Source organism: Nocardia sp. NPDC051900, assembly GCF_044452545.1.
In the GTDB taxonomy this organism is placed as follows: Bacteria; Actinomycetota; Actinomycetes; order Mycobacteriales; family Mycobacteriaceae; genus Nocardia; species Nocardia sichangensis.
Genome location: NZ_JBITBU010000016.1, coordinates 101,545 through 158,194 on the forward strand (window position 1 = coordinate 101,545; position 56,650 = coordinate 158,194).

At 67.6% G+C, this 56,650-nt stretch carries 54 protein-coding genes (2 of these 54 running past the window's edge); 22 read left to right on the forward strand and 32 right to left on the reverse strand.

The genetic code is table 11. The annotated features are described in order from the left end of the window. Positions 1–582, forward strand: the 3' portion of a protein-coding gene (locus ACIA5H_RS25960) for a heme ABC transporter ATP-binding protein (protein WP_379252480.1). It extends 249 nt beyond the left edge of the window; the window shows 582 of its 831 coding nt (coding positions 250–831); the start codon falls outside the window, past its left edge; the stop codon is at positions 580–582. An 85-nt stretch (positions 583–667) separates the two neighbouring features. Here ACIA5H_RS25960 and ACIA5H_RS25965 read toward each other — a convergent pair whose 3' ends face one another. The 5 genes from ACIA5H_RS25965 to ACIA5H_RS25985 all read right to left on the reverse strand — a co-directional run bounded on the left by ACIA5H_RS25965 (position 668) and on the right by ACIA5H_RS25985 (position 4,972). Continuing rightward, positions 668–1,456, reverse strand: a complete 789-nt coding sequence (locus ACIA5H_RS25965) for a hypothetical protein (protein WP_397077881.1) — start codon at positions 1,454–1,456, stop codon at positions 668–670. A 185-nt stretch (positions 1,457–1,641) separates the two neighbouring features. After that, entirely contained in the window at positions 1,642–1,941 is a 300-nt protein-coding gene (locus tag ACIA5H_RS25970; RefSeq protein WP_397077883.1) for a recombinase family protein, read from the reverse strand. Positions 1,942–1,970: 29 nt separating this feature from the next. After that, positions 1,971–4,064, reverse strand: coding sequence for an MMPL family transporter (locus ACIA5H_RS25975; RefSeq protein ID WP_397077976.1), 2,094 nt, complete (start codon positions 4,062–4,064; stop codon positions 1,971–1,973). Between the two features lie 11 nt (positions 4,065–4,075). Beyond that, positions 4,076–4,609 (reverse strand): hypothetical protein, encoded by a 534-nt coding sequence (locus tag ACIA5H_RS25980; RefSeq protein WP_355078000.1) that lies wholly within the window; start codon positions 4,607–4,609, stop codon positions 4,076–4,078. A gap of 6 nt (positions 4,610–4,615) precedes the next feature. After that, entirely contained in the window at positions 4,616–4,972 is a 357-nt protein-coding gene (locus ACIA5H_RS25985; RefSeq protein ID WP_397077885.1) for a hypothetical protein, read from the reverse strand. 153 nt (positions 4,973–5,125) lie between these two features. On the opposite strand from ACIA5H_RS25985, the gene ACIA5H_RS25990 reads away from it, so the two are divergent. Genes ACIA5H_RS25990 through ACIA5H_RS26000 form a run of 3 tightly spaced genes read left to right on the forward strand, consistent with a single transcriptional unit; the run spans position 5,126 to position 7,519 of the window. Then, positions 5,126–6,139 carry a YncE family protein gene (locus ACIA5H_RS25990; RefSeq protein WP_397077887.1) on the forward strand — a complete coding sequence of 338 codons (1,014 nt, stop codon included), beginning with the start codon at positions 5,126–5,128 and terminating at the stop codon, positions 6,137–6,139. Next, positions 6,139–6,438, forward strand: a complete 300-nt coding sequence (locus tag ACIA5H_RS25995) for a DUF5703 family protein (protein WP_355077997.1) — start codon at positions 6,139–6,141, stop codon at positions 6,436–6,438. The genes ACIA5H_RS25990 and ACIA5H_RS25995 overlap by 1 nt, the downstream gene beginning before the upstream one ends. Positions 6,439–6,442: 4 nt before the next feature. Beyond that, complete coding sequence (locus ACIA5H_RS26000; RefSeq protein ID WP_379252476.1) at positions 6,443–7,519, forward strand: quinone-dependent dihydroorotate dehydrogenase; 1,077 nt, start codon at positions 6,443–6,445, stop codon at positions 7,517–7,519. Positions 7,520–7,528: 9 nt separating this feature from the next. Here ACIA5H_RS26000 and ACIA5H_RS26005 read toward each other — a convergent pair whose 3' ends face one another. Further along, the gene (locus ACIA5H_RS26005) at positions 7,529–7,918 is read right to left on the reverse strand and encodes a hypothetical protein (RefSeq protein WP_379252475.1); all 390 of its coding nucleotides are present in this window, start codon (positions 7,916–7,918) and stop codon (positions 7,529–7,531) included. A gap of 760 nt (positions 7,919–8,678) precedes the next feature. Between ACIA5H_RS26005 and ACIA5H_RS26010 the strand changes: the two genes are divergently transcribed. The 3 genes from ACIA5H_RS26010 to ACIA5H_RS26020 all read left to right on the forward strand — a co-directional run bounded on the left by ACIA5H_RS26010 (position 8,679) and on the right by ACIA5H_RS26020 (position 12,919). Continuing rightward, positions 8,679–10,160 (forward strand): PfkB family carbohydrate kinase, encoded by a 1,482-nt coding sequence (locus ACIA5H_RS26010; protein ID WP_397077891.1) that lies wholly within the window; start codon positions 8,679–8,681, stop codon positions 10,158–10,160. After that, on the forward strand, positions 10,157–10,897 hold the full coding sequence (locus ACIA5H_RS26015) for a GTP cyclohydrolase II (protein ID WP_379252473.1): 741 nt from the start codon (positions 10,157–10,159) through the stop codon (positions 10,895–10,897). Before ACIA5H_RS26010 ends, ACIA5H_RS26015 begins: the two co-directional genes overlap by 4 nt. Before the next feature lie 189 nt (positions 10,898–11,086). Next, positions 11,087–12,919 carry an AMP-dependent synthetase/ligase gene (locus ACIA5H_RS26020; protein ID WP_397077893.1) on the forward strand — a complete coding sequence of 611 codons (1,833 nt, stop codon included), beginning with the start codon at positions 11,087–11,089 and terminating at the stop codon, positions 12,917–12,919. An 874-nt stretch (positions 12,920–13,793) separates the two neighbouring features. On the opposite strand, the gene ACIA5H_RS26025 is transcribed toward ACIA5H_RS26020, so the two are convergent. Beyond that, the gene (locus ACIA5H_RS26025) at positions 13,794–14,072 is read right to left on the reverse strand and encodes a hypothetical protein (protein WP_379252471.1); all 279 of its coding nucleotides are present in this window, start codon (positions 14,070–14,072) and stop codon (positions 13,794–13,796) included. A gap of 1,131 nt (positions 14,073–15,203) precedes the next feature. Between ACIA5H_RS26025 and ACIA5H_RS26030 the strand changes: the two genes are divergently transcribed. Continuing rightward, positions 15,204–15,719: a hypothetical protein gene (locus ACIA5H_RS26030; RefSeq protein WP_397077896.1), complete on the forward strand. Its 516-nt coding sequence runs from the start codon at positions 15,204–15,206 to the stop codon at positions 15,717–15,719. Positions 15,720–17,233: 1,514 nt separating this feature from the next. On the opposite strand, the gene ACIA5H_RS26035 is transcribed toward ACIA5H_RS26030, so the two are convergent. Together ACIA5H_RS26035 and ACIA5H_RS26040 are read right to left on the reverse strand one after the other, a co-directional pair. Further along, the gene (locus ACIA5H_RS26035; protein ID WP_379252470.1) at positions 17,234–17,764 is read right to left on the reverse strand and encodes a class IV adenylate cyclase; all 531 of its coding nucleotides are present in this window, start codon (positions 17,762–17,764) and stop codon (positions 17,234–17,236) included. A gap of 73 nt (positions 17,765–17,837) precedes the next feature. After that, on the reverse strand, positions 17,838–18,290 hold the full coding sequence (locus ACIA5H_RS26040; protein WP_397077898.1) for a winged helix-turn-helix transcriptional regulator: 453 nt from the start codon (positions 18,288–18,290) through the stop codon (positions 17,838–17,840). 84 nt (positions 18,291–18,374) lie between these two features. Between ACIA5H_RS26040 and ACIA5H_RS26045 the strand changes: the two genes are divergently transcribed. Both ACIA5H_RS26045 and ACIA5H_RS26050 read left to right on the forward strand, forming a co-directional pair. Beyond that, the gene (locus ACIA5H_RS26045; protein ID WP_397077900.1) at positions 18,375–19,685 is read left to right on the forward strand and encodes an MFS transporter; all 1,311 of its coding nucleotides are present in this window, start codon (positions 18,375–18,377) and stop codon (positions 19,683–19,685) included. Between the two features lie 235 nt (positions 19,686–19,920). After that, positions 19,921–21,051, forward strand: a complete 1,131-nt coding sequence (locus tag ACIA5H_RS26050) for an FAD-dependent oxidoreductase (RefSeq protein ID WP_379252467.1) — start codon at positions 19,921–19,923, stop codon at positions 21,049–21,051. Positions 21,052–21,258: 207 nt separating this feature from the next. Here the strand turns inward: ACIA5H_RS26050 and ACIA5H_RS26055 are convergent, their stop codons facing one another. Both ACIA5H_RS26055 and ACIA5H_RS26060 read right to left on the reverse strand, forming a co-directional pair. Then, the gene (locus tag ACIA5H_RS26055; protein ID WP_397077902.1) at positions 21,259–21,405 is read right to left on the reverse strand and encodes a hypothetical protein; all 147 of its coding nucleotides are present in this window, start codon (positions 21,403–21,405) and stop codon (positions 21,259–21,261) included. A 178-nt stretch (positions 21,406–21,583) separates the two neighbouring features. After that, positions 21,584–22,072 (reverse strand): DNA-directed RNA polymerase subunit beta, encoded by a 489-nt coding sequence (locus ACIA5H_RS26060; RefSeq protein WP_397077904.1) that lies wholly within the window; start codon positions 22,070–22,072, stop codon positions 21,584–21,586. 255 nt (positions 22,073–22,327) lie between these two features. Between ACIA5H_RS26060 and ACIA5H_RS26065 the strand changes: the two genes are divergently transcribed. From ACIA5H_RS26065 to ACIA5H_RS26075, 3 genes are all read left to right on the forward strand, one after another. Then, complete coding sequence (locus ACIA5H_RS26065; protein ID WP_397077906.1) at positions 22,328–23,206, forward strand: helix-turn-helix domain-containing protein; 879 nt, start codon at positions 22,328–22,330, stop codon at positions 23,204–23,206. Further along, entirely contained in the window at positions 23,203–23,409 is a 207-nt protein-coding gene (locus ACIA5H_RS26070) for a DUF397 domain-containing protein (protein WP_397077908.1), read from the forward strand. The genes ACIA5H_RS26065 and ACIA5H_RS26070 overlap by 4 nt, the downstream gene beginning before the upstream one ends. A 260-nt stretch (positions 23,410–23,669) precedes the next feature. Next, positions 23,670–24,806: a hypothetical protein gene (locus ACIA5H_RS26075; protein WP_397077910.1), complete on the forward strand. Its 1,137-nt coding sequence runs from the start codon at positions 23,670–23,672 to the stop codon at positions 24,804–24,806. Positions 24,807–24,937: 131 nt separating this feature from the next. Here the strand turns inward: ACIA5H_RS26075 and ACIA5H_RS26080 are convergent, their stop codons facing one another. Beyond that, positions 24,938–25,357 (reverse strand): hypothetical protein, encoded by a 420-nt coding sequence (locus tag ACIA5H_RS26080; protein WP_364425722.1) that lies wholly within the window; start codon positions 25,355–25,357, stop codon positions 24,938–24,940. 363 nt (positions 25,358–25,720) lie between these two features. Next, positions 25,721–26,230, reverse strand: a complete 510-nt coding sequence (locus tag ACIA5H_RS26085; protein ID WP_379252459.1) for an HXXEE domain-containing protein — start codon at positions 26,228–26,230, stop codon at positions 25,721–25,723. 41 nt (positions 26,231–26,271) lie between these two features. Between ACIA5H_RS26085 and ACIA5H_RS26090 the strand changes: the two genes are divergently transcribed. Then, positions 26,272–26,841, forward strand: a complete 570-nt coding sequence (locus ACIA5H_RS26090; protein WP_397077912.1) for a TetR/AcrR family transcriptional regulator — start codon at positions 26,272–26,274, stop codon at positions 26,839–26,841. Positions 26,842–27,003: 162 nt separating this feature from the next. Here ACIA5H_RS26090 and ACIA5H_RS26095 read toward each other — a convergent pair whose 3' ends face one another. From ACIA5H_RS26095 to ACIA5H_RS26110, 4 genes are all read right to left on the reverse strand, one after another. After that, entirely contained in the window at positions 27,004–27,513 is a 510-nt protein-coding gene (locus ACIA5H_RS26095) for a hypothetical protein (protein WP_397077914.1), read from the reverse strand. A gap of 16 nt (positions 27,514–27,529) precedes the next feature. Further along, positions 27,530–28,063 carry a YbhB/YbcL family Raf kinase inhibitor-like protein gene (locus tag ACIA5H_RS26100; RefSeq protein WP_364425695.1) on the reverse strand — a complete coding sequence of 178 codons (534 nt, stop codon included), beginning with the start codon at positions 28,061–28,063 and terminating at the stop codon, positions 27,530–27,532. 22 nt (positions 28,064–28,085) lie between these two features. Next, positions 28,086–29,447 carry a M20/M25/M40 family metallo-hydrolase gene (locus ACIA5H_RS26105; protein ID WP_356966143.1) on the reverse strand — a complete coding sequence of 454 codons (1,362 nt, stop codon included), beginning with the start codon at positions 29,445–29,447 and terminating at the stop codon, positions 28,086–28,088. Positions 29,448–29,567: 120 nt separating this feature from the next. After that, positions 29,568–30,071 carry a GtrA family protein gene (locus ACIA5H_RS26110; protein WP_355077980.1) on the reverse strand — a complete coding sequence of 168 codons (504 nt, stop codon included), beginning with the start codon at positions 30,069–30,071 and terminating at the stop codon, positions 29,568–29,570. Positions 30,072–30,178: 107 nt separating this feature from the next. On the opposite strand from ACIA5H_RS26110, the gene ACIA5H_RS26115 reads away from it, so the two are divergent. Continuing rightward, positions 30,179–32,542: a beta-ketoacyl synthase N-terminal-like domain-containing protein gene (locus ACIA5H_RS26115; protein WP_397077918.1), complete on the forward strand. Its 2,364-nt coding sequence runs from the start codon at positions 30,179–30,181 to the stop codon at positions 32,540–32,542. A 214-nt stretch (positions 32,543–32,756) separates the two neighbouring features. Here the strand turns inward: ACIA5H_RS26115 and sigJ are convergent, their stop codons facing one another. Further along, complete coding sequence (gene sigJ, locus ACIA5H_RS26120; protein WP_397077920.1) at positions 32,757–33,677, reverse strand: RNA polymerase sigma factor SigJ; 921 nt, start codon at positions 33,675–33,677, stop codon at positions 32,757–32,759. Then, complete coding sequence (locus ACIA5H_RS26125; protein WP_397077922.1) at positions 33,674–34,867, reverse strand: NAD(P)/FAD-dependent oxidoreductase; 1,194 nt, start codon at positions 34,865–34,867, stop codon at positions 33,674–33,676. Before ACIA5H_RS26125 ends, sigJ begins: the two co-directional genes overlap by 4 nt. 454 nt (positions 34,868–35,321) lie before the next feature. On the opposite strand from ACIA5H_RS26125, the gene ACIA5H_RS26130 reads away from it, so the two are divergent. Next, on the forward strand, positions 35,322–36,776 hold the full coding sequence (locus tag ACIA5H_RS26130) for a serine/threonine-protein kinase (protein WP_397077924.1): 1,455 nt from the start codon (positions 35,322–35,324) through the stop codon (positions 36,774–36,776). 13 nt (positions 36,777–36,789) lie between these two features. Here the strand turns inward: ACIA5H_RS26130 and ACIA5H_RS26135 are convergent, their stop codons facing one another. Then, on the reverse strand, positions 36,790–37,833 hold the full coding sequence (locus tag ACIA5H_RS26135; RefSeq protein WP_397077926.1) for a zinc-binding dehydrogenase: 1,044 nt from the start codon (positions 37,831–37,833) through the stop codon (positions 36,790–36,792). Positions 37,834–37,887: 54 nt separating this feature from the next. Between ACIA5H_RS26135 and ACIA5H_RS26140 the strand changes: the two genes are divergently transcribed. Continuing rightward, on the forward strand, positions 37,888–38,658 hold the full coding sequence (locus tag ACIA5H_RS26140) for an AraC family transcriptional regulator (protein ID WP_397077928.1): 771 nt from the start codon (positions 37,888–37,890) through the stop codon (positions 38,656–38,658). 13 nt (positions 38,659–38,671) lie between these two features. Here ACIA5H_RS26140 and ACIA5H_RS26145 read toward each other — a convergent pair whose 3' ends face one another. Further along, complete coding sequence (locus ACIA5H_RS26145) at positions 38,672–39,673, reverse strand: YafY family protein (protein WP_364425683.1); 1,002 nt, start codon at positions 39,671–39,673, stop codon at positions 38,672–38,674. Between ACIA5H_RS26145 and ACIA5H_RS26150 the strand changes: the two genes are divergently transcribed. Next, entirely contained in the window at positions 39,673–40,899 is a 1,227-nt protein-coding gene (locus ACIA5H_RS26150) for an epoxide hydrolase family protein (RefSeq protein WP_397077931.1), read from the forward strand. The two genes, ACIA5H_RS26145 and ACIA5H_RS26150, sit on opposite strands and share 1 nt — an antisense overlap. A 114-nt stretch (positions 40,900–41,013) precedes the next feature. Here the strand turns inward: ACIA5H_RS26150 and ACIA5H_RS26155 are convergent, their stop codons facing one another. Then, positions 41,014–41,853, reverse strand: a complete 840-nt coding sequence (locus ACIA5H_RS26155; RefSeq protein ID WP_397077933.1) for a LysR family transcriptional regulator — start codon at positions 41,851–41,853, stop codon at positions 41,014–41,016. Between the two features lie 105 nt (positions 41,854–41,958). Here ACIA5H_RS26155 and ACIA5H_RS26160 point away from each other — a divergent pair, with 105 nt between their 5' ends. Both ACIA5H_RS26160 and ACIA5H_RS26165 read left to right on the forward strand, forming a co-directional pair. After that, on the forward strand, positions 41,959–42,684 hold the full coding sequence (locus ACIA5H_RS26160; protein WP_397077935.1) for an SDR family oxidoreductase: 726 nt from the start codon (positions 41,959–41,961) through the stop codon (positions 42,682–42,684). A 73-nt stretch (positions 42,685–42,757) separates the two neighbouring features. Further along, a complete protein-coding gene (locus ACIA5H_RS26165) occupies positions 42,758–43,681 on the forward strand; it encodes an NADP-dependent oxidoreductase (RefSeq protein WP_379252446.1) in 924 nt (307 codons plus the stop codon). 241 nt (positions 43,682–43,922) lie between these two features. Here the strand turns inward: ACIA5H_RS26165 and ACIA5H_RS26170 are convergent, their stop codons facing one another. After that, positions 43,923–44,435 (reverse strand): winged helix-turn-helix transcriptional regulator, encoded by a 513-nt coding sequence (locus ACIA5H_RS26170; RefSeq protein ID WP_397077937.1) that lies wholly within the window; start codon positions 44,433–44,435, stop codon positions 43,923–43,925. 134 nt (positions 44,436–44,569) lie between these two features. Between ACIA5H_RS26170 and ACIA5H_RS26175 the strand changes: the two genes are divergently transcribed. Continuing rightward, positions 44,570–45,523: an NmrA family NAD(P)-binding protein gene (locus tag ACIA5H_RS26175; protein ID WP_397077939.1), complete on the forward strand. Its 954-nt coding sequence runs from the start codon at positions 44,570–44,572 to the stop codon at positions 45,521–45,523. Positions 45,524–45,860: 337 nt separating this feature from the next. Here the strand turns inward: ACIA5H_RS26175 and ACIA5H_RS26180 are convergent, their stop codons facing one another. Genes ACIA5H_RS26180 through gmd form a run of 8 tightly spaced genes read right to left on the reverse strand, consistent with a single transcriptional unit; the run spans position 45,861 to position 55,710 of the window. Continuing rightward, entirely contained in the window at positions 45,861–47,210 is a 1,350-nt protein-coding gene (locus ACIA5H_RS26180; protein ID WP_379252444.1) for a cytochrome P450, read from the reverse strand. 11 nt (positions 47,211–47,221) lie between these two features. After that, the gene (locus tag ACIA5H_RS26185; protein ID WP_397077941.1) at positions 47,222–48,499 is read right to left on the reverse strand and encodes a flavin-containing monooxygenase; all 1,278 of its coding nucleotides are present in this window, start codon (positions 48,497–48,499) and stop codon (positions 47,222–47,224) included. After that, positions 48,496–50,064, reverse strand: coding sequence for a glycosyltransferase family 87 protein (locus ACIA5H_RS26190; RefSeq protein WP_397077943.1), 1,569 nt, complete (start codon positions 50,062–50,064; stop codon positions 48,496–48,498). The genes ACIA5H_RS26185 and ACIA5H_RS26190 overlap by 4 nt, the downstream gene beginning before the upstream one ends. A 55-nt stretch (positions 50,065–50,119) precedes the next feature. After that, positions 50,120–51,298: a nucleotide disphospho-sugar-binding domain-containing protein gene (locus tag ACIA5H_RS26195; RefSeq protein WP_397077945.1), complete on the reverse strand. Its 1,179-nt coding sequence runs from the start codon at positions 51,296–51,298 to the stop codon at positions 50,120–50,122. A 4-nt stretch (positions 51,299–51,302) separates the two neighbouring features. Beyond that, a complete protein-coding gene (locus ACIA5H_RS26200) occupies positions 51,303–52,487 on the reverse strand; it encodes a class I SAM-dependent methyltransferase (RefSeq protein WP_397077947.1) in 1,185 nt (394 codons plus the stop codon). Between the two features lies 1 nt (position 52,488). Continuing rightward, complete coding sequence (locus ACIA5H_RS26205; RefSeq protein ID WP_379252439.1) at positions 52,489–53,436, reverse strand: GDP-mannose 4,6-dehydratase; 948 nt, start codon at positions 53,434–53,436, stop codon at positions 52,489–52,491. Between the two features lies 1 nt (position 53,437). Then, entirely contained in the window at positions 53,438–54,691 is a 1,254-nt protein-coding gene (locus ACIA5H_RS26210; protein WP_397077949.1) for a class I SAM-dependent methyltransferase, read from the reverse strand. Then, positions 54,688–55,710: a GDP-mannose 4,6-dehydratase gene (gene gmd / locus ACIA5H_RS26215; RefSeq protein ID WP_355077957.1), complete on the reverse strand. Its 1,023-nt coding sequence runs from the start codon at positions 55,708–55,710 to the stop codon at positions 54,688–54,690. Before gmd ends, ACIA5H_RS26210 begins: the two co-directional genes overlap by 4 nt. Before the next feature lie 116 nt (positions 55,711–55,826). Here gmd and ACIA5H_RS26220 point away from each other — a divergent pair, with 116 nt between their 5' ends. Then, positions 55,827–56,555: a polyprenol monophosphomannose synthase gene (locus tag ACIA5H_RS26220; protein ID WP_397077952.1), complete on the forward strand. Its 729-nt coding sequence runs from the start codon at positions 55,827–55,829 to the stop codon at positions 56,553–56,555. On the opposite strand, the gene ACIA5H_RS26225 is transcribed toward ACIA5H_RS26220, so the two are convergent. Continuing rightward, positions 56,533–56,650 carry the final stretch of a hypothetical protein gene (locus ACIA5H_RS26225; protein ID WP_379252436.1) on the reverse strand. It continues 608 nt past the right edge of the window, so only the last 118 of its 726 coding nucleotides appear in the window; its start codon lies beyond the right edge, outside the window; its stop codon occupies positions 56,533–56,535. The two genes, ACIA5H_RS26220 and ACIA5H_RS26225, sit on opposite strands and share 23 nt — an antisense overlap.

A 56,650-nucleotide genomic window follows, 5' to 3' on the forward strand; every position in this document is an offset into this window, starting at 1 on the left:
GGGCAGCCGTTGGCACACTGGACGACGTTGGACATGGCCCGGCGGCGGGCGGTGTTGCCGCAGACCCACACCGTCGGGTTCCCCTTCACCGCGCGGGAAGTGGTGGCGATGGGCCGCGCGCCGTGGGTGCGCACCGAACGCCGCGAACACGACGAGAAACAGATCGCCGCCGCGATGGCCGCCACCGATGTCGCTCATCTGGCCACGCGATCGTTCCCGACCCTGTCCGGTGGTGAACGCGCCCGGGTGGCGTTGGCGCGTGTGCTGGCGCAGGACACCGCCACCCTGCTGCTGGACGAGCCGACCGCCGCGCTGGACCTCGGCCACCAAGAGGCCGTGCTGCGTCTGGCCGCCGAGCGCGCCGACGACGGCGCCGCGGTCGTGGTCGTCTTGCACGATCTGGGTGTCGCGGCCGCTTACGCCGACCGCGTCGCGGTCCTGGACTCAGGTCGCATCGCCGCCGACGGTCCACCCCGTGACGTGCTCACCACCGAACTGCTCACGCGGGTCTACCAGCACCCGGTCGAAGTGCTCGACCACCCGGTCACCGGGGCACAACTGGTGCTGCCGGTGCGCCGCTGAGCGCAGCGGCGACACCGCCTGCCGGGGGTGCGGTCAGGGATCGTGTCCTCGGGTACGCGAACCGAGACCACCGCTGTCGCAGTGCTCATGTCGCCAGGAAGGTTCTGATGGCTTCGTCGCTGGAGAGGTGGTTGGCACTGATGGTGACGTCGATCGTCGGGTAGTTTCTGCGCACGGCCTCGGCGATGCCGGTGAGTCGATCGGCGACTACTGCGGGGTCGCGCAACGAATCCTGCCCAAGGCCGTCGAAGCCGGGGAACCCGTCGGCGACCAGGTTTACCTCGGGGTTGGTGATGATGTCGTCGTAGGTTTGGAATTCCACGCTGACGATCTTGGATGTGTCGACGCGGCCCGGGGTCGTGAATACGCGGTCGCTGACTCCCTCGACGTAATCGGCCGCCGAATGCCCTTCCGCGGCCATCGGATTCACACGGATACGGGTGGCGTCGATACCCAATACCATGCCCGCGGGATGGAACCGCATCGTGCCGTCACGGACATCGGTCCAGCTCGTGATCGTTCCGTACACGCCGGCGATATCGGGGCCGTCGGTCAGGTAGACAACGTCTCCGGCGGTGCTGTGCGACGCTGTGCGGATATGGCCTTCCTCTGCTGCGGCTTCTGGTCCACGGAAAGCTCGGGGAAAAACTTGGTCGACCTGCCACAGGCGTGCTCCGTTGTAGAAACGATCCGGCGGCGCGGAACCGGGTTCGGGCAGCGGACGCGGGAACGACGGGTCGCCGGTATCGAAAGCATGGCGAAAACCTCTGTCGGCGTCGGAAAACACTCGGGCTGCCGCCGCGGCTTCACCAGCGACGGGCCTGACGCCGTGTTCGGCATCAGCTCTGGCCAATCTCCTGATCTCGTTGCTCAAGTGCTGGGCGAATCGGGCATACGCCCGTGCGATCACCTCGGATCTGGTCAGCAAGTCAACGCCCTCGGCTCGATCACCGCAGCTTCCTCGTCTTCTCCCGGCATCGTCGCCGACGTCCGTGTGGTCCTGTGTTCGCGACCGTCAGCCGTGCCGGGGATACAGCCGGGTCGAGCCCGAAGCCGCCGTCAGGGAGACCTTGTCGTCGCGTCCCGGAGGCCGCGGGCGGCGGGGTCGTCACCGACCGCTCGTGCGGGCGGGACCGAGCGGGCGAGCCGGTCGAGTTCCGGTGCCACGAGAGCGTCCTCGGCGCGGGCCGCCGCGCGCGTCCGGTCCGGCCCGGGACGCTGACGGTTGGTGCCTGTCGATCCGTGGACGGGACAGCTGCGTTGCCCGGTGCTGCCGAGCTCACCCGACCGGTCGCGCTGAGCGGTGAGATCCTTTGTGCCCGTGCAACAGCGGGCGTAGCCGATCAACGTGCCGGACATGCCCGAAAGCGTAGACGATTGCCGGTGTCCTACCGCCAGATCAGTTTCAGCACCGCGGGTGTCAGCAGCATGCGGATGACGGTGGCGTCCAGGATCAGGGCGGCGATCATGCCGTAGGCGATGTATTTCATCAGCACCAGATCCGAGAACCCGAACGCACCGGTGACCACGATGAGGATCGCGGCGGCGGAGGTGATCACGCCGCCGGTGTGGGCGATGCCGTAGCGGATGGCCTCGGGGGCGTCCGCGCCGGCGGCACGCGCTTCCGACACCCGCGACAGCAGGAATACCTCGTAGTCGGTGGACAGCCCGAACACCACCGTCACGATCAGCGCCAGCACCGCGAACATCAGCGGTCCTGGCGTGAACTGGAAGATCCCCGCGCCGTGCCCCTCGACGAACATCCAGGTCAGCATGCCGAGGGTGGACACGAGGCTGAGCGCGCTCATGGCCACCGCTTTCAGGGCGAGCACCAGCGAGCGGAACGCCGCGTACATCAGCGCCAGCGCCGCGGCGACCAGGATGGCCAGCAGTACCGGCAGGCCGTCGAGCAGGCCGTTGATGCTGTCGCGTTCCAGGGCCGGCACGCCCGCGACCATCACCTGCGTGCCGGGCGGTTCGGGAATGGCGCGCAGTGCGGCGATCACCTGGTCGGCGTCGCGTTTGTCGGTCAGCCCGGCGGCGAGCACGTTGATGCCGTCCTTGGTGGGTGCGGCGGGTTCGAAGCGTCCGGTCAGGCCGGGGATCTGGTTGGCGGCGTAGCGGATGTCGCTCAACTGCTGTGGGTCGGCGCCGACCACCACCAGTTTCAGTGGCTCGGTGCGGAAGCTGGGAAACACGGCGTCGAAACGTTCCTGCGCCACTCGCGCCGGGTTGTCGTCGGACAGATAGCGTTCGCTCAGGCCGCCGAATTCGATGTGACGTATCGGGATGCTCAACGCCAGCAGGGCCAGCACGATCGGTACGGCCACCGCCAGGGGGCGGCGCATCGCCCACAGCGCCAGGCGAGAGAAGAAGCCGGCGTCGATCTGGGCCTCGGTCTTGCTGCGGGAGAAGCGTTTCCAGCCCAGGAAGTCGATGCGGCGCCCGACGATGCTCAACGCCGCGGGCAGCGCGGTCACCGACAGCAGCGCCGCCAGCAGCACCGAGCTGATACCGCCCAGCGGCACCGAGCGCAGCACCCCGTTGGGGAAGATGAACAGCGCCCCGAGGCTGAGGGCGATGATCGCGGCGGAGAACAGCACGGTGCGCCCGGCGGTGGCGACGGTGCGGGCGGTGGCCTCTTCGACGGTGTGGCCCGCGGCGAGTTCCTCGCGGAAGCGGGTGACGGTGAACAGTCCGTAGTCGATCGCCAAGCCCAGGCTGACCAGGGTCATCACGGCGCTGGCGAAGACGTTGACGTCGAGGTGGTCGGTCAGCGCCCGCAGCGCGCCCTGGGTGCCCAGGATGGTCATGCCGCCGATGAGCACCGGCAGCAGCGCGCCGATCACGCCGCCGAACACGAAATACAGCAGGATCGCCACCAACGGCAGGGCGATCATCTCCGCGCGTTTGATGTCGCGTTGCATGCCGGTGTTGATGCCTTCGACGATCGGCTGCAATCCGGCCAGTTGCACGGTCGTGCCGCCCGGGCCGCCGCCCGCGTGTCCGGCGCCGAGATGGTCTTCGATCGCGGCGTAGTTCTGCACCGTCGCGGTGCCCGAACCGCGCAGGCCGACGCTGGCGAAGGCGTGGGTGTGCGTGGCGTCGGTGGCCTGGGCGGAGAACGGGCTGTCCCAGTAGCTGTCGATCTTCTGGATGCGGTCGGGGTAGGCGGCCAGCAATCCGGCCAGGTGCTGGGTGACCGGGCCGCGGACGGCCGGGTCGTCGACGGTGGCGCCGTCGGGTGCGGTGTAGAGCAGGATCAGGTCGCTGTCGGTGTCGCGGCCGAAGGTGCGGTCGGCCAGTTCGGCCGCGGCCACCGATTCGCTGCTCTCGTCGAACCAGCCCTCCTGGGTCAGCCGCCCGGCCAGGTCGCGGCCGTACCAGCCGGAGACCAGCACGAACAGTACGAACAGGGCGAGAACGAGGTAGCGGTTGCGGTGGACCCACCGCCCCCACCGCAGTGATCCGGAACGGCGCATCGCGTCGCGGGTCAGCCGCAGGCCGGGGTACGGTAGTCGGCCGAGCGCAGGATGCCGCACAGGTCGGTGCGCGAGATCTTCCACTTGCCGTCGACGAGCACGAAGTGCACGACGGTGGTGCGGACCGCGGCGCCGGTGCCGTCCTTGTCCAGCCGCATGGTGGCGGTCAGGGTGCCGTCGTGGTTGTCGAACACCGGATCGGTGACGCCGTAGACGGCGCGCGGGTTGTCCTGCAGCGCCTTGTACATGTCGGGGATGGCCTGGCGGAAGGATTCCCCGTCCTCGATGAGGGCGGTGCGTTCGCTGTCGGGCAGCGCCGGGTCCAGTGCCCGCTTGATCTGGGCGTCCAGGTCGGCGGCGGTGGGCAGCGGCGGGTGGGCGGCACGGGAGGACACGGCGATCGAGGACGACAGCGACGCGTTCGCCGAGGACCGGGCGGCGTCGACGGCGGCCTCGTCGGTTCCGGTGTCGCACGCGGCGAGGACCGCCGTCAGCAGCAGACCGGCGGCGGTGAGCGCGGCGCGGGCGAGTGGTGTGTGGGTCATCACTTCCTACATACCTTCGATGACGGAGCTGATCCGTCCCAGCAGGGCACGCACGGTCGTGACGTCCCGTCCCGCGGCGGCCTCGATCGTCGCGGTGTCGGGGATCATATCCCGCACCAGGGCGGCGACACTGCGCTCGTCGTCGAGGTCGATGTCGGTGACCGTGGCGTCGGCGGTGGCGAGCACGTCCTCCGGGCCGGGGACGGCATCGCCCAGATCGCGGCGGTAGATCTCCAGTGTCAGGGTGGCGCGGACCGTGCGGAACGCGAAGGGGTGGCCCTCGGCGGTGGTCCCGAAGCCGTGCGTGTGGGGGCCTACGGTGATGTCGTCGATGACAAATCCCGACGTATGGTCGGCTTTCAACCCGGATCTCCCTGTATCGGACAGTGTGGTCTCCACCGTAGCCGCCGCCGACGACATTCCGCTCGAGCCGCCACCCCGGTCGGTCGGTTGGTTGCCGCATCATGGTCAGATGGTGAGGTTGCGGAAAATTCGTCGGTAGAAGGAGTTCGGTGGATGCGTCCTCGCGGCTCGCTCGTCTCGGTGTTCGCGGGTGCGGCGGTGCTGGTGTTGCTGGCCGGCTGCTCCTCCGGCTCGGGCGGCCCTGATCTGCCGACAAGGGAACCGGCCACCCCCGCGGTCGCGCCTGCGGTGACGACGCCGCCGGTCGGGCGGGTGCTGCCCGCCGGTCCGCTGGCCGAGCTGCAAGCCGATTCCGGCGGCGGGTTGCTGGCCGGTCTGGACGGTTCGGTCCTCACCGTGCTCGATCCCGCCGCCGCCGCGCCGGTGGTGCGCACGGTGACGTTGCCCGATCGCGCGGGCGGTCTCACGCCGGGCAAGCCGGGTGAGATGCTGGCGGCCGCACCGGGGCGGGTGCTGCGGGTGGACCTCGCCTCCGGGGCGGTGTCCGCGGTGGCCGTCGACGGCGATGTGCGGTCGGTACGCGCACGCCCCGACGGCGGGTTGCTGGTCGGGACCGCCGACGGCCGGGTGCTGGACCTGGCACCCGACGGTGCGGTGACCCGCACGGTGTCCGGGCTCGTCTCCGCCGACGTGCTGGCCGAAGCCGGCGGGAACCTGACCGTGCTCGACCGGCATCAGACCGCCATTTTCGAACTCGACCCGGGCGAACAGCGCCCCGGATTGGCGCTGCGCGCCGGTGACGGGGCCACGCAGTTGATCGGCGACACGCGCGGACGGTTCGTGGTCACCGACACCGCGGGCGGCGAACTGCTGGTCTACACCGCGGGACCACTCGTGTTGCGGCAGCGTTTCCCGGTAGGATCTTCGCCTTACGCACTTGCCTACGACCAGCGGTCGGACACCGTGTGGGTGACGTGCACGCAGCGCAACGAGGTCGTCGGATTCGACCTGTCGACTGGTATACCGAAGGAAGTGGGCCGCTACGCCACCGTCAGGCAACCGAACTCGGTGGCTGTCGAGCAACGCACCGGTGATCTGTTCGTGGGGTCCGCGACCGGCGACGGTCTGCAACGGATCGGTGCGGACGATCGGAAGAGAGGGCACTGATGGCTCGGACACCACACGCGGACGAGGATTCCGCGGCATCTACCGAACCGGCAGCACATCGGGGGCGCGGGCGCGCACTGCCCGCGGGCTGGGAAACCACCAGCGACGACTACGAGTACGTGCCGTTGCGGCTGCCGCCGGATGTCACGCGGGTGACCGCGTCCATGCGGCTGGCGATCCAGGCGGAGTTCGGCGGTTGGGAACTCTCGCGGGTGCGCGCCTACACCGACGGCAGCAGGCGGGTGCTGCTGCGGCGGCGAAAATCCGCACTACTACCCCAGCCCGAACCCGGAATGTGAGCCGATGTACGCCCTGCTACTCCGACTGATGTTCCTGGTCGCGCCGGAACGCATCCACCACCTGGTCTTCGCGGTCATGCGGCTGGCCGCCTGGCTCGCGCCGCTGCGCTGGGCGATGAGCAAGGTCCTCGTCAGCCGCGATCCGATCCTGCGCGCCGAGGCGTTCGGGGTCGAGTTCCCCGCGCCGCTGGGCCTGGCCGCCGGTTTCGACAAGAACGCCGACGGTGTGGATGCCTGGGCGCCGCTGGGGTTCGGTTTCGCCGAGATCGGCACCGTGACCGCGCAGCCGCAGCCGGGCAATCCGGCGCCGCGGCTGTTCCGGCTGCCCGCCGACCGCGCTCTGATCAATCGGATGGGGTTCAACAATCACGGCGCCGCCGCGGCCGCCGAACGGCTGCGTGCCCGGCGTGGTGGGGTGCCGATCGGCGCGAACATCGGCAAGACGAAGATCGTGGCGCCCGAGGCCGCGGCCGCGGACTACGCCGCCAGCGCCGCGCTGCTGGGGCCGCTGGCCGATTTCGTCGTGGTCAACGTCAGCTCCCCCAACACGCCGGGCCTGCGGGATCTGCAGGCGGTGGAATCGCTGCGGCCGCTGCTGCGGGCGGTGCTGGACAGTGTGCGGGTGCCGGTGCTGGTGAAGATCGCGCCGGATCTGTCCGACGAGGACATCGACGCGGTCGCCGATCTGGCCGTGGAACTCGGCTTGGCGGGGATCGTGGCCACCAACACCACCATCCGCCGGGACGGTCTGCGCACCGACGCGGCGCAGGTGGCCGCCATGGGGGCGGGTGGCTTGTCCGGTCCGCCGGTCGCCGACCGTTCGCTCGAGGTGCTGCGGCGGCTGTACCGGCGGGTGGGTGATCGGCTGGTGCTGATCTCGGTCGGAGGTATCGAAACGGTCGACCAGGCGTGGGAACGCATCCTGGCCGGGGCGACGTTGTTGCAGGGCTACACCGGTTTCATCTACGGCGGCCCGTTCTGGATGCGCAGGATCCATCGTGGGCTGGCGCAGCGGTTGCGTGCCGGGGGCTATCGCAGCATCGGTGAGGCCGTCGGCGCGGAGCACAAAGCCCACGCCTGAATCAGGTGGTCAGCCGAGCACGAACGGTGGTTCGGCAGTGCGGGTGCGCACTCGCCGGGATCGTGGTCGATGCCCCGGCGGTGCCGGATCTCCCTTCGGCCGCAATTGCTGGCCCAGCCGAGCGGCCATTCGCTTGGCGAGCAGGATCACCGCGTGGTCGCGCAAGATGCCCAATTGGTCGGCATAGGCCTCGACGCGGGCCTGGGTCATGCGGTCGTGCACGACGTGCGGGTCGCTGAGCAGTTCGTCCAAAGACATCCCGGCCAGTGCCTGGCCCCGGGTCAGCCGCCGGTCCGGTAGCCAGCTCAGCCGCCAGCTGTCGGTCGCGTCGGTGTCGCGGTAGGCCGATTCCGGGGTTATGTCACTGGTCATCGTCCATTCGGTGGTGTGTATGGTCATCGCGGTCTCCGGTGCAACAGGTGGAGTGAGGCCGGCTCCAGGGTGCTGAGTTCGATGATCACGAATGCCTCCTGTCGTGCATCCGCTGGTGCGGCGCGGTGCAGGCGCCGCATCGTGTGTTCCGCCGGTCCGGCGGGCGCGGTGGGTGTGCCCGGGCCGGAGAAGTCCGCTGCCGGGCCGGGTGGTCCAGGGGATGGCTCGCTGCTGTGCGGCGGCCGGGGGCACCGCGGTATCGGGCGAGTCGGTGCGCGTCGCGCGCCGAGGGTGGCGTGCGAGGCTGGATCGGCGCGGTGGCAGGCGCCACGGCTGTGGGATTCGGGAAACGGAGTGGGTAGCGGCCGTCGGGCCGGGAGGCCGGGGGCGCTACGGCGTGTGGTCGGCGTACCGGTGTGCCGCCGCGAGGCGGGTGCTGACCGGTGCGTTGCCGCGGAGAGTGTCCGGCGGCTGGTTCAGTCCCTCACCTGCTTGGGCACCAGCTCGGTATCGGATCCGCCGGAGCGGTGTTGCCGTCGCCGTCGCGGCTGCCGTATCTGAAGAATCATTCTCATCACCAGCCCTCCCGATGTGCCTGGTGGTGCGATGGGGATCGCCACATACAGTGTGGCATTTGCCGTTCCCCGCGCGCAATTGCCGTTGTAATTTGGTAATTGACAATTTGCCCGCTGGCTAAACCCGATTTGCGTGGCCAACATGCGCGCGACGGCCCGGTGTCGCGCCGATAGAGGAGGGTGGCATCGCCATGGTCCCGCAGGATTCGGGAATGGTTGCCGTTCGCAATATCCTCACCCGCTTGTGCAAACGCTCCGGCCTGAGCTCGGATCGTTTGCGCAGCACCGAGATCGACGTACTGCCCCTGCTGGATCTGCTGGCCGTGCGGCAGTACGCCCGGCGTGCGGGCGTCGACCGGGAAGAGGCGGTGCTGCCGCTGGTGCGCGAACTGGCGCTGCGCTTGGACCCCACCCACCGGCTCGTCGTCGACGCGGAACTGTCACTGGGGCTGCTGCGCGAAAACCCGCCTGCCGGAGTGGATCCCGGCCAGCTCTACGCGCCGGACCTGGGTGAGCGGCGCGAATATCTCGCCGAGCGGTGGGCGGTGTTGCACGAATCCCTTGGGGCGCAACCGATTCCCGGCACACTGACGGTGCGCTCACTGCGTGGCGCTCCCGAGCGCCGGGCGTTCACCGAACTGGCCGCGCAACTGGCCACGGCATCGGTGTTCGACGGCGCGCACGTCGTCGACTTCGGTGCCGCGACGGAAACCGCTGCGGCCGAAACCGTTCCGGTGGACGACCGCAGTGTGGTCACGGTGATCGGCGACGCGGTCATCGACCACATGTACGTGGTCGACCGTATCCCCGGCTCCGGCGCGACCGCGCGCGGCAGCTACCGGGAGCATCCCGGCGGCAAGGGCCTCACCCGCGCCGTGGCCGCGGCCCGGCTGGGGCTGCGGGTGCGGTTGATCTCGGCGGTCGGCGACGACGACGCGGGCGATCGCATCCTGGAATACCTGCGCAGCGAACGCGTCGAGACCGAACTCGTCAAAGTGGTGCCTTTCGCCCCGACGCCCGTGACCGCGGTGATCGTGGCCCGTACCGGCGCGGCGAGCACGATCGGCTGCAAGGACGAGCGAATCCGGTTGAGCGCGCAGGAATTGCGCACCGACGCGATCCGTTCGGCGATCGCCACCGCGGACGCGGTGCTGCTGACGTTCGAGCAACCCACCGGCGTCATCGAGCAGATCATGGGGCAGCTGCGCGAACTGCCGCGGCGGCCGCTGGTGGTGGTGCATCCGGCGCCGCGATTGGAACGCCCGCAGTACCTGTATCAGCATCTCGGGGCGGTGGACTACCTCGTCGGCGGCGACAAGGACCTGCAAGCGCTGGCGATGGCCGGCGATGACGCGACCCGGTGTGGCGAGCCGACCGCCACACGGCTGCGCGCGCTCGGCGTCGGCGCGGTCTGCGCGATCCAGGATTTCCGGTGCGAGGTGTGGTCGGACCAGGTCAGCGACCGATTCCAGCCGTTCCCGACGGCGCTGGAGGACTCGGTGGGCGCTCACGCTGCCTTCTCCGCCGCCCTGGTATATCGTCTCGTTTCGACGCGCCGCCCCGCCGAACGCAACGACTACGTCTGGGCGACCGCCGCAATGGTGGCGACGCAATCGATCGGGGATGTCCCCGGGGCAATGCCACTGGTGAGTGAGGTCGAGCGAATTTACAAACTCGCTACGGAGGAGCATTGACCAACGTTGTGGATCCTGCCGACACCGAGCATCGGTTCCGTCGCAACGGGCAAGATCTGCGAGTTCGGGTGGTGGAGTTGACCGGGGAGGGCGAGAAGGGGCACCTGCTGCTGTTCGGCGCGGTCGCCGACGGCTGCCTGGTGCGGGTGCACTCGCGCTGCCTCTACGGAGAGGCGCTGCGGTCGCAGGACTGCGACTGCGGGCCGGAACTGGACAAGGCGCTGGATCTCATCCAGGCCGCGGGCTCGGGCGTGCTGGTCTACCTGGAACAGGAGGGCCGCGGCGCGGGCCTGATCGCCAAAGCGCTGGGCTACCGGGAAAGCGAGCGCTCGGGCGCGGATACCTTCTCCAGCTACGAAGCCCTCGGCTACCCCGCCGACGGGCGCACCTACGTGGCCACCGCTCGCGCGCTGGCCGAACTCGGACTGCGTTCGGTGCAACTGTTGACCAACAATCCCGCCAAGGTCGAGGCCCTGCGGCAGGAAGGGTTGCGGGTCACCCCCGTGCCGTTGCGTACCCGGGCGCTGAGCGAACGCGCCCGCGAGTACCTCGAGGCCAAGCGCACCCGGCGCAAGCACTGGATCCCGACCGACTCCGCGCCGTGGGCGTTCGACGAGCACGACAGCGATCCCACCGGCGAACCTCGGGGGGCTGTGGACGCGGTCGTGCTCGCACCCGGTGAGAACGTCCGTCCGCGTCCAGGGCCCGGCGCCGCGCCGGATCTGATCGGTGCCTGAAGGATTGTTGAAGTTTGCCCCACCCGGCTTCCCGCCTGTGGCTACCATGAGTGAGCCGCGCCACATGTGGCGCGCCGACTCGTAGGACCGACAGCGCCTTCGTCGCGCTGTGTCACGGCTTCGAGTCCTGGATCGGGCGTCGGCGCAGACCGGCGCCCGGTTCACGCCAGCGCTATCGGGAACAGGGATATGACGACAACAGAAATCGGATACGCGCATCAGTCGGGCAAAACGGTGTACACCGTTCCCGCCGCATTCCAGGAGACCGCGCGGCTGCGCCCCGACCAGATCGCCTTGCGCAAGGTGGGCGGCACCCAGCAGTACACCTGGCGCGAGTACGCCGAACGGGTGCGTTCGATCGCCGCGGGCCTGGCCGGGCTCGGCGTCGGCCACGGCGACACCGTCGGCATCATGCTCACCAACCGCCCCGAGTTCAATCTCGTCGACACCGCCGCCCTGCATCTGGGCGCCACCCCGTTCTCCGTCTACAACACCAGCTCCCCCGAGCAGATCACCCACCTGTTCACCAACGCGGGCAACAAAATCGTTGTGACAGAACAGGTCTTCCTCGACCGGATCACCGCCTCCGGCGTGCCGGTCGACCACATCATCCTGGTCGACGGCCCCGCCGAGGGCACCGTCACCCTGGAAGAGGTGGAGGCCGCGCCCGCCGCCGACTTCGATTTCGACGCCGCCTGGCAGGCCGTCGGCGCCGACGATTTGGCCACCCTGATCTACACCTCCGGCACCACCGGACCGTCCAAGGGCGTGGAGATCACCCACCGCAACGTGCTCGCCCAGATCATCGTCCTGGTCAGTGGCCCGCTGCAGGTCGGCCTGGACGACCGGGTGGTGTCCTACCTGCCCGCCGCGCACGTCGCCGACCGGATCTCCGCCCACGCGCTCAACCTGCTCACCGGCATCCAGATCACCACTGTCCCCGACCCGCGCGAAGTCGCCGCCGCACTGCCCGACGCGCGCCCGACCACCTTCTTCGGCGTCCCGCGCGTCTGGCAGAAGATCAAGGCCGGTGTCGAGGGCAAACTCGCCGAGGAACCGAGCCCGGTCAAGAAAGCGCTGGCCAACTGGGCGATCAGCACCGGAATCGCCGCCGCACGCGCCGATCTGGCGGGCAAAGGACGCAGTCCCCTGCTGAGCGCGCAGCATCGGATCGCCGAGACGATGGTGCTGTCCAAGCTGCGCCACGCCTTGGGCCTGGATCACCTGAAAGTCGCCTCCTCCGGCGCCGCGCCCATCCCGCCGGAGACCCTGGAGTACTTCCTGGGCCTCGGCTTCACCGTCAGCGAGGTGTGGGGCATGTCGGAAACCACCGGCGTGGGCACCTACACCGAACTGGACAAGCCTCGGCCGGGTTCGGTCGGGCGCGCGGCCGACGGCGTGGAGGTGCGACTGGACGCCGACGGTGAGGTGCTGGTGCGCGGCGCGATCGTCACTCGCGGCTACCGCAACATGCCGGACAAGACCTCCGAGGCCATCGACTCCGACGGCTGGCTGCACACCGGCGACATCGGCACCTTCGACGCCGACGGTTACCTGCGGATCGTGGACCGCAAGAAGGAGCTGATCATCAACGAAGGGGGCAAGAACATCGCCCCCAGCAACATCGAGAACTCGGTGAAGGCCGCCTCCTCGCTCATCGGTCAAGTCGTGGCCATCGGTGACGCCAAGCCCTACATCGCCGCCCTGATCGTGCTCGACCCCGACGTCGCCGCCCTGCGCGCCAAGGAACTCGACGCCACCGGCGAGGACATCGCCGCCCTGGCCGCCCGGCCGCAGATCGTCGAGGAAGTACTCGCCGCGGTCCAGGCGGGCAACGCCAAACTGTCCCGCGTGGAACAGATCAAACGCTTCACCGTCCTGGGCGCGGTCTGGGAACCCGGCGGCGACGAACTGACGCCGAAGATGTCGCTCAAACGCGCGCCCATCGCGGCCAAATACAGCGCGGAGATCGAGGCGCTGTACGCCAAGGAGCCCTCCGGCCAGGTGGTCAGCGTCAAGTAAGTCAGGCGAAAAGCGCTGTGGCCCAGAGCATCACGCCTGGGTCCACAGCGCCTTGTGGTCCCGGGCCTCAGAGACGAAGATCGTGGCCGTCATGCGACTGTCCCCACGCGCGACGAGATCAACAGTGGTTCCGGTAGTAGCCGCGCGAAAAGCAACGGATACGGCGAAGGCGCAGTTCAGCGGCGGCGGTTGGCTCCCGGACCGAGCAACGCGGTGAGATCGCGCATCGCCTGCGGCGACGGTTTGAAGTAGCGGCGCAGGTTCTCGGCTTTGCGGTGCCGGGACTTGGCCATCAGTTCCAGCAGGCTGGCCCGGACTCCCCGAGGTGCGTCAGGCCGGAGTGCCGGAGTTCGTGCAGATCCCAGCCGGTTGCGGGTCCCTCGATCGCGGTGGCAGGGTCGAGCAGGTCCCGCGCCTGGTCGTAGGACAGCCGGGCCGGGCCGGTGTCAGGCAGAGGTCGCGCTCGGCGAGGTACTTGCCGGGCCCGGGCCGGCGGTGAGTGACGAACACCGGTCCCGGGTGCGTCCTCGCAGCAGTCGCGGCAACAGCCGGGCGGTGCCCGCGTCCCAGTACACCTTTCCAAGACGTGCTCATGGTGGGCGGCACCGCGGCGGTGGGTGCGGTGTTCGGCGCCTTTGGACTTCACCCGGGCGCACCGTCCCGCCTGGTCCAGTTCTTCGATGTCGAGTTGGAGCAGTCCTCTGCGCGAGCGCATGTTTCGTAGAGCATCCGCCACAGTGTCTTCTCCTGGACATGGACCTCGCGGCGCGCGAGCGCGCCGGGGTGTCGAAGTCCGGCGAGGTCGACCGCGCAGCCGAGGCGGGCAGTTCCGGTCCGTCCCAGCCTTGTTCGGCGCACCAGCTCAGCCATTTGCCTACCGCGCGGCGCGGCGCGCGTTCCGAGTGTTGACCGCCGCTGCGCCCCACAGCGATTCCAGCGCTGCGCCGATCTCTGCGTCGGACACCGAGTCCAAGGCGCGCGAGCGCGCGATCAGTCCCTCGGGGCCGTGTCCGTCGAGGGCGTCGACGGTTTTGACGATCGCGATGCCGGAGGCGCGGCGGGTGTTCGCCGATCCGATCGTGTCCAGGAACGCCTCGGCGCTGCGCAGGGTCCGAGCCGGCGGGGTGCGCAGCCGGGTCACGGTCGCGGCCATCGGCCCACTCCCCTGGCTTGCCCCGGATAAGGGGACCGGGCATGTTGCGTCGCAGTCCGATCGCCGCAGTACGGCACTGACACTTCCCCGGATAGCAGACTGTCATCCGGGGAAGGAGATGCGCAGGCACAGCCCACCGAACATGTAGGCAGTATGCGGAGCACGATCGTTCGTTCCGCCGACTGGCTGGCCGCTTCAGGCAGCGCGGCATGCGGCACGAGCGTGCGTTCTCGGCACGCCCGGTGGAGCGTCGAATCCAGGATTCGACAGGTGAACACCGTGCTCGAATCCGCGACCTACACGACCGAATGCATCGGAATGCGGGTCGCTGATAGAGGTCACGGTCACGATCCTGGCCGCCGACGGCCCGACCGATCTGCAGCTTGCCGCGGGTAGCGCCACGCCCGTGGCGGTGATGCAGTCTCTTCGAAAATTTGGAGCGCTCTCCCTCGCCGAAGCCCCTGCGATGGCCGAGGAGCTCTGTCACCGGGGGCTCAACGGAACCGGGTCGAATTGGAAGTTCTAGCGATTGCGCTTCGCGCAACGGGTGCGCTTGTCACTACCCGGTCCTACGACACAATTTGACGGCATGTCGGTTGCCACCGTTGTGGGACCACCGCGTTGCCAGTCGTGGGACCACCGACAGCAGTACAGAAGTGAAACGGGTTATCGTGTTGTTGATTGGCGGACGAGGCGTTCCCGAACGACCGATATGCGGCATGAGCGTTGCTGACCTATGTGGCGCCTGGGCCGCACCCTTCCGTCGGACAGCCAGCGAATGTGTGCACCGAGATCGCGGGTCAGGTTCGGCTGCTCGACAGGGGCGTGGATGGACTGCCCGCCCAGCGGCTATTACAGTGCGCTGCTGATCGCTATCTACTCAAAGTGGATGAACGGGAAGACCTCTCGAAATCGCTGCAGGGTTGGGAGTTGGCATCGTCGTTGCGGGTGTGCTGCGCATCGCAGGCTTCGGTGCTGCCGATCAGCACGCCAGAGCTGTCAGTTCCCTTGCGCCGGAGAGCTTCCGGGCACGTAGTTCCGACTTCTTCGCGGACGCCGTTGGAGGGGGCTCGGCGTTCGACCGAGCATTGTGTCTGTAGGGTTCGGTGATCAATCCGGGGAGGACTACCGATGGCGCAGCTTCAGCATCGGATCGACGAAATGACCGATGACTCGGGATTCCTCGGTCTTGTCGACCCGCACGCGTACACGTCGTTCGTGGGCGAAGACTGGACCTTGGAGATGCTGTTCGAGCGCGTCGAATCGGAGATGCGGCAGCGGACGATGCTGCTCTGGGGAACCGGCGGCGAGGAGCAATGGCGGATCGACCTCTCGGATTCGCCGGTAGATCCGCGGCTGCCGGTCATCAGGCAAATCGCCGGTCCCATCACCGTGACGCGCGGTCAGCTGGTCGTCGTCAATTTGGACACGGTCACCATGGCTGCCCAGTTCGCGGACTCCGCCGTGGACGACGACAAGGACATATACGGGTCAAGTATCGAACTCCCAAACGGCGACTACATCTGCACCATCAGTCAACTCACCGATCCCGAAGAGGATCGGACACATGAAGGCCCCGACTTCCACCTCCAGCTGCTGGCTGGACGAACCTCGCCATGGTTCGGGGTCGCATGGTCCGAACTGTGACGCTCCGACGGAATGCACGGCATTCGGCATCTCCGGACGTTTAGTTTGCCGTCGCCATGATCGATCGGCACAACGAATCTGGAACATGTTCTCCCAGCGGATCGCCTGATGTCGGTGGTCCCACGACTGGCAACGCGGTGGTCCCACAACGGTGGCAAACGACAGGCATAATGGTGCGTCGCCGAGCGTTGAAATGGCGGTGGACAGGGGGACTTGTGACGTCCGATGAGTTGCGCGGCGAATGCCGCGATCTGGTGGCGGTGCGTTCGCCCGACGGACACATCCAGCGCTGGTCGGTGACAGCGCGAGCCCTTGACACAGGTCGGTGGCGAGTCACGTTGACCGATGGGGCCGGCGGGGAATGGGTCGCTGAGAGCGACGATGTGTTCGACGGGTTCGCGGCGGTGCGAAAACTTCCGGAGGGCAGTGGTTTTCGATTTCTCGTTGTCGGCGCACGGCCGGAGTATTGGCCGACCCCGATGAGCAGTGGGATGGGTGGTGGGTTCGAGTTGTGGGCCCGCTACCGGTGTGGCCTTCGTAACGTTTTTCGTACTGCGATCGCAGGTGTGTCGCGAGGTCGCGGCTACCGGTACATATTTTCGCCCGCGCCCGCGTCGAAGGTTTCGACTGTCGAGCAACAGCACGCCTACCGCGAGCAGTGGCTGGCCTGGAGTCGGTTGAACTGATGTGACATTGGTACGAGCGCGCCTGCCTCCGAGGCACCGGCCAAGCTGTCCTGGCGCGCGATATGCGGCATGACAGTGCGTTAGCCGGTCAGAGCGGAGCCTCAGTCTGCCCGCCGCAGCCACTGAACCGTCATGACCGGGCGCGCTTCCAGCCTCGCGCTCGCTGTGCCGTTGCCGCCACTCGGTCCGGACACCACGGCGGCCGGCCCAGTATGAGCGGTTTCCGTGCTCGTGCGCTGCCGGTAGCTTCCCGAGCAAGGTCAGGGTTGGAAGGTGATTGCGGTGAGTCGTTCACCGTCGGCCCATAAGCGCGCGTCTCGCCTACCTGAAGTGGCCGCTGCCGCCGCTCACCGGGCGAGCCCCAGCCTGGCATCGGAGCTTGTGGTCGGGCCGGTGGCGGTAACAGGCATGAGGTCGCTCGCCGACGGGTCGAGGTGTGCGCAGCAGAACCCAGGCCCTCCTCGAAAGTTCCCGCCGCGGCGGATCCCTATGGATCTCCCTGGCAGGCACCGTGATTGCTGCCCTCGTGGCGACGTCTGGACCTCACGCAGTTGGCTTGCACCCACCGCAATAGGCAACACTTGTAGTAATCGCGCGGAAAACACCACATATGGCTGGACCAGCGGCGATGGCGTTGTGATCGGTTCGGGCTGCGGGCGGCCGCGAACCGCTGCGTCGCCACGAAACCCGACCTCCACCACGCCGACCACCTCATCGGCACCCGAGCCGAGCACCAAACACGCTGCGCCGCAGTCCGAACCAGCCGATCACCGCTGGTGAAGACGACTTCGTTGTTTTTCGCGCGATTACTACCAGAACCCCCAACACTCAGAACCGTAGTTCGCCGACAGTGTTGAGATCGATGCCGTGCCGCGCGTAGATCTTGATCGTGTTCTCGCCGGTCAGATCGGCTTCGGTGTAGCCGAGCAGTCCGGCGATCCGGATGACGTCGTCCTTGGTCGCGGCTTCGATCTCCAGATACGGCGGGATCCGCGGCCAGGTATCGATCTCGAGCTGCGCGCCGTCGAGGACGAAGCTGATCCGCTTGGTCTCCTGATAGGACTTCGCGGTGAAACCCAGCATCTCGAGCAGGGAATTGGCGGCGGCGAAGTCGTCGACGCTCACCTCGACTTCGTGGGTGCCGTCGATGGCGTCGCTGGTGATGTGCTTGACGGCGAGCGTGGTCCCATTGCCGTTGTCGCGCAGCCTGATCCACTTCGAGTCATCGCCCGGCGCGATGTCGTAGACGTAGCGGCGCATGAACCGCTCGCCGAGTTTCCGGCCGCCCTTGTCGATGATGTGCTGTTCGATGGCGCCGGGGTCGATGTCGAGAATCTTGGCTTCGTGCTCGATGGGCACTGCTGACTCCTGTTTCGGATGGGCGGTCGATCGAACTTACCCGCCGCGCGCCGCTGGAACCGCCAACTCCTGCTCAGCCGACCTTGTCGACTCGGGTCGTTGCCGCTGTGAGGGGCTTGCCTGCCGGGGTTTGCGGGCGCAGTTCGGCGACCGGGCTGCCGTCGAGGTCCAGGAGTGTGGAGCGCGGCTCGTTGCCGGTGAAGGCGTGGCGTTCTCCCCACTGGCGCAACGCGACAATCGTGGTGAAGAGGTCCTGCCCGGCTTCGGTGAGTTCGTAGATGTGCCGCTTGCCGCCGGGGTTCGGTCTGCTGGTGAGGATGCCGTGATCCACCAGCCGACGGAGGCGGTCGGCGAGGATGTTCCGCGCGATCCCCAGGCGCTGCTGGAACTCGGTGAACGCGGCCGCGCCGTCCATGGCCTCGCGCACGATCAGCAAGCTCCACCGATCGCCCACCAGGTCGATCGTTCGGGCCACGGGGCAGGTGGGGTCGGTCCACTCGCGTGCGGAACCGAGCGGCGTCGTCATCGCACTCCTCCCTGTCGGTTGCAATATGAAACCATTATGCCTACGCTGTAATGGTTTCATTTTGCTACCAATTGTGGAGGTGTGGTGTCGACCGGAGTCACACGATCGCAGCGATGGATCCTGGCGCTGATCTGCGCCGTGGCGGTGTCGACCATCTACGCGATCCAGCCCGTAACCGAAGCGGCGGGACGGGATCTGGGGCTGTCGCCGCAGTCGCTGGGCGGGCTGGTCGCCGCCGGACAGATCGGCTACTTCGCCGGTCTGGTGGTCTTGGTGCCGCTCGGAGACGTGGTGAACCGCCGCCGCCTCATCACCGCGCATCTGGCACTCACCGCGGTGGGCACCGCTATCGCGGCCGCCGCACCGAACGGTGTTTTCGTGATGGCGGGGCTGGCGATCGCGGGATTCTTCGCAGTCGTGGTGCAGGTGACGGTCGCGTATGTCGCTGCCGTCTCCGAGCCGGGCGAGCGGGGCCGCAATATCGGGGCCGTCACCTCGGGCGTGGTGATCGGCATTCTCGGTGTCCGTGTCCTCGCGGGCGCGCTGGGCGATACGGTCGGCTGGCGAGCGGTCTACGCGCTGCTCGCCGCGTCATGTGTGGTGCTCGCCATCACCGCCCGAGCGAGGCTCCACCCGGACCATAGGACGAGCGAGGTGCGATACACGCAGGTGCTGGCATCGATGGGACGGCTCGTGCACACAGATCGACTGTTGCTGAGCCGGGGCCTGATCGCCCTGTTCCTGTTCGCGTCCTTCGGGACCCTGTGGAGCGGGCTCGCGCTGCCACTCGGCGCCGAGCCGTGGAAGCTGGGCACCACCGAGATCGGGCTGTTCGGATCGGCCGGGCTGGCCGGAGCGCTCGGGGCCGCCCGTGCGGGACGATGGGCCGATTCCGGTCGCGCGCAAACGATCACCGGCTGGTCACTTGCTCTGCTCACCGGCTCCTGGTTGCTCATCGCCCAAGCCCGATCGAGCCTCTGGCCGCTCATCGCCGGTATCATCCTGCTCGACTTCGCCGTCCAAGCCGTGCACGTGAGCAGCCAGCACCTGCTGACCACCGCGCATCCGAACCGCGCCAGCAGCGTCATCGGCGTCTACATGGCCTTCTACTCCCTCGGATCCGCCCTCGGCGCCATCACCACCACCTGGGCATACAGCTCGTGGGGATGGCGGGCCTCCTGCTGGGTCGGCGCGATCTACGCCCTGTCGGCACTGATGCTGTGGGGGCTGGGCCGACTCGGCGGCATCGCGCGCCCCGCCGACTCGAGTGCCGAAGGCGCGAAAGCGCGGACGAACGCCGACCCTCGGCTCTGGATCCCACAGCCCACAGCTCGTTCCGCGAGCGTCCCGCACTCGGAGCTGGAGTGCCGAGCCGGATCGTCGGAGCATCCTTGACGGATGGCAGGCATCCGGCCTGCCACTCACGCCTGCGCGCTCGGCGCGACGATCAGCGTCGAATGCCACCGGCGCGAAAATCGCTGTGCCAGAGTGTTTCCCGGGCTCCAGGATGGCTGGATGCCTGACGAGTTTCACGCTGCGCGTGGCCGTATACGGCATACGGGGGATGGACGCATGCGGGTGCAAGCCGGGCGCAAGGACGGTGCAATCCCTACCCAGCACTCTCGTCACCATGACCAAGTCAGTAACGATCATCGGCGCCGGACTCGGCGGGCTCGCTCTGGCCCGCGTCCTGCACGTCCACGGCATCCCGGCCACGGTGTACGAGGCCGAACCGACCCCGACGGCACGCACGCAGGGCGGCATGCTCGACATCCACGACTACAACGGCCAACTCGCCATCGCGGCGGCCGGACTGATGGACGAATTCCGCGGCCTCATCCTGGAGGGCCGCCAGGCGATGCGGGTCCTCGACCCGAACGGGACCGTCCTGCTGGACAAACCCGACGACGGCACCGGTGGACGCCCCGAGGTGCAGCGTGGCGAACTGCGACAACTGCTGCTCGACTCGCTGCCGGCAGGCACAGTCCGATGGGGTCACAAATTCAGCGGCGCTCGCGCTCTCGGCGCGGGCCGCCACGAGGTCACCTTCGCCGATGGCAGCACGGTCGTCACGAGCCTGCTGGTCGGCGCCGACGGCGCGTGGTCACGGGTCCGGCCGCTGCTGTCCACCGCCGTACCCGACTACACCGGCGAGTCGTTCGTCGAGACCTACCTGTTCGACGCCGACACCCGCCATCCCGCCGCCGCGGAAGCGGTCGGCGGCGGGTCGATGATGGCGCCCTCGCCGGGCCGAGAGATCCACGCGCACCGGGAAAGGGGCGACACCTTGCACGCCTACGTGGTGCTCGCCAGGCCGTACGACTGGTTCGCCGCCATCGATTTCACCGATGCCGCCGCGGCCACCGCACGGATCGCGCAGGAGTTCGACGGCTGGGCACCGGAACTCACCGCACTGATCACCGACGCCGACCTACCGCCGGTCTGGCGCCCGCATTACACCCTGCCGATCGGGCACCGGTGGGATCGGATACCAGGGGTGACCCTGCTCGGCGACGCCGCCCACCTCATGCCCACGAACGGCGAGGGCGCCAACCTCGCCCTGCTCGACGGCGCCGAACTCGGCAACGCCCTCGCCGCGCACCCCGACGACATCGAGACCGCCCTGAGCGAATACGAGCAGAACATGTTCGCCCGCAGCACCGAGGTCGCCACCCAAACCGCCGAGCTCTTCGGGGACCGGAACGACGGAACGGCCCAGGGCCTGGTCGCCGCGTTCACCGCACGCGAGCACACCCCCTGACCTCGAGCCACTCCGTCGGGCATTCGTACCTGACGCGGGCGCGCGTTGATCGGCCACCCAGCTTCGCTCCGGATCGGTTGAAAAACCAGCCTTGTCAACGCGCGCTCGCGCCGAACACCCACATCGACCGGCAGCTACCCGAATTCCGATGGTTGCGCGACTACGACCGGAACCCTGCCCGGGGCCGCAGCGCGTTCGGGCCGACTTTCACGGCTCCAGATACAACCGCTCGCACGGCAGGCGCGGATGCCCGTCGGTGTCGTCCATCGACACCTCGACCGCGTCGTGCCAGTGCCGGGCGCGCCATTCCTGGACGAACAAGCACGCGGCGGTCACGCAGGCGACGAAATCCATCCGGACGCCGTGCCAGAAACACCGACAAATGGACATCCGGCTCGGACGGCAGCGGAGACACGCCGCGCTGATCGCCGTTCACCGTTGCGGCTCCGTCGGCGCGTGTCGAACATGGAGACCGCAGCGTTCGCATCCGCCGATCCCGCAGCGCGTCAACGTGTTCCACACCGCAGGCGCATCATGCATACGCGATGCCCCGCTTCCGGCGAGCAATGCTTTCGGCCACGCATCCACGGATAGCGGCCACGACGACGCTTCCCGAGGGACGAAAAGCGCTGGCGGGCCGAGTGACCCACGCACGGAACGTGGTACCGCGATCGGCCGGACTCGGCAACGCCACGGTTCCACCAGCGCCCACGAGCGAGACATTGAGCCGGAACATCTCCGCGAACAGCGTGATGTCATCGGGAAGGTCGGGCTGCGTCAGATACGTCCACCGCTTCGACCGAGGATGCGACATGATCGGCCCGATAGCGTGGTGGTGCCGCTGCATCCATACCTTCACGTCCTGCCCCAGCGTGGCGGGCATGATCACCGCCCACGCCACCCCCATGCGTAGCACTATGCGCCCCACCTGAGGCGGATCGACCTCTGCGGGCAGATCGCACACCTGCCGGTAGTAGGCGCACCGGGACAGCGGCGTGTTCCCGAAAAGTACCTGGACCATTGAACCCCCTACTCGATCGCAAACACGGTGAGTTGCGCACCCGCTGGTCAAGCCCCTGGCTGGGCTGATCCGATGCGAATCGGATTGCTCACTGCGCCTTGGTGTTCCGCTTGTGCGGCGGGATGCATGCCAAGTAGACCTCCTCGGTGCCACATTTTGGAATATTCCGTGGCGCGAGTAGCCTAGTTTTCTCCCCGTCTTCCAGGCTTGCCCCGAAAACCCTTCCAAATTCACAGATCACCGTGAGGTTGGCTAATGACCGAGAGTCCGGGCTCCACAGTTCCTCGTCGTATGCTGGGTCGCCGACTGCGTCAGCTACGCGAGGCGTCCGGCGCGACTGTTGCGCAGGCGTGCAAGGTCATCGAGGTGTCACCGCAGACCATGTGGCGGCTGGAGGGCGGCCAAGGGGTGAAGCTCAAGGACATCTACATCAAAGCCCTATGCGAGCTGTATGGCGCCGATGACGAGGACACCGCAGCATTGATGGGCTTGGTCCGTGAGACCAAAAGGACCGGGTGGTGGCACGCCTACGGCGATGCGGTGCCGACCTACTTCGACCTTTATCTCGGGCTGGAAGAAGCCGCTCGGAAGCTGACCACCTTCCATCTCACTTTGCTTCCCGGCCTGCTCCAGACGCCGGCCTATCGACGTGCGGTGATCTGGGGCGCGTATCCGGGAATGCCTACCGCCGATGTCGAGCGTCGAATCGAGATTGCGGCCACGCGTCAGAAGCGCTTACAGGAGTCGCCCGACCGCTTCACCATGAACGTGTTCCTCGGAGAGGCGGGATTGCGGTACCCGGTTGGCGGACCATCGGTTATGTCGGAACAACTCGATCATCTCGTAGCCGTTTCGCGGTTGCCCACCGTCACGCTTCGAGTGGTGCCGTTGCACACTGAGCGCGTATTTCCCCTGATAACAGGGTCTTTTACCCTGCTGGAATTCCCAGCTCTGCAGTCGTTCACCGAACCGCCGGTAGTGTACGTTGAGGGCTATACGGGTGCCCTCTACCTGGACAAGCCCAGTGAGATCGAGCAATACAGGGCAGCGTGCAAGGCGGTTCGCGCCGCCGCGCTTGACGAGCAAGAAACCAGGCAACTGGTGTTGAAGATCGCTAAGGAGTATGCCGAGTGAGTACCACCCTGGCCAGGGCGGCGTGGTTCAAGAGCAGTCACAGTGGGCCCAACCAGGATTGCGTCGAGGTGGCATACCTGGAAGGCGGGATGGTCGGCATGAGGGACTCCAAGAACCCGACAGGTCCAGCCCTCGTGTTCACCCTCAGCGCCTGGGATGCATTCACTTCCGGAGTAGCTGAAGGCGAGTTCGATCGTTCGTAGATCGACCGCAAAGTCCGGCGCGATGGTTCTATTGCCTATGTTGGGCTTCGTGGTGTCGGGAGTTTCGTTACACGGCGGGCAGCAACCGCGTGCGGGGCGCATGATGCCGGCGAGGGGCGGGCATGATCCTTCCCGCGATCGGGTGCAGCCTTCCCGTGCCTGGCGGGCGGTTCGATAAAGGAGCCGAGGACAATGAGGTCGCGTGAGGATCGGAACGAACCCGTTCGGGCGGAGCGGGGTAGCGGTGTGTTCGAGCGGCCATGGATGAGCACCGGCGTGACAGGCTGTCGATCGAATCTGCCCGCCGGCTCCAGCGACAGCTGCCGGCCGAGATCACACCGGGGCTGACCGACAGCGAATTCGACACCATCGAATCCCGCTACAACTTTCGATTCGCCGACGACCACCGCGCCTTCCTGGCAGCCGGACTCCCCGTGGACAAGCCTGGTGAGTCCGGATGGCGAGGCTGGCCGGACTGGCGACGCGACGACACGGAAGTCTTGCGTGCGTGGCTCGCTCAACCCGCCGAGGGTGTGCTTTTCGACGTTGAACACAACGGTTTCTGGCACCCAGCATGGGGAGACCAGCCCGCCGATCCGATCCGATGTCTGGGGATCGCGCGCCGCGGGCTCGAGGCCGCGCCACGGCTGGTTCCTGTGTTCGGTCATCGGTTCCTGCCCGCCATCGCGGGGCAATGGGGTCACCCGGTGCTGTCGATTGTCCAGACCGACGCGATCTACTACGGCCTGGACCTTTCCGACTATCTTCGGCACGAATTTCTGGGACAGGCCAGCGACCTCGACTTGGCCCACGCAACAGTTCCCTTCTGGAACTACCTGCTCGGCGACAGCGGCGGACCGCCGACCTTGAGGGTCGTCGCACCGTCTGATCCCTACGCTGTCAGTCCCGACCAGGCCGTAGAACGACTGCGCATGCTGGCGCTGGAGCGTCTCATCGGACACCCGGTGGAACCGGAAAAGCTCATCGAAGCCGCCCTCGTCGCACTGGTTGTCGATATCGACAGCGAGTCCCTGCCTCTGCTCGGCGGACTCACCCGAGCAGAGCAAGACCAAGCCGAGGAACTGTTCGACCAGGTGCTGAACGAACTCGACATCGTGGCAACGATTCCCACCGATGAGCGCGATGTCCGGCACCTGCTGGTTCGATGGTGGCTTCGTCAGATCACACAGGGCCATCTGCCACCCGTGATCGGTGCCGAACTGATCGCGACCCAGGCTTGGATACAGCTCAACCGGCCGCAATCGCTGCGCCCGCTGCTAGAGCTCACCGACCGCTACAGCGACTGGGAAGCCAACCAAACCGCCACGCCTTCCCAGCTTGCTACAGACATCGTTACTGCGGCGCAGGGGCTACTGAACGGCTCGTGGGCGTACTGATCAACTCTCGGGCAGGCGAAGACAGCGCGACCGACAACACCGATCGTCTGATGCTCAGAATCCGCGACGCGGATCGGATGCACATGATCAGTTGTGCAGCAAAGATATTGGGCGTAGGTTCGCCCGCGCGGCTAGCCCAATTGCTCGACAGCGAAGCCGACCAGTAGCACGGCGAATCCGCCGATCTCCCCCATGATCAAGGCGGCGAGGACGAAACGCATCGACGGCGGCGGGTTGCGCATCTGGTTGTCGGTCTCGCGCTGTAGTCCGAGCCGGATGTAGTTCGCGATCGTCACCACGAACAGCAGGATGATGGCCCCTGCCGCGGTGGCATTCACCGCGGTCGGCCAGCCCGACAGCTCGACGAACCACGCGATCAATCCGGTCGCGAACGAATACAGCAACGCGGCCCGGTGGGCGATGTCGACGTAGGGGTGGGCCAGACCGTCCGGCGAAGTGGTCATCGCCTGCCACTTCCACACGCCGAGCACCAGCGCCCACAGGAAGATGAGCCCGGCGAAGAAGAGCACCCAGGCGGTTTCCGTGCGAATGATCACGTTCTTACCCTCATCAATCCGTCGCGCCCACCTGGGCGGCTGTCCAGCGGCAGCGTAGCGCCTGGATAAGCCCCTGGGAATACCGCGGCGGCGCAGCCCTGTCCGGGGCGGCGCGCTTCTGGCTACGCCGATTGAAGGGACCTGACAGCATGGACACCATGGGTTCCGCTGCAACTGACCCGCGCGTGTTCCCGAGCTTCTCGTCACGGACCAGGTGAGAACGGCGGCAGGGCTGTCCGCGCCCGGCCCCAAGGGCGGAGACAGGCCACTGCAATGCCAGCTCCGGCCATCAGAGTGCACGAAAAGACCGCACGTGACAAACGATTCCCGAGGGCGCAGGCGAATCTGGCTCGGCCTTCAGGATCGATTCGGCCGGTCGGTGACGGCCCGTGCGACGGCGTGCACGGCCGCGAGCGTAGTGGGCAGCAACACCGCGCTGCCCAGCCAGGTGTGGGTGTCGTCGCGCCGAACTCCGGCCCGGCCCAACGTTCGCCAGGCCCACAGCGAGAACGGAATGACCACCGTCGGCGCGGTCGCCACCCCGGGCGTATAGCCTCGGTGCGCCACGGTGAGCGCGAGATGACCGACGCCGTGGACGCCGAAGCCGAGCAGCGTGGCTTGAAAGAACCGGGAGCCGCCGCCGGTCCGCGCGCCTGCGGCCGAGGCGGCCAGCACGATCAGCCCCATGAGTGAGATGGCCACCCGCGAGTGCGCGGGCGAGACCTCCGTTCGAAGCCATACCGGCCCCGGCAGCGGCTTGCCGCCCTTGGCTGCGTTGGTTCGCGACCACCGCGACATCGTGAACCACTCTTCGGCGTCGTTGGCCAACCAGGCCAGGAACAGCCCCCACGTCACTGATTTCCGCATCTCGATCTACCCACTTTCATTACGTGATGTAACGTAACTATATGGCGACAGGTCGACCCCGCAATAGTGAGATAGACCAGGCGATCATCGCCTCGACGATCGACCTGCTGATCGAATCGGGCTACGCCGATCTCACGATCGAGGCGGTCGCCTCCCGCGCGAGGATCGGCAGGCCCACGGTGTATCGGCGCTGGCCGACCAAGGACGAACTCGTAGTGCGCACGCTCATCGAGGCGGTTCCGCCGTTGGAGGCGCCCGACACCGACGACGCGTTGCGCGACCTCACGGAACTCGCCGTCACCTTCGTGACCCGACTGGCCGCGTCACCACTCGGGCGAGTGGTGCTCGCGGTGCACGCCGACGTCGGCCGCAACGCCACGCTCGCCGGTCAGCTGCGCGAGCATTACCTGCGACCGCGAAACGACGTGATCACCGCCGTGATCGAGCGTGCCCGCCGACAAGGCGGGCTGCGCCCCGACCTGCCGACCGAGACTGTCCGCGACCTCGTGTTCGGCCCCCTGGTCTATCACTGGCTGATCACCAGCGAACCCATGGACCGGACCACCGCGGACACCCTGGTCGCGGCAACACGCCGCGCGATCAGTAACTGAGGCCACCAGTCATCGGTGAAGACCCCGGATGCCCGAGAACCAGCACTTCCCGAGCTTGCCGAGCCAAATCCGCCCGATTACGGCGGCAGTAAGCGCTCCGTGCGCCACCGAACCCATGTACCGACGAGAACGAGTCAACACTGGAACTGCCGACGGGCCGGATCAAGTCGCAAGCCCGAGTTCGCCATACGGAACCAGATGGTCGCGATCCACCGTGCTCTGCCAGCCCCGCTCGGTCGCCGCCAGGGCGTGGCCGCTCGCGGCGGGATCCCTCGGCCACGGCTCGCGCAGGTGGATCTGGATATCGTCCTGCAGAACCTGCACGAGCCCCATCGCGAACTCTTCGGCAGTCGTACTGCCCGGGTCGCTGGGATCCAGGGCTATGGTCGTGCCGACTTCCGGCACCGAAATGCTCACCCACGCCGTCGGGATCGGACGCCCCGCCGGCTCGTGGAAGCGGCGCCACTGTTCGGGGTACTCGGTGCCGACCTTTGCCGAGAAGCCGAGGGACCGTGCGATATCGGCAGCCAGCAGGCGCGCGCCTCGGACCGCTTCAGAGATGTCCATAGGGGGATTCTCGACGGCGCAGGCCGATTCGCGCCCGCGAATTCCTGTTGCATGAGCGCTGCCAGCAGAAAGCGCCGTGGCCCCGAGCGTTTCGCTCAGGGCCACGATCGTGCGGCAGTTCCTATTTCTGCTCGTAGGTGGCGACCAGGGTCGCACGAGCCAGCGTGTGGGAGAACAGGTTGAAGCCCAGGTAGGCGGGGCTGGCGGTCTCATCGATGCCCAGGCTGTCGACGTCGACGGCGTGTACGACGATGAAGTAGCGGTGCGGGCCGTGCCCGGGCGGAGGGGCCGCGCCGACGAAGCCGTGGAAGCCGCCGTCGTTGCGCAGGGTGATCGAACCGGTCGGCATCGCGCCGCCCTCTTCGCCGCTGCCCGCGCCCGCGGGCAGGGAGGTCGCGCTCACGGGGATATCAGCGACGACCCAATGCCAGAAGCCGGAGGCGGTGGGCGCGTCGGGGTCGTACACCGTCACCGCGAAACTCTTGGTCTCCGCAGGGAAACCCGACCAGGACAACTGCGGGGAGATATCCTGGCCACCCGCCCCGAAGATGCCGCTGACCTGCTCATTTTTGAACGGCTGCCCGTCGGTGACGTCGTCGGAGGTGAGCGTGAACGACGGCACCTGCGGAAGCGCGTCGTAGGGGTTGTAGGTCATGAAACCTCTCTTCCGGATCGGATCAGCTGTGCAGTAGGAAGTGTTCCAGCACGCGGGTGCCGAATTCGAGGGCCTCCACCGGCACCCGCTCGTCGACGCCGTGGAACAGGGCGGTGAAGTCCAGCTCCGGCGGCAGCTGCAACGGCGCGAAACCGAAGCAGCGAATACCCAAGCGGGCGAACGCCTTCGCATCCGTCCCGCCGGAGAGCATGTAGGGCACGGTGCGGCCGCGCGGGTCGTGGGCCAGCACAGCGTTGTTCATCGCTTCGACCAGATCGCCGTCGAAGGTCGTCTCGTAGGAGTCGAGCTTGGTGATCCACTCCCGTTCGACGTCGGGGCCGATCAGCTCGTCCACCTCCCGCTCGAACTCTGCCTGCCGTCCGGGAACCACACGGCAGTCCACCACCGCCTCGGCGGTCTGCGGTATCACGTTGGCCTTGTAACCGGCCTGCAGCATGGTGGGGTTCGCCGTGTCGCGCAGGGTCGCGCCGATGATGCGGGAGATGGTGCCCAACTTCGCCAGCTGGCCCTCGATGTCGGGACTCGCCGGATCGAACTCCAGACCCGTCTCCTCGGCGACGGCGGCGAGGAACGCGGCCACCGAATCCGACAGCACCAACGGGAAGGTGTGTTTGCCCAGACGGGCCACCGCGTCGGCGAGGATGGTGACGGCGTTGTCCTCGTGCAGGAACGAGCCGTGGCCCGCGCGGGCCTTGGCGCGCAACCGCATCCAGCCCAGCCCCTTCTCGGCGGTCTCCACCAGATACAGCCTGCGTTCGGTGCCGTCGGGCCGCGGCACGGTCAGCGAGAACCCGCCGACCTCCCCCACCGCCTCGGTGATGCCGTCGAACAGATCGGGGCGGTTGTCCACCAGCCACTGCGAACCCCACTTGCCGCCGTTCTCCTCGTCGGCGAGGAAGGCGAAGACCAGATCGCGCGGCGGCACCGTGCCCTCGAGCTTGAACTGGCGGGCCACCGCCAGCGCCATCCCGACCATGTCCTTCATGTCGATCGCGCCGCGACCCCACACGTAGCCGTCGCGCACCGCACCGGAGAACGGGTGCACGCTCCAGTCCGAGGCCTCGGCGGGCACCACGTCCAGATGCCCGTGGATCATCAGCGCGCCGCGACTCGGGTCGGCTCCCTCCAGTCGCGCGAAGACGTTGCCGCGCCCCTCCGCGCCGGACTCGACGTACTCGGTGACATACCCCGCTTGATGCAGTTGGTCGGCCACCCACTGCGCACACTCGCGCTCCCCCTTGGTGGTGGCCAGGTCGCCGGTGTTGGAGGTGTCGAAGCGGATCAGCGTGCTGACCAGCTCCACCACTTCCGACACCGCGCGGGAGTTTCTGTTCGGGTCGAATCCTTCGCCAGTTGCGGACACGCTCCCTTTCCTACCACCCGCGCGGCAGGGCGAACGCGCGGACGGGTGTCACGGCGAGGCGACGCGGCCCGCACGGTGCGCGATCACCTTCGACAGGGTTGTCATCAGAGTGATCGGAACTCACACCGGATCGGGCGGCTGGACCTTGTCGGGGAACACCACCCGCACGAAGGCCCAGAACCGGAACACCATCCCCAGCGCGGTGCCGATCAACTGGGCGGCCACGAAGTCGGCCACGTTCTGGGTGAAGCGGGAGACCTCGGGCACCTCGAGATGCAGCACGTACCGCGACACCCACAGCGGTGCGGTGTTGATCGCGACGGCAAGGAAGCTGACCAGGTAGAACAGCGCGGCCTCGTGATGACCGCGCCGCCCGCCGCGTTCGTCGAAGGACCACTGCTTGTTGAGCACATATGACAGCGTGATCGCCGCCAGCACAGCGACGACTTTCGCCGTCACCGGATGCGGCTCGAGCACAGTGCTCTTCAAGGTCAGGAACACCGCGGTGTCCAGCGTGAACGCTGCGACACCGACGGAAGCGAATCGGAATAGTTCTCGACGCCGTGCCTCGCCCCCCAGCGCGGACGTCACCCGGGCGAAAACGGGGCGTTCGGAAAACAGCACAGGTAAAGTCTCCGACACATGTCCCGACCCCACAACAAGATCGGCAGATTCACCGCACCGCCTGTTGCGCGAGTGCACGGTCGGTGGATCGCGGGCAGGTGAGTAGCGTGAAAAAGACCAAGCGGCGCAACGGTTCTCGGCCGGACCGCGTCGGCGCGGAGCCGATCGCCGTGATCGGCATGAGCTGTCGCTTCGCCGGCGGCGCCGATTCTCCGGAAGCCTTGTGGCGGTTGCTGATCGAGGAGATCGACACGATCGCCGACGAGCCGCCGCCCGGCCGCTGGTCCGGCGACCACCGCGGGCGCGATCGTGCCGCCGCGGGCAAGACGGTGTCGGTCGCGGGCGGGTATGTGGCGGATGTCGCCGGTTTCGACGCCGAATTCTTCGGGATCACCCCACGTGAGGCGGCCGATATGGATCCGCAGCAGCGCTTGGCGCTCGAATTGGCCTGGGAAGCTTTCGAAGACGCGGCGATCCGGCCCGACCGGGTGCCGGACACCGGCGTGTATTTCGCCAACAAATTCAACGATTATCGCGCCGTCAAACTCGCCAGGGGCGCCACCGCCATCACCCCGTTCACCAGCACCGGAGATGTCGAGGGTGTGATCGCCAATCGGGTGTCGTACTTCCTGGGTTTCGACGGTCCCAGCATGACCGTGAACGCCTCCTGCGCCGGATCGCTGGTGGCGGTGCACCTGGCCTGCCAGGCGTTGCGGACGGGTGAGAGCGCGCTGGCCGTCGCCGGTGGCGTGCAACTGAATCTGATACCGGAGACCGCGATCGGGTTGTCCGCGCTGGGTGTGCTGTCCGCGCGCGGCCGGTCACACACCTTCGACGCCTCCGCCGACGGCTACGTGCGTGGCGAAGGCGGTGCGGTCGTCGTGCTCAAGCCGCTGCGACAAGCGTTGCGCGACGGCGACCGCGTCTACTGCACCCTGCTGGGCAGTGCCACCAACAACAACGGCAGGCACCGCTCCATGCCCGCCAGCAGCGCCGACGGTCAACGGCAGCTGTTGCGGCGGGCCTGCGCGCGAGCGGGTGTGGACGCCTCGACGATCGACTACGTCGAGGCGCACGGCACCGGCACCGCCGTCGGTGACCGCGCCGAATTGACCGCACTGGCAGAGGTTTACGGCACCGGCAGGCCGCCCGGCGCACCGCTGATCGTCGGCTCGGTCAAAACCAATATCGGACACACCGAAGCGGCCGCGGGCATGGCCGGACTCGTGAAAGTCGCGCTCGCCCTGTCGCATCGCCGGATCCCGCGCAGCCTCCACTTCGACCACGCACCCGCGGAATTCGATCCCGCCGCGACGGGAGTGCGCGTGGCCGACACCGCGATGCCGTGGCCGCGGCACGACGCCCCCGCGCGCGCCGCGGTGAGTGCGTTCGGTTTCGGCGGCTCGAACGCCCACGTCATCGCCGAAGCGGCACCCGCGCACGATCCCGTCGATGACGGCGGCGTCTCGCAGCGGCTGGTGGTGCTGTCCGCCCGCACCGAAGCCGCGCTGCGGGAACACGCTCATCGGCTGCGTGAGCGTCTCGTGCGCGACCCGGACATCCGCCTGAGCGACCTCGCGCACACGCTTGCCACGAGAACCGCCTTCCAGCATCGAATTTCGACGGTCGCCGACAACGTGGGCCAGGTCGTCGAATTCCTCGACGCCTACCTCGCCGAGGATGGGGACACCGAGGGAGACGACAACGAGGCGCTGAATCTGCTGCTGGCGGCGGCTCTGCGTCCCGGCACAGTGGACCACCGCGACCTACTGCACGCGGTGGGAAGGCTGTTCGAGCGTGGCATCGAACCCGACTGGACGGCCGTGAACCCGGCGGGCCGCCCGGTCTCGCTGCCCACCTATCCGTTCCAGCGCGAACGGCATTGGGCGGACCCGCAGGCCCGCGGCGAGGCACACGGGTCGCCCTCGTGGGACGCGGTGCCCATCGAAATCGCTGCCACTACTGGCATTTCGAGTCCAAGATCTCGGTCCGCGGCGGTCGCGGCGTCGGGCACAACTGCCGAATCGGTCGAATCCATCGCGATGATCGCCGACTCGGCGGCGCGCCCCGTGGCGATCGCGTCGAGTGACCCCACACCTTCCTCCGCGCCCAGCGTCGCGGCACTCGCCGCCCTGGTCACCACCGAACTGGCCGAAGTCGTCGGCATCGAGCCCGACCGGGTGGCCGCCCGGCAGAACTTCGAACAGCTCGGAATCGGCTCGGTGCACGCCGTGGAGCTGTCCGCCCGCCTCGGAGCCCGCCTCGGCATCGAGGTCCCCGCCGCCGTCATCTGGGGCTGCCCCACCGTGGAGCTGTTGGCCGCCGAACTCCACGGCCGCCTCGAACCCGAGAACCCGGCGACGGTGCCCCCAGAACCTACTGCGTCGGCGGCGGACCCGCGACCGCCGGTGCAGGAGGAAGCTCTGTCGACCGCTGAACTGCTCGCATTGAGCCGGGAATTGCTCGGCTGAACCGAAATCGCGAGCGAGAGCATCTGCGGTGCAACCGAACTGATTTCCCGCCCGGCTGGGCTGTCGACAGTCGACATGACGGATCATCACGCTGCCGCTCGGAGACCACGACAGCAGAGTGGGAACGCGTTCTCGCCGTGCTCGGCGGCGAGAACGCGTTCGCCGTGTGACCTATATGCGGAGGCATTATTGGGATGCACCAGGTGGGGCGGGATTACGCCGTGGGCGTTTCAGTGCGGCTGATGGCGCGCGGGATTTCGAGGGCGGCCAGTTTGTCGGGGTTGCGGATGCCGTAGCCGCTGACGATCTGGTCGTCGGCGATGTCGAACACGAGGACGGCTTCCAGTTTGTCGCCGATATAGCACGCGAGTGCCGGTTGACTGTTGCAGTTCACTGTCTCGATGCGTACTTCCGGTCGCCGCTGCGCGTATCTGAAGACCGCCATGAGAATCGCGCCCACTCGTTCGGCGCCGACCATGACCAGCTCCGGCAGTGCGGTCACCTTGCCGCCGCTGTCAGTGGTCCAGGTGATGTCCGGCGCGAGCAGCGACAGCAAGCCTTCCATGTCCCCGGTGGTCGCGGCCGTGATGAAGCGTTCGGTGACCGCGGCGGTTCGGACGGTGTCGACGGGGCCGTAGCGCTTGCGCCGGGAATGGACATGGTTGCGGGCGCGGCGGGCGGTCTGATGCACGGCGTCGACAGATTTTCCTGTTGCGGAGGCAATTTCGTCGTAATCGAAGCCGAAGACCTCACGCAGCACGAAGACCGCCCGCTCGGTGGGGGTGAGCGTTTCCAGCACGATCAGCATCCCCATCGAGACCGATTCGGTGAGTACCACATCGCTCGAGGCGTCACCGTCGGTGAGCAGCAGCGGCTCGGGCAGCCACGGTCCGACGTACTCCTCGCGACGACTGGCGCTGGCCCGCAACGTATTCAGTGCCTGCCGCGTGACGAGCTGGGCCAGATAAGATTTCGTATCCCGGACCGTGGCCAGGTCCACCCGCCGCCACCGTAGATAGCTGTCCTGCAGCACGTCGTCGGCTTCGGTCGCCGAGCCCAGGATTTCGTAGACGATGGTGAACAGCAGCGGTCGCAGGTGAACGAAACGCTCGGTGTGCTCGTCGGTGGAGGTCATGGCTTCGGAACTCCCTGCGGTTCGGCTGCGCTCAGATCCTTACGCCTGCCCAAGCCCAGGAAGGTCGGGATCGCGCCGGGTTTGCGGGCTTCCTTGCGGATGGTCCCGATCGGGCCCGCGAGACCCACCCGTTCCTTGATCCACCCGGCAGTTCGCCCGCCGAGATACATCGGCACGGGTGTGTCGTCACGCCGGCTGAATTGCATCGCACCCGCGCGGCTACCCAAACCCACGGTGCAGGCGGTGAAGGCCACGTCCAGCACAGCAGGTTCGTCCCCGGCGATGCGGGCCAGTACATTGTCGGCGGCCTGCGCGCCCAAGGGTTGGGCGGCATAGCAGCTCATCCGCAGTGGGCGGCCCGAGGGCGCGACCGAGTCCCCGGCGGCGACGATGCGTTCGTCATCGATACTGGTCAACGTCTCGTCGGTCAGCAGCCGGCCCAGGTCATCGGTGCGCAGCCCACTGCGTGCCGCCAGTTCGGGCACCCCGAATCCGGCGGTCCAGATCGTGATCGCACCGGGCAGCACATCGCCGTCGGTCAGGACGACCCCGTCGCGCCGCACCTCGCCCACCCGCGCCTGCTCACGCACCTCGACTCCATTCTCGGATAACCACTTCGCCACCGATCGCCGGGCCGGATTCGAGAAGTTCGCCGCCAACTTACCGCCGCCCACCAGTGTCACGGTACGGCCCTGCTCCACGAGTTCGGCGGCGGTCTCGATGCCGGTGAGCCCGCCGCCGACGACGACAATCGGCGCATGGACCGGCACGTCCGCCAGCGCCGCGCGTAGCCGCTGGGCGTGTTCGAATTCGGCGATCGGATAGGCGAATTCGGTGGCACCGGGCACCGACGCCGGCACCGCCGCGGTGCTGCCGACCGCGTAGACCACGTAGTCGTAGTCGAGCGCGCGCCCCGAACCCAGTTCCACCCGGCGGGCGGCGGTATCGATGCGGATGGCACGATCGACGATCATCCGCACCCCGGCGCCGAGCAGGGTGTCGTAGTCGACGGCAGCCTCATGGGTACCGGCCACGAACTGGTGCAACCGCATGCGCTCGACGAACCGCGGACGCGGATTGACCAGTGTGATCTCGACATCGCGCCGCAGCCGCAGCCGATTGGCCGCCACGGTACCGGCGTAACCGCCGCCGATCACAACCACTTTGGTGATGGCATTGAAATCAGTCATGCCCTCCAGACACGCCACACCGTCCAGATCTGACACGAAGTGACAGCCGTCACGTTCGCAGCCCGCCGCCAGCCCGCCGAGATCGTCGGCTCGCGTACAGGCGGAGTGCACGAATCGGCAGTACAGTGCGGCCTGCGGGTCCTCCCAACGCAGGTATCGCGTCGCCGATCTGGAACATGTTCACTCAGAGGATGACGGCTTCCGGCAGCCCCCAGCCCCGCCGCAGGGCGGTCCGATGACGGATGCAGAACCACAGACCTCGACGCCGCGGTTCGGCACTGGTCGCCCGGCAGCGTCTTGGGCACGGTGATCGTGTCGACCTTGTCCATCGGGTTGGCCGCGAGCAGGTCGTGGCGCACGGCCCACCGGCAGATCGGCGGCGCGAAGCCGGGCCCGGAAACCGGGAGTTATGCTGCCTGCGGTCCGGGTGGCCGGATCTAGAAGGGGGCCAGAGGTGTTGAGGCAGCACGAGTCGTTCGCCGGCTACGTGATCCAAGGCGTGCTCGGGCAAGGCGGTATGGGCACCGTCTATCTGGCGCGGCACCCGCGCCTGCCGCGGCTGGTGGCGCTCAAACTGCTCAATCGCGCGGTGTCCGAGGACGAGGAGCTGCGCAGGCGGTTCGAACAGGAAGCCAATGTGGTTGCGCGCCTGGATCATCCTGGCATCGTCGGCGTCTACGATCGCGGCACCGAGGGCGGGCATCTGTGGATTTCCATGCAGTACGTCCGTGGCACCGACGCCGCACGGCTCGATCCCCGGAGCGCCCACCCCGAACAGGTCCTGCAGATCGTCGGCGATACGGCGAAGGCGCTTGACTACGCCCACAGCCGAGGTGTGCTGCATCGCGACATCAAACCGGCCAACATCCTGATCGCCGAACCGGAAGCCGGTCGCGAAACACGTGCTCTGCTCACTGATTTCGGGATCGCGCGAATACTCGACGCCGATACCAAACTGACCGCCACCGGAACGTTCACCGCCACACTCGCCTACGCCTCGCCGGAGCAACTGTCCGGTGAGCCGGTCGATCACCGCGCCGATCAATACTCCCTCGGGTGCACCCTCTACACGATGCTGGCGGGGCAACCACCGTTCCCCTCGACCAACCCCGGTCAAATCGTCGCCGGACACATCGCCAAGCCGGTGCCGCGCCTCAGCGATACCCGACCCGAGTTGTCACGACGACTCGACGAGGTGATCGCCCGCGCCCTGGCCAAGCACCGCGACGAACGATTCGCCAGTTGCGGCGACTTCGCCGTGGCCGCGGCGGCGGCCCTGCGCGGCGACACTCCCGCCGTGGCGCCCGCGCCGACTTTCGTCGACCAACGCTCGGCCCACCCCGCCACGGCGGTCGACCCGTGGCCGCGTTCGGCCCCGACCCTGCTCAACCAGCCTTCGGAGCCCCGGTGGCGCGCCGAACAGCTACCGCCGCTGCAACCGCTCACGCCCATCCACGATCCGGCCCGGCCATCCGGCGTCGTTCCCAGGATCGGCGCTGTCGTCGCGTTCGGCTTCGGGCTGGTCTTCTGTCTCATCATCGCCAACGGGGTGATGGAGCTGACGACCCCGCACATCGAATACGGTCACCGCCAGACTCTGCGTGAGGTCGCCCTCGAACTTCTCGCCCCCATGGCGATCTCCACCACGATGGCGCTGGTGCTGCTCGGCGGCTCGATCGCCCTGTTCCGGCGCAAGCGCGCGGGCCGCATCGCCGTGGCGTTGGGTACCGGGATCCTCACGCTGGTCGGCTTGGTCGGAGCCGGAGCCAGTCTGGGTGGCGACAGCCGTACCAGCGACCTGGTTTTCGTCGGCACGCTCCTGTTTTTCTCCTGTGCGGGGCTGCTGTGCACCCTGTCCCCCGCGACCAGGCGCTGGCTCGCTGACAAGCATCCCAGGAACCGGCCATGAGCCCGCAGAGCGCTCAGGGCACCACCACGATCTTTCCGGTGGCCCGGTTGTCCTCCATGTACCGATGGGCTGCGACGATGTCGTCCAGACCGAAGACACGGTCGAGGTTGGGTCGATAGACACCGGCCTCGACTTCGTCGACGACGCGCTGCAGCACGGCCGCGCCCGCGCTGCCCTTCAGGTTGTCGCTGTGGAACGCCGTCAGTTTGGTTCCGGACGGGATCATCGCTATCGGTTCGAAGTCCGAGATCAGCCACCCACTCAGCGAACCCGCCACACATACCGTCCCGCCCCGGCGGACCAGGCGCAGCGAGTCCACCGCCGTGCGCGCTCCGACGAGATCCAGCACGTAGTCGGGCCCTTCGGGCCAGACCGCCTGCACGCCGGCCGCCAGCGACCCGCCGTCGTCGACGAGTACGTGGTCGACGCCGATCGCGGTCAGCGCGTCGATCTTGTCGTGCCGTCGGGTCGTGGCAGCGATCTCGATGCCGCGACCGGACGCGATCGACGCTGCCGCCATACCCACCGACGATGTCCCACCGCGAATCAGCAACCGCCCCTGGCTATCCGCCACGATGCCCAATGCGTCGAGTGAGCCCTGCGCGGTCAAGTATGTCTCGGGCAGTGCGGCCAAGACCTCCCACGGCAACCTGGTGGTGACCGGCATCAGCAGCGAATTCGGCAACAACGCGTACTGCGCGTAGCCGCCGTCGAACTCCCGGCCCATCTCCCCCATCACCGCCGCGACGGTCGCGCCGACCGGCAACATGGGATCGGTCGACGCTGCCACGATTCCCACACATTCGATCCCGAGCACACGGGGGAACCGGACGTTCGGGGAATGTCCCTGACGGGTTCGCAGCTCCGATCGGTTCAAGCCCGCGCCCTTCACCCGCACCAGGCTCCAGCCCTCCCGAATCGCTGGTACCGGTAGCTCACGGATCTCCAGTACCTCCGGGTCACCCGCCCGTACACAGACGGCCGCTCGCATCGTCGTACTCGTCGTCTCACACCGCATCGGGGCGGCGGTGGTGTCTGAATGGAGGTCATCGCGCATGCGTCCACTGTCGCCAGGCGAGCGTGTGGCCGTCTACCGATAGAATGCCAACTCATGCCCGTTGGCCGCCAACTTCCTCGGCTCGGCCCGACATCCCAGCTGTGGCCGTCCGGAGGGGTGCACCTGTGGCCGTCGGGGGGAACGAGCTCGGTGCACTCCCATCCGCGTGGACACCTGGTCTACGCGGCTCGCGGCGTCCTGTCCGTGCACACCGAACGGGGCACATCGATCGTTCCGGCCAATCGAATCGCGTGGACCCCTGCCGAGTTCGCGCACTACCATCGGGCGCACGGCGACACCGACATGCGGATCGTCTTCCTACCCCCATCCCAGGCGCGGCTCGTGCCGGACCGTCCCGCCGTGTTCCTGGCTTCCGGCCTCGCCCGCGAAATCCTGCTCACCCTCACGAGCCCACGCGACCACGACCGCGCCGCGCGCGCTCGCCTTCGCCGCGTCCTCGTCGATGAACTCCAGGAAGCACACGAACAGCCACTCGTGCTGCCGAAACCTCAGGACGACCGGTTGCAAGCGATTGCGCGGATCCTCTCCGAGAACCCCGCGGACAACACGTCACTGGCCGAACTCGGGCGCACGATCGGAGCCAGTGCCCGCAGCCTCAGCCGCCTGTTCCACAACGAACTCGGCATGACCTTCTACGAGTGGCGCACCCAGCTCCGCGTCTACCACGCACTCGTCCTGCTCGCCGACGGCCACGACACCACCCGCGTCGCCCACGCCTGCGGCTGGGCGAACCCCAGCAGCTTCATCGCCGCTTTCACCAACCTCGTCGGCACCACCCCGGGCCGCTACCGCACCACTCCATGACCTCGGCACCACGTCACAAGGCTCCGCCCGTCGGTGGCGACCAACGACGTCGACCCGACGACGGGGCGAGCGCGCGCTGGTAGCGTTCGCTGATCGTCCGCAGGGTCCGCACCAGTTCGGGTGAGTCCACGATCTCGAAGTCGGCGCCAAGCAGTCCGAGGTAGAGCGCCAGCATTTCCGGATGGTCGGAGCCGGGTTCGAACGCGCACCGGTCCTCGCTCAACGGCTCGACGTCGACGGGAATCGGGAGTCGGCTGCGCACGTGATCCGCGGGCGCGTGCACGATCACCCTGGCGCGGAAGCGCCACGTCGACTCGCCGATTCCGCGGGCGACTCGTGCGGTGATCTCATGGTCGGGCGGCAGCGGCCGCGGCGTAAAGCGGGGGCCGGTCGGTGTGCGGGGCCGCATCCTGTCGACGCGAAAGGTCCGCCAGTCGACGCGGTCGAGGTCCCAGGCCATCAGGTACCAGCGTTGTCGATCGTTGATCAGGCGATACGGCTCCACCGAACGCCGACCGGCGGCCCCCGAATGCGTCTGGTAGTCGAACCGCAGTCGTTCATGGTCGCGGCAGGCGTCGGCGATCACGGTCAGCACATCCGGGTCGACGAGCGGGCCGCGCGGGGGGAGCGCGAGAGTGTGCGACCCGAAGGCGTCGACGCGACGGCGCAGCCGCGACGGCAATATCTGTTGCAGTTTCGTCAGTGCACGCAACGAGGTCTCCTCGATGCCCGCGATGGAACCGGCTGCGGCGCTGCGCATCCCGATCGCGATCGCGACCGCTTCGTCGTCGTCGAGCAGCAGCGGCGGCAGCGCACCTCCGACACCCAGCCGGTACCCACCGTCGACACCCGGCCGAGCCTCGACGGGATAGCCGAGCCGTCGCAGGCGGTCGACGTCGTTGCGGACGGTGCGCACGGTGACCTCCAGTCGAGCGGCCAACTCGGGTCCGGTCCAGTCGCGGCGCGCTTGCAGCAGCGAAAGCAGACGAAGCAGTCGTGCCGAGGTTTCGAACATTGATCGATCTTCTCCCGAATCGAGGAACCAACCTTTCCGCAATGGCAACTACCTTATGTTTCACCGGCGCGAAACGCTCGCCCGAGCCGACAGAGAGAACCCCAATGAGTGACGCAATCCAGCCCTTTCGCATCCACATCGCGCAGTCCGATCTCGATCACCTGCACCATCGGCTCGCCGATGCCCGCTGGCCGGCCGAGTTGCCCGATGTCGGCTGGAACCGCGGCATACCGCAGCTCTACCTGAAGGAGCTGGCCGAATATTGGCGCACCGGCTACGACTGGCGTGCGCAGGAAGCCGTGCTCAATTCCTATCCGCAGTTCACGACCGAGATCGACGGCCAGCGCATTCATTTCCTGCACGTCCGCTCCGGCCGAGCGGACGCGACGCCACTGCTGATCACCCACGGCTATCCCAGCTCCGTCGCCGAATTCCTCCACCTCATCGAGCCTTTGGTCGACCCGGCCGAGGGGCCTGCGTTCCATGTGGTCGCGCCGTCGCTGCCCGGTTACGCCTTCTCCACTCCGCTCAGCGCGACCGGCTGGGCGATGGGCCGCACCGCGAACGCGTGGATCGAGCTGATGCGCAGGCTGGGCTACCAGCGCTACGGGGTTCACGGCGGCGACGTCGGCGCAGGCATATCCGGCCTGGTCGGCGCCCGCGACAGCGAGCATGTCATCGGCGTCCACGTCGTGACCGATCCGCTGACCGCCGCCAATGTGGCGACGTTCCTTCCCGGAATGGCCGAGCGCCTCGATGCCGACGACCCGGTCGACAAGCTGATCCTCGAGCGCATGGACGCGTTCCGCAAGGAGGGTTCCGGATACTTGTCGATCCAGCAGAGCCGACCGCAGACCATCGGTTACGGTCTCGTCGATTCGCCGCTACTGCAGCTGGCGTGGATCGCCGAGAAGTTCGAGGAATGGACCGACTTGCCGATCGATCGCGACCAATTGCTCACTACCGTCAGCCTTTACTGGTTCACCGGAGCGGGCATCACCGCGGCGCACACCCTCTATGACCAAGCGCACTCCTCGGATTGGGGCGCACCCGCGGTACCGCAGGGTTTCGCGGTGTTCGGTGCGGACGAGACCGTGCGCAAGGTGGTCCCGGCGCCGCCGGACGCGCACTGGACCGAATTCGAGCACGGCCTGCACTTCCCGGCCATGGAGGCGCCGGCTCAACTGGCAGCTGATCTGCGAACATTCTTCGAACATCTGCGATAGCCCGAACCCGACGGTGCAGAACCTCGCGAGCCATCGCTACCCGGTCAGCCGGTAGCCGTCCCGTGGAGTGGTGATGCTCGGTGCAGCCGTGCGGCCGGCGAACAATGGTGCCGATCAGAGGCGTGTCGCGGTGCGGACGAGGTCGGCAACGGCTTTGGATCTGCTGTGTGGCGGCCAGGCGATGACGGTCGTGACCACCGGTGCGTCCGGCACCGCCACCACGGCATGATCGTCGCGTAGCTGAGTTCGCAGCGACTCGGGCACGACCGCGCAGGCCAGTCCGAGCGCGATCAGCTGGAGCAGTTGGGTATGGTCGCGCACCCGCGGGCCGGGGCCGTCCGGATAACTTCCATCCCGTCGCGGCCAGCGCGGCAGAGGCAGATCCGTCTGGGCGTTGAGCTCGGCGAACGACAGATGCGCCCGGTCGGCGAGGGGATGACCCGCGGGCAGGACCGCCACCTGCTGTTCAGTATGCAGATCCTCGGTGTCGAATCCGGCTGTCGTGTCGTAGGGCCGGTGGAGCAGCGCAACGTCGGCACGCCCGTTGCGCAGCAGGCTTTCCGGTTCGCCGGGCCCGCACAGCATCACCTCGACGGCCACGGCGCCCGGTTCGGCGGCGTAGGCGTCCAGCAGCTTCGACAACAGTTCCCTGGACGCACCGGCCTTGGTGACCAGCACCACACCCGGCTGGTCGGCCGCGGCGCGGCGGGTGCGGCGCTCGGCGGCTTCGACCGCGTCGAGCGCGGTCCGGGCCTCGCGCAGCAGCACCGTCCCGGCCTCGGTCAAGGCGATGGCGCGAGCGGTGCGGTGCAGCAGAACGACTCCGAGCCGCCGCTCGAGCTGCTGGATGGCTCGCGAGAGCGGTGGTTGCGCCATGGAGAGCCGTTGTGCCGCCCGACCGAAGTGCAACTCCTCGGCGACGGCGACGAAATATCGCATCTCCCGCGTCTCCACCAGGCCATGGTAACCGGCGATGACCTCGACCGATACCCGTGCGGTATCGACGCAAACCCGACCGGTCTTGGACGCCGCACCCGCAACCGCAGCAGGATCGACGGTGTGAGTGAACAGACGATCGCGCTGGTGACCGGCGCGAACAAGGGAATCGGATACGAGATCGCCGCCGGCCTGGGCGCGCTCGGCTGGCGAATCGGTGTGGGCGCGCGGGATCGGCAACGCCGCGACACCGCGGTGGAGAAGTTACGCGCGGCCGGGACCGATGCGTTCGGTGTGCCGCTCGACGTGACCGACGACGCGAGCGTGGCCGCGGCGGCCGAATTGATCGCCGACCAGGCCGGCGGGCTCGACGTCCTGGTCAACAACGCCGCGATCACCGGCGACCTGCCGCAGACACCGACCGCCGTCGATCCCGCGACCGTGCGAATCATCGTGGAAACCAACGTGATCGGGGTCATTCGGGTCACCAACGCGATGCTGCCGATGCTGCGCGCCTCGGCCTCACCGCGAATCGTCAACATGTCCAGCAGCGTCGGCTCGCTCGCCCTGCAAACCACACCCGGCATCGACATGGGCCCGGTTCCCGCCGCCTACTTGGCGTCGAAGACCTTCCTTAACGCCCTCACTATCCAATACGTCAAGGAACTCAGCGACACCAAAATCCTGATCAACTCCGGCTGCCCCGGTTTCACCGCCACCGACCTCAACGGCTTTCGCGGCGTCCGCACACCACAACAGGGGGCGGCCATCGCGATTCACCTCGCGACCCTGCCCGACGATGGACCGACCGGCGGATTCTTCGACGACGCCGGAACAGTGCCCTGGTGACAAGAACACCGGTGCCCACCGTTCCCGTTCTCGACGTCAGCCGCGCGGCGCGCGCCGAGGGAGAAGCAAGACGATGACAAAGGCAGTCAGATACGACGAGTTCGGCGGAATCGAGGTCTTGCGGGTCGACGACGTCGACCGGCCCGTACCCGAGGATGGGCAGGTCCTCGTGCAGGTAAGGGCGGCAGGCATCAATCCCGGTGAGGCGGCCATCCGTACCGGCGCGATGGCCGACATCTTTCCCTCGACATTTCCGTCCGGGCAGGGCAGCGACCTCGCTGGGGTTGTCGCCGAGGTCGGCGCCGGAGTCGACCGATTCTCGGTCGGCGACGAGGTGATCGGGTTCTCCGAGAAGCGGGCCGCCCAGGCCGAGCTGGTCCTGGTCGACGTCGACAACCTCACACCCAAACCGCGCAACGTCTCATGGGAGGTGGCGGGCGGCCTCTACGTCGCAGGCGTGACCGCCTGGCGGGCAGTGCATTCCGTACAGCTCGAGCAGGGTGAGGCCGTTGTGGTCTCCGCGGCGGCCGGCGGAGTCGGCTCGCTCGCCGTACAGCTCGCTCGCCGTGCCGGAGCCACCGTCATCGGCCTGGCGAGCGAGCGCAACCACGAATGGCTGCAAAGCCACGGCGTGATTCCGGTAGCCTACGGAGCCGGCGTCGCCGAACGGATCGAGACCGCCGCACCGGGCGGCGTCGATGCCTTCATCGACACCCACGGCGGCGGCTACGTCGAACTGGCCCTGGCTCTCGGCGTCTCGGCCGAACGGATCGACACCATCGCCGATTTCGCGGCAGCCGCGAAGTACGGAGTCAAAACCGAACCCGGAACCGACGCCAGGCCGGGCGCCGAGGTGCTCGCCGAATTGGCCGTCCTGATCGCCGACGGGCACCTCGAAGTCCCGATCGCGAACGTCTACCCGTTGGCGCAGGTTCGCCAGGCCTACACCGAACTCGAACGCCGCCACACCCACGGCAAAATCGTGCTCGAGCCCTGACCTGCACCGACACAATGCAGCCTGCTCCGAACGGCCTCGCCCATGGCCGCGGCGCGTGCCTCCGTGGTGATGTGCAACGCGGACGGACCAGGCGAATCCCGACCTGCCCTGGCTTCGAACGCGTCCGAAGGGCCGAACTGCATCGAGTTGCGGTAGCCGCGGCTGTCGCGGCTCGGCACATCAGGCCGTTGCTCCGCGCGGTTTTTCCGTCCGGCAGCAGTCCGTCAAAGGAGACGTGCACTTAGTTGGCGCCGCGTCGGCGCCGCGCCTCCCGCAACTCGGGGTCGAGACGTTCACGCATGAAACCGTCGGCCCCTGGGCCGGCGAGGAAGGCGAGGTCGATGGCCGAGAGGGGGCGTCCGCTGTGCTGGTCCACGAGGCCGGGCATGACCTCCTCCCCGGTGTCCCGATCGGTCAGGACGACGCTCGGCACATCCGATCCCGTGTGTTTGCGGCCCCAGGCGTACAGGGCGACGAGGACCGGAGAAAGGTCTCGCCCCTTGTCGGTGATGACGTACTCGTAGCGGGGCGGGGACTGGCTGTAGCGCCTGCGTTCGAGCAGCCCGGATTCGACCAAAGTGCGCAATCTCCTGGTCAGCATATTCGGGGCGATGCCGAGGTTGCGTTCGAACTCGTCGAATCTGGTGAATCCGTCCAGCGCGTCGCGCACGATCAGCAGCGTCCACCAGTCGCCGACATACTCCAGAGCGCCCGCAATCGGGCACCCCATCGCCTGGAAACTCGTTCGCCGCACCTGCTGATCCTTTCGCCATCCACAGTAACCCTACAGTAACTTGCATAATAGTAGTTACCAGTTCTAGCGTGGGCGTCGCAGCCGGACCACGAGCTGCCACACCTCACCCTGGTGAACGATCGGAAGGCGCACTTGTGACTTTCTCCCCCGACAGCCCCCGAACCACCACGCTCGTCATCGGTGCGGGCGGACGACACGGCGGCACCGGCTCACATGTCGTGCGGCGTCTTCGTGAACACGACTACGGGGTCCGCGTGCTGGTCCGCGCGGATGACGAACGCGCACAACACCTTCGCGCTCTCGGCGCGCAAATCGTCGTGGGCGATCTGCTGGATCGCCGGACGCTGGATGCGGCCGTGCGGGACGTGGACACCGTGTATTTCACCTATCCGGTCGCTCCCGGCATCGTGCAGGCCGCCGCCAATCTCGCCTCCGCGATCCGGCACGCCGAGACCACGCCGCGACTGGTCGTGATGTCCATGGCGGTCTCGGCCCCCGACAACCCCAGTGGGCTGGGACGCGCGCAATGGGCCGCCGAGCAGGTGCTGTCCTGGGCGGGACTGGAACCGACGATCTTACGGATCAAGGCTCTGTTCTACGAGAACATCGTGCTGTTGCACGCCGGATCCATCCGCCAGACCCGCGGCTTCGCCAACAGTTTCGGCGATGCGGCGGTGCCGTGGATCAGCGGTCTCGACGCCGCCGATCTCGCCGTGGCGGCGCTGACCGACCCGGCGCGATACCCTCGCGGCACCACGCTCTACCCGCAGGGGGCGACCGTGCACAGCCACGCCGAGATCGCCGCTCTCATCGGTGCCGCAACGGGAACGCCGGTCCGATACACCTCCATCCCTGCCGGTCAATGGCAGCGCGAACTGGAAGCCCTCGCACACAACGGCACCGAACCATCCGTCAATCCAGCCATGGCGCAGCACATTTCGGCCATCGGCGCGATGTTCTCCCAGCTGCCCTCGGCCCCGCCGGGCGATACCACCGCACTCACCGAGGCCATCGGCCGTTCGCCGCAGACGTTCGCCGAGTTCCTCCGCGAACACAGTCACCAGTTCGTTGCGGCCCCCGGACGTTGATCCATCGGGTCCGGGCGTGTGCGCACTGAGAGCTGAACAGCGTGCGACCGCCGCGGAGGGCTGCCCCCTTCGACACCACCGTCTGACCGTTGGTCGATGGATGATGCAGTGGGGTCGCCCTCGGCCCGCGCCGCGGTGAGCGGCTCGGGCCGAGGGGGTGCATCGCAGCGCGATCGTGGGCACTGCCCGGTGTCGATTTGGGAGCCCCCTTTGCCCACGTGTGGACACTCGCGCGTACCCGAACCGGTCCATGCCTCGAACTGGCCCATAAAGGGCACTTACTGGCACCCCGTCAGGCATGCTCGAAGCTCCTGAAGTGTGCGGCCACGGCGGGAGGTCAGGTCGTCACGGGTTCGGTGACGCGGCGGACCGGGCGGATGCGGATGCCGAACTCCGGGCGCAGGTTCACCGAAGCCAGCGGCACCACCGGGTGGGTGTCGTCGAGTTCGAGGCGGAAACGCTGCACCGTCATGGCCAGGATCAGCACCATCTCCGTCATCGACATGTCCTTGCCCAGGCAGATGCGCGGGCCGCCGGAAAACGGGAAGAACGCGAACTTGTGCCGTTCGGCCACGGCGGCGTCGGCGAAACGCTCCGGACGGAACTGCTCCGGGTCGTCCCACAGACGTTTGTCGCGGTGGACGTAGTACATGCACAACGTGACCCGCGCGCCCGCGGGCACGTGGTAGCCACCGATCTCGTCATCGGCGATCGGCGTGCGTTCGACGATCCAGGCGGGCGGATACAGCCGCATCGTCTCCTCGATCACCATGCGGCAGTAGCTGAGCTGTCCGAGATCGGCGAAGGTGGGCGTGCGGTCGCCGATCACGGAGCGCACCTCCTCGGCCAGTCGCTCTTGGATCTCGGGATGGGTGGCCAGCAGGTAGCACGCCCACGACAGCGCGTTGGCCGGTGACTCGTGACCGGCCACCAGCAAGGTCTTGATCTCGTTGAGCAAGTCCTCCTCTCGCATGCCCTGCCCGCCCTCGTCGCGAGCGCGCACCAGCGCGGTGAGCACGTCGCTGGTGTCGCCGCCGCGGCGGCGTTCGTCGATGAGATGGCGCACCACGTCGTCGAGTTCGCCGACCTTGCGCGCGACCCGGCGGGCCTCCGGCGTCGGGAACGACTGCGGTAGCTTCACCGGCGCGTTCACCCGCTTCATGATGAGCGCGAACGCCGCGCGCATCGCGTCGGTCACCTGTGTGGTGTCGGTGGACAGGTCGATGCCGAACAGGATCCGGCCGGTCACCGCGAGCAGCAGCTTGACGTAGTCGTCGTAGATGTCGCGGAATTCTCCGGCCGAGGCGTCCCAGCTGTCGAGCATCGCCGCGGCGCTGTCGGTGATGTCGTCGGCGAAACCCTTGACGTGCGAGTGGGAGAACGCCGGGGAGATGAGTTTGCGCTGTCTACGCCAGTACTCCAGGTTGTTGGTGGTCAGCTGCCCGTCGCCGAGCAGGATGCTGAACTCGTCGTAGATCGGGCTCTTGCGATAGTTGGTGTAGTTGTCCTTGAGGACGTACTCGGTCATCGCCGGATCCGCGACGAGGTAGACCAGCATCGGGCCCGCTTTGACCCGCACGACGTCGCCGTAGCCGTCCAGCAACGCGCCCACCGTCGTCAGCGGGTTCTTCGCCAGTTTCGGCAGCATGCGTCCGGTTTCCACCAGACCGGGCCCGGGTGCTTTCATGGTCCGACCTTTCACTTCAAGAGCTTGGCGTGCTTGCGCAACTGGTTCACGTAGTCCTGTTTCTCCACCACCAGTGGGTACTGGTCGGCGTGATAGAGCCGCAGCCCGGCGTACAGGTCGGGCTGGCGGCCCTGGGTGGCGCGGTCGAAACGCTCGACCCGCACCGGGTCGTTCGCCTTGGCGCGCAGATATTCGGCGACCAACTCGGCCTGCTTCTCGTAGACGTCCCAGTGCGAGCCGATCGGGCGCACCATCCCGATCACGAACAAGTCCCGGGTGTGCGGCGGAAAGATGTTGAGATACAAACCCGGTCGCAGGCTGCCGTCGGTCCAGTTCAACAGAGTTCGGTCGACGACGGGGTAGTTCGGCACGAACCCGGTGGCCAGCACCACCAGGTCGACCTTCTCCTCGGTGCCGTCGGCGAACGTCACCCGGTCGTCGTCGATCGATGTGACGTCGGGTTTGGGTGTGATGTCGCCGTGTGTGTAGTAGTGGTGCAACTGGTCGCCGAGCATCGGGATGACGATGCCCTCGGCGAAATCGGGCACCGGCAGCCCGAACGAGCGAGAGCGGCCGCGCAGATAGGAGAACAGCCGCTCGAAGGCCCGCTTGCGCAGCGGCCGCCACATCCGGCCCTGCAGCATGCTGTCGGTCGGGCGGCCCAGCATGTACTTGGGCATGCAGTAGAACCCGCGCCTGCTGCTGTGCAGGGTCAGCGCGGCGTTGACCGCGCAGTCGGACAGGATGTCGGCCGCCGACTGCCCGGCCCCGATCACCAGCACCCGCTTGCCGAGCACCTGTTCGGGATCGCGGTACTCGCTCGAATGCAGCACGGGCACCGTGCCCGAGCCGGGGATGTCGATGCGGCGCGGGGTGCGGTCGTGGCCGGTGGCGATGACGACTCCCGCGTAGTGTCGCTCGGATCCGTCGGCCAGCGTCACCGACCAGCCGTCACCGCTGGGCTCGACGTGCTGCACCGCGGTGTTGAACCGGATGCGCGGCCACAGCTCGAAGGCGTCGGCGTAGGCGTTGAGGTAGCGCAGCACGAGTTCGTGGCCGGGATAGTCGGGATAGTCCTCGGGCATCGGAAAACCCGAAAACGCCTGCACCCCTTTGGAAGCGATCACGTGGGTGTTGCGGCTGACCGGCGAGTCCGGGCGCCGGGCGTCCCAGATGCCGCCGATACCGTCGGCCGCTTCGAGCACCTCGAAATCCAAACCGTGCGCGGCGAATTCGCGTGCGGTCGCCAGACCGGCCGCGCCCGCGCCGATCACACAATAGGTGCTCATGCCGCGGCGACCCGTTCCGTCTGTGGGGAGTCCTCCTGCGGCGGTGTGGGTTGCGGCTCGGTGCCCGCGCTCGCCCGCCAGGCCACGAAGAAGCAGGCCAGGTAGATGATCGTCTGCGCCACCAGCGTGAAGTAGACGTTCTCGTTGTAGACCGCGATGATCAGCCAGGCCACCGTCAGCAGTGCGACGGTGCGTTTGCCGCCGCGCATCAGCCCCGCGTACACCGCCAGCATCCACACCGCGCCCACCGCGATGTACACCCACGGCCCGAACGGCGCGCGGAACGACGCCAGCGTCAGCACCGCCAGCCAGATGGCCAGCTGCTCGGCGCGCACCCGCGGCCCTTCGGCCCCCGCCGACAGCCGCCGGTGGATGCGCACCGCGGTGACCGCCACCAGGATCAGCAGCAGCAAGGTGTAGACGTTGGTGATCACGCGTGCGGGACCGACCGGATCGCCGATGTCCCAGCCCATGATGTTCGCTTTGTAGGGCAGCCCGAACGGCGAATAGTTGACCAGCTGATTGGCGCGTTCGACCAGCACGAACTGGTGGAACTCCCCGCTGGCCAGCCGCTTCCAGGTGCCGTCGGACAAGAACTGCCGCCACGGCTCCCAACCGAAGATCGCCAACGTCGCCAGCGAATACAGGCCGCCGAACACGGCCGTCCAGGCCGCGGGCCGCCAGCGCCGCTGGACCAGCAGATAGACCAGCAGAATCGCCGGGGACACCTTGGCGACGATCGCGAACGCCAGCGCCGCGCCGCCGAAGATGTTGCGCCGCAGATGGAAAAGCGCCATGGCGCCCGCGCCGCCGACATACAGCACCAGCACGTGGACGTTGCCGATCTGCATGGTCGCCAGCGTCGGCAGGCTGATCCACACCACCGGGGTCAGCGCCGCCAGCACCCCGCCCTGCCTGCCGCCGACCCAGCGGGCGATGGCGAACATGGCCACCAGCACGATCGCCACATACAGCGAGTAGTACAGCGCCCGCAGCGTGGCGAAGTCGTGGCTGAACAGCAGCAGCAATCGCGGCAGCAGCAGGAACGGCGGCGGGTAGAGGTAGGCGTCGCGATCCTGCGGTGTCACCGCGGGCAGGATCGAATCCGCGTGGGGCGACTCGTAGCGGTGACGGTCGTAGAGACCGGCCGGGTCGTGTTCGGCCATGAGCGCGCCGCTGATGTAGCCGGACAGGTGGGTCTTCTTGACCAGGAAGTCGTCGTCGGCCGACAGCGAGGCGTCCACGTTGTCGGCGTCGAGGATGAACTGCGTCAACCGGGCCAGGACCGCGACGACGAGCACGATCACCAGGCTCCACAGCACCCGCACCACGATCGGTTTGCTGCGCACCACCTCCCGCCACTCGTCGGGCATCCTCGGCACGAACAGCACGAACAGCACCGCCGCGCACACGATGCCGAGCACGGCGGTCACGGGGCCCGGTAGGCCGGTGAGCGCGAGCACGATCATCACGACGGGGACGAGAATGCCGACCACGAACACCGCATACATCGCGGCGTAGTAGTCGAGCGAACCACGGAACCTGGTCCATGTCCTGGATATCATCTGCAACCTACGGCTTTCGGTTCCCGCGCCACCCGGTTCGGGCCGCGCGGACGGTCTATCTGGTCGCTGCTCCGGCGTGCTCGGCCAGCAGCGGAACAACCTGGGACACCACGTCGCCCGGTGCGGGCGCGGCGCGCAGGTCGGCGCCGATCTGTTCGGCGGCGGCGCGGAAACGCGGCTCGCGCAGCAGCGTGCGGATCGCGGTGGTGAGCGCCTCGACGTCGCCTTGCCCGGCAGCGGTCTCTGCGGTCAGCCCGGCCCCGCTGCGGACCAGGCCCCTGGCGTAATCGAACTGGTCGAACATCTGTGGCAGCACCAACTGCGGCAGGCCGAACCAGCCCGCGGTGAGGCCGGTGGTCGAGCCGCCGTGATGCACGAGCAGATCGCAGCCCGGCAGGAAGAGGTTCAGCGGAACCTCTTCCACGACACGGACATGGTCGGGCAGTTCGCCGACCGTGGCCCGGTCCGGTGCCGAGAGCGCGACGACGACCTCGGCGTCGTCGACGGCGGCCAGCGCGGCGAGCACGGACTCCAGCGGCCGGGGACCGGTCAGGCCGAGCGTGCTGCCGCCCATGCAGACCGCGATCCGTTTGCGGCCGTGCTCATTGCGGTGCCACGGCGGCAGCACGCCGGTGCCGTTGAACGGGACGTAGCCCAGCCGGATGCTCGGCGCGGCGTCGGGCGCTTGCAGCCGCGGCGGGCAGATGTCGAGCACGGCGACCGGGGCGGCCAGCCGCGTGCCCGCCTCCTCGGCGAGTGCGGCGGTGCGGTCGGTGAAGGGACCGCCGGTGGGGTCGATGCCCCAGCGGTGCACCAGCACCGGCAGATCCAGTTGCGCGCCGAGCGCGCGGCCGATGGTGGCCAGCGGGTCGGTGAGGATCACCTCCGCGCCCCAGTCGGTGGCCACCGCGGCGAACGTCTCGAGGTACTGGCGGGCGTGGTTGTGCCAATTCTGCGCGGCGATCTGCCACAGGCCCTGTCCGCTGGACTGGTCGCGGTCGGCGAACAGCGGCAGCGGGAACATGCCCGGGTTCACCTGGGTACGCAACTGGTCCATCGGCACGTTCAGCGCGGTCACCTCGACGGCGTTGAGCCCCGAGCGCAGCGCTGTCGCCGTCACGTCGTCGCGCGAAGCGACCAGCACTTCGTGGCCCGCCTGGCGCAGCGCCCAGCAGAACGGCACCATCGCCAGCAGATGGCCCGACGAGGGCACCGGCACGACTAGAAACTTCATCCGATCACTCCTTCGGCTTCATCCACTCCATCGGATTGGTGTGCCGAGGCACCCATGATGGAGCCGATTGCTCGGCATTGCGGCGTTTTTCGATCACCACGATGTTGTGGTAGAAGTGCAGCGCCCCGATCCAGTCGTCGAAAGCGCCTGCCGCTCGGCCGGATTCCTTCTCGAATTCCTGGTGGTGCAGGGCGTCCACCAGGGTTTTCAGATAACCGATGGTGGTGGCCGGATCGTCGGTCGCGGTGCTGCTTCCGCCCCAGCCCGACCAGTAGGAGGTCTGAGTGTCCTCCACCACGTACAGTCCGCCCGGCCGCAGGTGGGCGAACAGCGCACCGAACGAGGCGATCACGTCGCCGCTGATGTGGCTGCCGTCGTCGATGATGATGTCGAACGGGCCGAGCGAGTCGCCGAGCCCGTCGAGGAACGCCGGCTCGCCCTGATCGCCGCGCAGGGGTTGCAGGCGCGGCTCGGCGATGCCGGACTTGTCGAAGTAGTCCAGCCCGAACACCAGGCCGCGGCGGAAGTACTGCTTCCACATCCGCAGCGACGCACCGCCGACGTCGGGGGCGGTGTATCCGCCGATGCCCAGCTCGAGGATGCGGACCCGGCTGTCGCGCAGCGGCGCGAAATGCCGCTCGTAGTGCTGGGTGTACCAGTGCCCGCCCCACTTGTCCGAACCGAAGTGCAGCGACAGCGCGTCGAGGTCGTAGTGGTGGGGACGGCAGGCGGTGACGATGCGGTCGGCGGCGACGGCGGCGGCGTCGCGGGCCAGTCGCCACGGGTCGTCCGGCGCGAAACTGCCCGGCCCCGGCTCGTCCTTGATCGTGATGGCGCGGGTGCCCAGGGCGGCGTCGGGCGGTCCGTAGACCGCGCGCAGCAACTCCACCAGATCCTGGCGCACCACCAGCCACGGATCCTCCAGGGTGCCCGGCGCGATCGCGGGGTCGTCGGCGCCGAAGGTGACCAGGTAGTCGAGCTGTTTGCCCTCGTGGATCAGCTCGAACACCGCGGTCACCGGTTGTCCAGGGCGCGCGCCGTAGCCCGCGCGCCAGGCGATCTCCTTGAGCACCGCGTCGGCGACGGTCTCGGTGCCGATCTCGCCGATCCGGGCGGCGGTCTCCTCGGGGACGCCGTCGGCGACGGAGATCAAGTGGGCGGCGAGAACGTTCTCGTCGTTCAGGGTCACGTCATCCATCCGTTCCGCCGGTGCGTACCGGCCTCGATTGCTCAGCAAGGCGCACGCCCTCGGCGACGAGCATGGCCCGCACCATGCCGTGGAAATCCACCGAAGGGCGCCACCCGGTCCGCGCGCGCAACTTCCTCGCCTCGCCCACTCGCGGTCGCCCGCCGCGGGTGAGCACCGAGGACCGTTCGCGGACATGGTCGTGCCAGTCCAGTCCGGCCATGCCGAACGCCGCCGCGCAGAACTGCGCGACCGTGTGGTGTTCGCCGGTGGCGACGACGAACTCCTCCGGCTCGTCGAGCGCCAGGATCCGCGTCATCGCCTCGACGTAGTCCGGCGCGTATCCCCAGTCGGCGCCCGCGTCCAGCCTGCCCACCTCCACCGTGCCGGTCTCACCGCGCTGGATCCGAGCGACGGCGCGCACGATCTTGCGGGTGACGAATTTCTCTGCGCGCAGCGGAGATTCGTGGTTGAACAGGATCCCGGCCGCCGCGAAGACGCCGCGGGCACGGTAGGCGCGGCAGGCCAGCAGGCCGGCCGCTTTGGTCACCCCGTAGATGGAGTCCGGCCGCAGCCCGCTGTTCTCGTCGCACACCGCGTCGCCGTCGGAGCCGAAGACGTGCGACGAGGCCGCGTAGAACAGGCGGGTGCCGGTGCGGTGGCGATCGATCGCCTCCGCGAAATGCTGCACCGGCAGCGTGTTCACGCGATGCGAGGCGCGGGCCAGCTCGTGCGGGTCGCCGTGGTCGTCCTGCGAGGAATGTTGCACCGCCGCCAACAGGTAGACCTGCCGGGGGCGTTCGGCGGCGACGAGTTCCTCGACCGCGGCGGCGTCGGTGATGTCGACCGGGCCGTCGCGGCCGATGCGCAGCACGCGCTCGCCGCGCCCGGCGAGCAGGTCCGACAGCAGCGTGCCGTCCTGCCCGGCCGCGCCCGTGACGACGATGGTCATCTCACACCACGTCCAGTTCCGGCAGCGGGAACACCAACCGCCCGCCCGCCGCGCGGAAAGCGCTCTCCCGCTCCAGCATCATGGTGCGGAAATGCCAGGGCAGCACGAAGAACTGGTCGGGCGCCATGGCACGCGCCTGCTCCTCGGACACGATCGGGATCGCGCTGCCGGGGGTGAACTTGCCGAACTTGTCGTCGTTGACCTCCGCGATGCACGCCAGATCCTCCGGCCCGATCCCGCAGTGCTGCAGCACCACGTTGCCTTTCGTGGAGGCTCCGTACCCGAGCGTGCGCAGGCCGGCCTTGCGGGAGCGGTCGAAGAACTCCCGGACCTGTTCGCGGTGCTGGTCGACCCGTTTGGCGAATTCCGCGTACGGCTGCGAGGTGTGCAACCCGAGCGCGGACTCCTCGTGGCGCATCCGATCCAGCGCGGCGGCGTCGGCAGGCGAGGCGACTCCTTGCTTGCCGAGTGTGAGTGCGAAGCTGCCGCCGTTGACGGTATTGCGTTCCACCTCGAGCACCACGAATCCGCACCGCCGCGCCATCCACTCGATCTGGTCGAGGGTGTAGTACTCGAGGTGCTCGTGACAGATGGTGTCGTAGGAGGTGGTGGCCAGCATCGCGGGCAGATAGCTCTGTTCGAGCACCCAGATGCCGTCGTCGGCGAGGCTGTCGTACACCGCGCGCATGAACTCCAGCGGGCGCGGGACGTCGTAGAACATGGCGATCGAGGTGATCACCTTGGCCCGCCGCCCCTCGAGCACCGATTCGGCCAGCTCGTGGTCGAAGTAGCCGGTCACCAACCGCACGTGCGGCGGATAGAACCGGCGGAACTTCTCCCCCAGCGGGTCGATGCCCAGAATCGTCGCCGACCCTTCCGGATAGGCGCGCAGCAACGTCGCGTCGTTGCTGCCGATGTCGATCACCACGTCGTCCGGTGACAGCGACACCCGCTGCCGGATCCTGTCCACCCGGTGGGCGAGGTGCTCGATCATGGATCGATTCAGCCCGGAGCGGTATCCGTAGCCGGGGGAATACATTTCGCCGAAGTCCGCGGTGTGGCGCAACTGCACCAGCCCGCACTCCTCGCTGCCTTCGGGCACGCAGCGCACCAACTCCAAGGGATAGCGCGGCACCTCGGTGGGATCGGTGGCCGGGAACACTCCCGTCAACGCCATCGTGCCGAGGTCGACGACCGTTTCGAGCCGGGTGTTCCCGCACACCCGGCAGCCCTGCACCGCCACTGCTTGCGTCACGCGTTCTCCATATCGTGGGCGACCATCAACTCGACGAGTTCGGTGAAACTCGTCCGGGGCTGCCACCCGAGCTTCTCGCGCGCCTTGCTCGGGTCACCGGTGAGATGATGCACCTCTGCGGGGCGGAAATAGGTCGGATCGACCTCGACGAGCACTCGCGAGGTTCGTCGGTCGATCCCCTTCTCGGTCAATCCGGTTCCTTCCCAGATCAATTCGACACCGGTGGCGGCGAACGCGGTCTCGCACAGCTCGCGCACGCTGTGCGTCTCGCCGGTGGCGATCACGTAGTCGTCGGGTTCGGACTGTTGCAGCATGAGCCACATCGCCTCGACGTACTCCTTGGCGTATCCCCAGTCTCGGCGGGCGTCCAGGTTGCCGATGAACAACTTCTCCTGTTTGCCCTGCGCGATGCGCACCGCGCCCCTTGTCACCTTGCGGGTAACGAAAACCTCGCCGCGCCTGGGTGATTCGTGGTTGAACAGGGTGCCGTTGACCGTGTACATCCCGTAGGCCTCGCGGTGGTTGACCGTGATCCAGTACGCGTACAGCTTCGCCACCGCGTACGGCGAGCGCGGATGGAACGGCGTGCGCTCGCTGAGCGCCACGTCGTGCAGGCCGCCGTAGAGCTCCGAGGACGAAGCCTGGTAGAAGCGGGTCGCGATGCCGGTCTTGCGGATGGCGTCCAGGATGCGCAGTGTGCCGATCGCGTTGGTCTCCGCGGTGAACTCCGGGATCTGGAACGAGATGTGCACGTGCGACTGCGCGCCCAGGTTGTAGATCTCCGCCGGTCGTACGTCCTCCAGGATCCGGTTGAGACTGCTGGAATCCATCAGATCCCCGTAGTGCAGGAACAGCCGGCGTTGGGAATGGGTATCGGAATACAGGTGGTCTATGCGGTCGGTATTGAAATTCGACGCACGCCTGACAATCCCGTGCACCTCATATCCTTGCTGCAACAGGAATTCTGTCAGATAAGACCCGTCCTGGCCGGTGATGCCGGTTATCAGTGCCTTTCTCATCAAACCTCCAGCCCCGAGACTAACCGGTCGTCAAATGGCGGGCAATACCTATCTTTCGGTCGCCGCCGGTATTAGAATTCGATTGCATGAGCGCGGCCTCCGAAAAAACTCTGGTAATGATTCCGACGTACAACGAGCGTCGCAACGTGGGCCCGTTGCTCGCTCAGATCCTGGAACAGGGCTCCGATTTCGACGTCCTGTTCGTCGACGACAATTCCCCGGACGGCACCGGAGATCTGCTCGATGAGCTGGCCCGACAGCACGCGCCCCGCATTCATGTGCTGCACAGGGCGGGACGGCAGGGCGTGGGCTCCGCACACCAGGCCGGTATCCGCTGGGCATACGCGCAGGGATATGCGCACATCATCACGATGGATTCCGATTTCGCGCATCCGCCGTCGTATCTTCCGGCATTGCGCGCCGCTTCCGACGGTTTCGACATCGTGGTCGGATCGCGCTATCTGAAAGAGGACAGCCTCGCCGACTGGACTCCCTTCCGCAAGGTCCTCACCCGGGTCGGGCATTTTCTCACCGTGACACTGCTGCGGATGCCCTACGATGCCACCGGCGCGTTCCGATACTACCGGTTGGATACGGTTCCGGTGGCGGCTTTCGATCGCGTTCGCTCGACCGGCTACTCCTTCTTCTTCGAAAGTCTCTACATCCTCGCCGCCAATGGTTTCCGGATCGAACAGGTGCCGATCCACGTCCTCAACCGCACCGCGGGCGCGTCCAAGATGCGCACCCGCGATGTCGCGACCAGCGTGCGTTTCCTGCTGGTGCTGTGCGCGGAGAAGTACCTGCGCCCCGGCAGGCATCGCGTCACCTCGCCCGCGCATCGCTGACCCTCCGCCCGGCCAGCCAGTCGATCACCGCCGCCGCCTCCGGCCAGTCCGGGCCGGTGGCGGTGGTCGGGAACTGGTCGTCGACAACATTTTTG

What these genes read in the sequence shown, in the direction of transcription:
- ACIA5H_RS25970 (WP_397077883.1), bottom strand. Translation starts at nt 1,941, where the DNA reads ATGTCCGGCACGTTGATCGGCTACGCCCGCTGTTGCACGGGCACAAAG.
- ACIA5H_RS25975 (WP_397077976.1), bottom strand. Translation starts at nt 4,064, where the DNA reads ATGCGCCGTTCCGGATCACTGCGGTGGGGGCGGTGGGTCCACCGCAAC.
- ACIA5H_RS25980 (WP_355078000.1), bottom strand. Translation starts at nt 4,609, where the DNA reads ATGACCCACACACCACTCGCCCGCGCCGCGCTCACCGCCGCCGGTCTG.
- ACIA5H_RS25990 (WP_397077887.1), top strand. Translation starts at nt 5,126, where the DNA reads ATGCGTCCTCGCGGCTCGCTCGTCTCGGTGTTCGCGGGTGCGGCGGTG.
- ACIA5H_RS25995 (WP_355077997.1), top strand. Translation starts at nt 6,139, where the DNA reads ATGGCTCGGACACCACACGCGGACGAGGATTCCGCGGCATCTACCGAA.
- ACIA5H_RS26000 (WP_379252476.1), top strand. Translation starts at nt 6,443, where the DNA reads ATGTACGCCCTGCTACTCCGACTGATGTTCCTGGTCGCGCCGGAACGC.
- ACIA5H_RS26005 (WP_379252475.1), bottom strand. Translation starts at nt 7,918, where the DNA reads ATGACCATACACACCACCGAATGGACGATGACCAGTGACATAACCCCG.
- ACIA5H_RS26010 (WP_397077891.1), top strand. Translation starts at nt 8,679, where the DNA reads ATGGTTGCCGTTCGCAATATCCTCACCCGCTTGTGCAAACGCTCCGGC.
- ACIA5H_RS26020 (WP_397077893.1), top strand. Translation starts at nt 11,087, where the DNA reads ATGACGACAACAGAAATCGGATACGCGCATCAGTCGGGCAAAACGGTG.
- ACIA5H_RS26025 (WP_379252471.1), bottom strand. Translation starts at nt 14,072, where the DNA reads ATGGCCGCGACCGTGACCCGGCTGCGCACCCCGCCGGCTCGGACCCTG.
- ACIA5H_RS26030 (WP_397077896.1), top strand. Translation starts at nt 15,204, where the DNA reads ATGGCGCAGCTTCAGCATCGGATCGACGAAATGACCGATGACTCGGGA.
- ACIA5H_RS26040 (WP_397077898.1), bottom strand. Translation starts at nt 18,290, where the DNA reads ATGACGACGCCGCTCGGTTCCGCACGCGAGTGGACCGACCCCACCTGC.
- ACIA5H_RS26050 (WP_379252467.1), top strand. Translation starts at nt 19,921, where the DNA reads ATGACCAAGTCAGTAACGATCATCGGCGCCGGACTCGGCGGGCTCGCT.
- ACIA5H_RS26055 (WP_397077902.1), bottom strand. Translation starts at nt 21,405, where the DNA reads ATGGATTTCGTCGCCTGCGTGACCGCCGCGTGCTTGTTCGTCCAGGAA.
- ACIA5H_RS26060 (WP_397077904.1), bottom strand. Translation starts at nt 22,072, where the DNA reads ATGGTCCAGGTACTTTTCGGGAACACGCCGCTGTCCCGGTGCGCCTAC.
- ACIA5H_RS26065 (WP_397077906.1), top strand. Translation starts at nt 22,328, where the DNA reads ATGACCGAGAGTCCGGGCTCCACAGTTCCTCGTCGTATGCTGGGTCGC.
- ACIA5H_RS26075 (WP_397077910.1), top strand. Translation starts at nt 23,670, where the DNA reads ATGGATGAGCACCGGCGTGACAGGCTGTCGATCGAATCTGCCCGCCGG.
- ACIA5H_RS26085 (WP_379252459.1), bottom strand. Translation starts at nt 26,230, where the DNA reads ATGCGGAAATCAGTGACGTGGGGGCTGTTCCTGGCCTGGTTGGCCAAC.
- ACIA5H_RS26090 (WP_397077912.1), top strand. Translation starts at nt 26,272, where the DNA reads ATGGCGACAGGTCGACCCCGCAATAGTGAGATAGACCAGGCGATCATC.
- ACIA5H_RS26100 (WP_364425695.1), bottom strand. Translation starts at nt 28,063, where the DNA reads ATGACCTACAACCCCTACGACGCGCTTCCGCAGGTGCCGTCGTTCACG.
- sigJ (WP_397077920.1), bottom strand. Translation starts at nt 33,677, where the DNA reads ATGACCTCCACCGACGAGCACACCGAGCGTTTCGTTCACCTGCGACCG.
- ACIA5H_RS26125 (WP_397077922.1), bottom strand. Translation starts at nt 34,867, where the DNA reads ATGACTGATTTCAATGCCATCACCAAAGTGGTTGTGATCGGCGGCGGT.
- ACIA5H_RS26135 (WP_397077926.1), bottom strand. Translation starts at nt 37,833, where the DNA reads ATGCGCGATGACCTCCATTCAGACACCACCGCCGCCCCGATGCGGTGT.
- ACIA5H_RS26140 (WP_397077928.1), top strand. Translation starts at nt 37,888, where the DNA reads ATGCCCGTTGGCCGCCAACTTCCTCGGCTCGGCCCGACATCCCAGCTG.
- ACIA5H_RS26145 (WP_364425683.1), bottom strand. Translation starts at nt 39,673, where the DNA reads ATGTTCGAAACCTCGGCACGACTGCTTCGTCTGCTTTCGCTGCTGCAA.
- ACIA5H_RS26165 (WP_379252446.1), top strand. Translation starts at nt 42,758, where the DNA reads ATGACAAAGGCAGTCAGATACGACGAGTTCGGCGGAATCGAGGTCTTG.
- ACIA5H_RS26180 (WP_379252444.1), bottom strand. Translation starts at nt 47,210, where the DNA reads ATGAAAGCACCCGGGCCCGGTCTGGTGGAAACCGGACGCATGCTGCCG.
- ACIA5H_RS26185 (WP_397077941.1), bottom strand. Translation starts at nt 48,499, where the DNA reads ATGAGCACCTATTGTGTGATCGGCGCGGGCGCGGCCGGTCTGGCGACC.
- ACIA5H_RS26190 (WP_397077943.1), bottom strand. Translation starts at nt 50,064, where the DNA reads ATGATATCCAGGACATGGACCAGGTTCCGTGGTTCGCTCGACTACTAC.
- ACIA5H_RS26195 (WP_397077945.1), bottom strand. Translation starts at nt 51,298, where the DNA reads ATGAAGTTTCTAGTCGTGCCGGTGCCCTCGTCGGGCCATCTGCTGGCG.
- ACIA5H_RS26205 (WP_379252439.1), bottom strand. Translation starts at nt 53,436, where the DNA reads ATGACCATCGTCGTCACGGGCGCGGCCGGGCAGGACGGCACGCTGCTG.
- gmd (WP_355077957.1), bottom strand. Translation starts at nt 55,710, where the DNA reads ATGAGAAAGGCACTGATAACCGGCATCACCGGCCAGGACGGGTCTTAT.
- ACIA5H_RS26220 (WP_397077952.1), top strand. Translation starts at nt 55,827, where the DNA reads ATGATTCCGACGTACAACGAGCGTCGCAACGTGGGCCCGTTGCTCGCT.